The organism is Arthrobacter sp. P4_H3 (genome assembly GCF_056400885.1).
In genome coordinates this window covers 57,055-110,565 of sequence record NZ_JBFUKK010000021.1, presented here as the reverse complement: position 1 = coordinate 110,565, position 53,511 = coordinate 57,055, and the positions used below count along the sequence as shown (strand labels likewise).

Sequence of the window (53,511 nt, the reverse complement as noted above, 5' to 3'; positions counted from 1 at the left end):
ACATCCAGAAGCAGTCCGCGGGTCTGATTCGGCCCGGAGGAACGCTGGTGAGCGTCACTGGGCCGGTCGAAGCGCGGCCTACGGATGGCCTGGCAGTCGACTTCGTTGTCGAGTCTGATCGTGCACAACTCGGTGAGATCGTACAGCGGGTGCGGGACGGACGACTGCGGACGAACATCGGCAACATCGCCAACCTCGACGATGCCGTCGCTGCCCTCAACCCGACCGAACGACGGGGCGGCAAGACGATCATCCGCGTGCGTCCGTAGAGGACAGGCACACCTCCGGACAAACCATCATGAAGGGACAGCCCATGACCGACGCAACCGAAGCGACCCGCTACGTCTTAGAGTGTCCCGGCGAGGACGGATGCACCGACGGGAATGGCACCCTCAGCCAGGACCAGGCCGCCCTCATCGACGAGGTAACTGGTGATCCCCATGCGCCTGCATTCGACTTTATCAACGACGAGGAAACCGGCATCTACGAGGCGATCCTCGGCGACACCGTGGTCGCCGGCCTGCCCTACAACGTCGCCGGCGACGACCGACTCGTGCTGCTGGCCACCTCAGTGTTCCCCGAGTTCCGTAAACAGGGCATCGCCACCGAGGTGATCCGACGCGTCCTCAATGATGTCCGCGGGCAAGGAAAGACGGTCACCATCATGTGCCCGATAGTGCGCACGTTCATCGAGCACAACCCCGAGTACGCCGACCTCATCGACCCCAAGCACCCAGGAGTCAGCAGAGGGTCACATCGCTCCTAGACCAAACCCTGTGCCCGTATGCCCCCGCCATGGTCACCGTCCAACCAGCCCCTGATGATTCATTAGTGCCCGTGGCCGTGCATTCACGCATGCGCGGCCTCACCAATAACATGCCGGCCGCGGCCGGCCCTAGGAAGGATAAAGCTCATGGCAGCAACCTACAGAATTGGCTACTTCGTCGGCAGCCTGGCCAGCGGCTCCATTAACCGCACGCTGTCCAAGGCCCTCATCAAGCTAGCGCCGAGCAACCTTGAATTCACCGAGATCCCCATCAAAGATCTCCCCCTGTACAGCTACGACTACGACGCCGACTTCCCGCCTGAAGGACGCGCGCTGAAGGAATCCATCGAGGCCTGCGATGGCATCCTCTTCATCTCGCCCGAATACAACCGCTCCATCCCGGGGGCTTTGAAGAACGCCATCGACTGGGGTTCCCGCCCCTGGGGATCCAATTCGTTCGCCCGCAAACCAAGCGGCATCATCGGCGCCTCGCCCGGAGGCATCGGCACCGCCGTCATGCAATCCACAATGCGCGCGGTTCTGAGCTTCCTTGACGCCCCACAGCTGAACGCTCCGGAAGCCTACGTGCAATTCAAACCGGAATTCTTCGGCGATGACGGAGCAGTATCAGACGAGTCCACCGCAGCGTTCCTGCGTCATTACATGGACGAATACGGTGCCTTCGTGGAGCGGGTCCTGGCGGCAAACGCTCCCGGACATATCGGTGATACACATCCGGACGCCCAGAAGCTCTCCCGATAGGCTCCCCGACCACCGGATGTACGACGACCGGGGCCCCCAGGTTTCTGGCGGGAAGGCCGGCCGGTACCCTCGGCCCCGTGCCAGCGGTTACTGATGCCTTTGCACCCAAACTGACAGGTGAAGAGTGGTACTAGTGGCGCCCGGCCTCGGCCGCAGCATTCCGGTCGAGGTCGGGCATCAACGTTATCGCCACCCGATTGCGTCCAAGGGCAAGACTCTCTTACCAGCGTCCAGGGCATCTCAATCCGTCGAAGGCGCCCTCGCTAACGTTCATCACAATGAAGACTTTGGCAGGCAGTTCCCGCTGCTGCATTTTGGATTGGAACAGTTAGGTTACAACCATTGACTGTAACCTAACTTGATACTACTGTTGGTGGCATGCAGCGAGCCGCTAGGCCAGAGGAGACGATGACGTTGAAAGCCACCAGGAGAGGGACTCCGAGAACGTGGATTTCGGTTTGGGCGAAAAAGCGGACTGGAGCCCCCAGTGAAAACGCCTGATGCTACTGGCGGTTCTTACAGGAAGAGCAGCCCCCTGCGTTACGTCGATTACTACTCGACCTTGTCCTTTACGGACTTCATGGCCTTAGTTGAGTCTGGATGGAATGGCGACATCCATGACATCAGTGAAGGCGCATGATCTTCGGCAGTGACGAAACATCCGTTTAGATCGAGAACGACGAGTTGGAGGAAGCAGCAGGACATCGAGCTTCCGGCCCAGCACAAGCAGGCTTAAGCGACTTCCCCGGGCGCTTTTCAGGCCCCTCCCCCGGGGCAAAACAAACGCCGATACCGGATGATATGTCCGTGGGGGTGTGGGCCGGGCTGGCATGGGAGTTCGTCATCGGCCACATGTGTCGCAACGTTCTCGGGTGAGTCATGTGGGTGTTGGCCGACGCGCTCATGACATGGGTGAAGGAGGCGGCCGCCATAAAGTTCAACTTTGTTGGTTGGCTCTGGTGGCCATTGCTGGTCGGTCCCTGCTGGACAGCGTCACCCACAACGAAGGACGGAGCAAGCCGTCCGAAGTTCCAGCGCAAAGAAGATCCGCGTTCCCTCAGGTGGGGAGTGCGGGTGGCGTTTCGGAGTGCGTAGAACGGCAGATTGGGGGTGTGCACAATGTGCACACTTTTGCCGTCGGACTGGGTCGTGTTATGTCTCCGGACATGGGTGACAGTTCTGCATCAGCACATCGGTGACACTTCCGAGGTTCTTGGTGGTGACACTTCTACCGTTCTGATGGGTGGATGAGTGGAGTTGAGCCTGTTGATCCTCGTGTCCGTTTAGCGATTTCGCAGTGGCCGGCTGATGCGCCGCGTGGTGCCGTGACCTCGTTCTGTGCCGAGCATGGCATCTCCCGTAAGACGTTTTACGTGTTGTTGGGCCGGGCCCGGGCCGAGGGCCCGGCTGCAGCGTTGGAACCGCGGTCCCGCCGGCCGCGCACGAGCCCGTCCAGGATCAGTGATGAGACCAACGAGCAGGCACTCGGGGTGCGGGCGGCGTTGGAGCGCTCGGGCCTGGACCACGGACCGATCAGCGTGTTCGAGAAGATGAAGTCCATGGGCCTGGAACCGGTGCCCTCGGTCGCGTCGCTGGCCAGAATCTTCCGTCAAAGCGGTGTCGCGAGGCTGGAGCCACGGAAGAAGCCCCGGGCCGCGTACCGCCGCTTCGTTTACCCTGCCCCGAACTGTCTGTGGCAGCTGGATGCGACCGAGTACGTCCTCACCGGTGGCCGTAAATGCGTGATCTTCCAGCTCATCGATGACCACTCCCGTTTCGCGGTCGCCTCCCACGTCGCCGCCGGGGAAACATCCGAGGCCGCGATCGCGGTCGTGAAGAAGGGGATCGCCGCGCACGGCGTACCGCAGAAACTGCTCACGGACAACGGGGCCGCGTTGAACCCTTCACGGCGGGGCCATCAAGGCCGGCTCCTCACATACGTCACCTCCCTAGGCATCGAGGCGATCACCGGGAAACCGTACAAACCAACCACGCAGGGCAAGAACGAACGCTTCCATCAGACCCTGTTCCGGTTCCTGGACAAACAACCCCTCGCCGGGACCCTTGAACAGCTTCAGGAGCAGGTCGACGCGTTCGATCAGCTCTATAACACCGAACGCCCGCACCAGGGCCTGCCCGGGCGGATCACCCCGCGACAAGCATGGGACGCCACACCGGCCGCCGAGCCACCGCACCCGAAACCTGTCCCGGCCCTCCCACAGGACGGGACCCGTGGCAGTGGCCAGGCCACCCGCATCGCCTACCCCAACGGCAGAGTCACGATCAACAGCGTGGTCTACATGATCGGCAGACCCTACGCCCGGCAGTGCATCCACGCGCTCTGGGACACCGCGACGATCCAGTTCTTCGATGACCAGGGCACCCACATCACGTCCTTACCCCTGCCCGCCGGCCGGGACCAAAAGAGTCGGCAACGGCAAACCCCCAGGACGCACCGTGAAACAACCCACAACCGTCACCGAAGTCCAGATACACGAAATGTCACCGATCTCCTGATGCAGAACTGTCACCCATGTCCCGAGACATCACACTTTGAAGCTGGGAAAGTGCCGTGTGCACATTGTGCACACTTTGGCCGTCGGACTGGGTCGTACTGGGGTCGGACCGGGCCGGATTCCGCATGTTTCCGCGGGAGCCCAGCGTTTGCAGGGGCGGGAATGCAGTTCGAGTCCCACCTCGGGCACGCATAACCCCTCGTCAGAGGGGTTTTTGCTTTAATGTGTGGACATTGACCCCTCCGCCGTCCCTCTGACATTGGCGCGGTCTGTGGCTGGCGCCGCGGTGGCCTGTTCGGTCGTGTGGGTGGCGGGATCAGACCCTATCTGATGGGCCTTCCGCTTGCTGGAATCTAGGAGTTTTGTGTCCTTCTTTTTGTTGTTCCGGTGGCCAGTCGCCGGCCGTCACTCATTTGTGGCCCAGATTTGTGGTGACGGCACGACCAAGCCGGATCCTCTTTCTGGATTTTCATCGGATAGCTTTCTGCAAACCATGCAGAGTGCGCTCATCGCGTGATTGTCCGGCCAAAGGGGGTGTGGACATTGTCCACACCTTTGTCCACGGTCGGCTTTTCGACCTGCATTTTGGTCCCTTCCTGTTGGCTCTGCCGACACCACCTCATGAATTTCTCTGTTTCAGCGACATGACTTTGCGGCCCAGACTGTCGGTTTCTTAGGAAGTTCGCGTCAGCGGAAGCCTCTCCGGGGGTACCTGCAATAGCGTCAGCGTGAGTTCTACCCTGTGCAGCACCATTCGCCGCTTCGCTCCTCGTTCGGACGCACTGAAGCCGGCGAGGGTCCCCCCTGTCGTCCAACAAGCGAGGGCTCCAACTGTAGAATGAGGCGAAAACCAGAACCTCCCGCGTTGCGAGATGCGGGAGGTTCCGGTGCTTATGGGTGTCGCGTTGACGAAGGGGGCTCGCGGAGGCCTATTGATTGACCGCCCCGTAGGCAAATCGCCTGCCGGTTTGGATTCTTTAGGCAAAGGAAAGCCATTGCCGCTGTTCACTTCTTTGGCCGAAGGGAACCTCGAATGTTGGTACCACGGTGAAGGACCAGTAGTCGTGTTGGGTGATCAGTACACCCGCGCCCCCCATGAGTTGTGCCTCAAGCTCTGCGATTTCGATCGCTCGGCAGAGGTCGCTGTTAAGGGTGTCCGGATCGTCGGCGTCAACCGCCAGCGATGATTCTGATTCTTTGAAAATGGTCATCGTTCTGATCCGTCGTCGGGCATGCCAGCCTATTTCGCTGTCTCTGTGGAAACCTGTTGCGGGTGTGGCTGTTATCCCAGCTCACGCGTGGTCTTGTGGCTGGTTTCCGGCCCTGCAAAGGCCGCGATGGCGCCAAGGATCCCCACAGCCAAGCACAGCCATACTCCCGGCTGCCAGGAGCTTGGCCCGGCGCCAAGAGCCTGGGCGATGGTCGGGGCGAAACCGGCAGCCACCAGTCCGAGCATGAGGCCCACGGCCATTCCCGTGTACCGCACCTTCGAAGGAAATTGCTCGGCATAATAGGCGGCACCGACGCCGATAGCCATGCTGTAGAAGAGGCTGATTCCCAGGACCGCCGCGACCAGCAGAAGGATGACATTGCCCGAGTCGATAGCGTTGAAGAGGACGAACAGTGTGGAACTGGCACCCAGGGCGCCGATTATGTAGATGGGGCGGCGTCCGAAACGGTCCGCCCATATGCCCACTATGGGTGCCATGACCGCGGCGCCTATGTTGCCCGCGGACACCGCTACCAGCATGATGACGCTGGATACGCCATGGTTCTGCGTTACGTACGCCAGGGTGAAGACGTTGAAAATGGTCCCCACGACGTTGATGCAGCTGCAAATGAGTACGCGGAGCGTGGCCTTCCAGTGGTAACGCAGGAGGGTCACGATGGGCAGGGAATCCGTTTTTCCTTCCTCACGTACCTCTTTGAAGACTTCGGGTTCTTCAAGGTTCCGCCTCATGAGGTAAGCGACGATGGTCAGGACGCCGCTGAGGAGGAACGGAATCCGCCATCCCCAGGAAAGTAACTGCTCCTGTGGCATCGCGGCGAGGGGAAGGAAGACCAGCGTGCCCAGCGACATTCCGAGCTGCATGCCGCTCATGGAGAAGGCCGTATAGAACGCTCGTTTGCCGTCAGGGGCGTGTTCTACGGTCAGGCTGCTGGATCCCGGTACTTCTCCGCCTGCTGAGATGCCCTGCAGGAGCCGGAGAAAAACAAGAAGAAGTGGTGCTGCCAACCCTATCGTTTGGTAGGAGGGGAGGATACCGATAAAGAAGGTGGCGCAACCCATCAGGCCGATGGACAACAGTAGGGCAAGCCGGCGGCCCAAACGGTCACCAATGTGGCCCCAGAATATTGCACCGAATGGACGAGCGACGTAGGCGACGCCGAATGTCGCGACGGATACCAGAGCCCCCGCTCCACCGGACATGTCCGAGAAGAACACTTTGCCGAATACAAGGGCCGCGGCGGTGCCGTAGATGATGAAGTCGTAGTATTCCAGTGCGCTACCAAAGAATCCGGAGATAGCAGCACGACGCACCCTCCGGGCCTTTACTTGACCTTCGACGACTGCGATGGTTATTGACATTTTGTCTCCTGTCGTTTCTCTGATGCGTGGGCCGAGAGGGTGATGGGGTTTAGCCGGATGGTCTGCGGCCCGATGGACGAGTCGAAGGTGACCGCGCACAGCCCCTCGGGTCCGCCGTTGTAGATGATTTCGGTGCCGAGCTCTTTTGTGCTGGCGATATCGCCCAGCCACTTCTGGAGGTTGGCTTCGGTGCCGCCGATTTCGATGGATGTGACGCCGCCGCCTTTGACGTCGCCGGTTCCTTCCTGGATGGGTGCCAGGCTGGAATGCCTGCTCAGGTCCGAAACGTAGTAGAGGTTCGGCTTCCCCAGCCGCCAGGAATTCCAGAAATCGGGAGTATGAGGAATCGGCGGTTTATCCGCCGAGGGGACCATGGAGACCTTTCCGCCGGATATTCCTTCCATTGGCGTGAGTCCGTGGACTTTGGCGAATTCGTGGATCTCGTCTATGGAGTCAGTGCGAAGGCACAGTCCGGCAAAACAATCGCCGGAAGCTGTTTGTCGCTCCAGTTCAAGAGCCATGGGCCCGCGGTCCGTGATCATCCGATGATCAACGATGCTCTCTACTTCGATGTAGACGTGGTTGCCCAGTGAGATGATCTTTTGGCCCAGCCCCAGGCCGGGGAAGTAGCCGCCGTCGGAAGAACCGATGCCGGTTTGGCGGCTGAGTTCCACGGTCGTGCGGTACAGGTTGTCAGACCAGACAGCGATGTGATCGAGTGTGATCACTTATGGCTCCTTATTGATTCTTTGCGGGTTCTTTTGCGGTGGGTACTGAGTCATGACCGTGACAATGCGGTCTGGGCTGGTCCGCTGAAAGCCCGCGAATACTGGTGGGGGTACCTCGCCGGTTCACCTAGATGCTCAGCCGCCTGCCGGGCCCAGTTGGGGTTGCGCAACAGTTCCCGGGCAAGGAACACAGCGTCTGCTTGGCCGAAGCTAACGATCCGGGCGGCCTGGTCGGCTTCCGTGATGAGCCCTACCGCCGCAGTTGCGATGGACGCTTCCTCGCGGATCTGTTCGGCGAATTCCACTTGGTAGCCTGGTCGTACAGGAATTTTCGCGTCCGGCACTATGCCTCCGGTGGAGACATCGAACAGGTCGACTCCGTGGTCCTTTAACTCTTTTGCGAGCAAGACCGACTCGTTCCTGGTCCACCCGTAGCGTTCATCATCGGTGTCACCGGCCAGCCAGTCCGTAGCTGATACGCGGAAGAACAGCGGTTTCTCCGTAGGCCACTGCTGCCGCACTGCGTCAACGACTTCCACCGCGAACCTCATCCGGTTGCTCAGAGCCCCGCCGTATTCGTCGGTGCGCTGATTGGACGCCGGCGAAAGGAACTGGTGGATCAGGTAGCCGTGGGCCCCATGGAGTTCCAACACATCAAAGCCCGCCAGATTGGCCCGTCGGGCGCTTTGAGCAAAGTCCTGGACGAGAGCATGGATTTCCGCGCGCGTTAGTTCCTTCGGAGCCGCCAGTCTCCCAAACGGCACGGCACTGGGCCCCACACGCTCCCAATTGCTTCCTTCACAGCTTCCCTGTTCCCAAGGGCGGCCGGTGGCTGCCTTGCGGCCGGCGTGGACCAACTGGATGCCGGCCGCGGTCCCGTGCTCGTGCAGGAAACTGATGAGTTTGCGGTGGGACACAGCCTGCCGGTCGTTCCACAGGCCCAAATCGTATCGGCTGCTTCGCCCCTCCGGGTTGATGGCGGTTGCTTCGACCATGGCCAGACCTGCACCGCCCAGTGCGCGGGCTGCGAAGTGCTGGAAGTGCCAATCAGTTGCTGCGCCGGTTTCGGGTCCGGACGGATAGGAGGAGAACTGCATCATGGGAGACATCCAGATGCGGTTGGGTATCGTGAGTCCACGCAGAGTGATGGGATCGAACAACTGAGTCATCTCGGCTCCGTCGCTGGTGCGCCGATGCCCAGGAATGTCTGTCCGCTACGCTGCAGTGCGGCGCGGTCCAATCCGCTGTTGTCCACGAAGGCGGGGAGGTTGGTCTCTGCCATGTCGAACGGGTAGTCCGTTCCGCAGAGGATCCGGTCCTCGCCGGCATGTGATGCCAGCAGGTCGAGTGTGTTCCGGTCGTGCGTGACGGTGTCGAAGTATGCGGAGCGGAAGAGTTCCCGCGGATCAGCGGAACTGCCCGCCCGGACATCGGCCCGGGCCTGCCACGCGTGTGACCATCGGCCCAGAATGGCAGGAGCACACCCCCCGCCGTGGACGAAGCAGATCCGCAGATCAGGCAATTCTTCCAGGACGCCGCCAAAGATTCCGGATGCCACCGCCGTTGCTGTCTCCACCGGGTTCCCGATGAGGTTGGCTAGGTAGTAGGAGGACCATTCAGGACGCGGCAGCTGCATTGGGTGAACGAGCACTGCCAGATGGTGCTCGGCCGCTGAACGTAGAACGGCCCGAAGCACACCGGTGTCCAGCGATTCTCCCCTCAGGATCGGAGGGATGGCCACCCCGGCGAGGACACCGGCCTTGGCAACGTCGCCGACCTGTCGTTCGGCAGCCGACGCGTCATCGAGCCTGGTCAGCCCCAGGCCGGCTAGACGACCGAAGGAATCACCGACCACTTTTGAAAGGCTCGCGTTGTACTCATCGATGTAGTCCTCGGATGATGAGTTCACAGCGAAGGCGAACGGCGGTGGCGACAGGGCCCGGCGCGAGATGCCATGGGAGTCCATGTCGGCAATGATCGCGTTGACGTCGCTCATGGCTTCTGTCCTGATGGACAATGGCAGGTCTCCCAGGAACAACTCCCCGTCTTGGTCCCGCATGGCTCCATAGGGGGAGCCCGACGGGAGTTCGAACAAGTCCGCCGGTAGCCAATGGGCGTGAACGTCGATCAAATCCGCGCTCATGCCGCGTCCAGCGGCAGTGGCTCGTTATGGGAGTCGAGGTGTTCGACGGTGGTGAAAACCAGGTCGGTCTGACCGACGTTCTCAATGTCGTGAAGCAGGTACTCCGCGTTGCCGAAGTGGAAGTGCCGGGTCTCTCCGGCGGAGTACGAGACATCACGGGTTGTGCCGTCATGGGTGTGCTGCCGGCTGCTGCCGGCGTTGACCGCGGTCCAGAAGTAGTCAAGAACATGGCGGTGGGCGTGCCAGCGTTCACCCGGCGCGAGCCGGATTTCCCAGACCCTGACCCGGTCGTTTTGGCTGAGCAGCTTGGAACCGACCTGGCCGTCGAAGGCACGGGTTTCGAACTCGCTGTGGAGGTCCTCGGACCATCCCTCGTAGTTCTCTCCGATGAGGGTTCCTGCAAGGGGCAGATCGCTCAGGAAGTTGGTAGTCATGGTGAAGCCCTTTCTTAGGTTGTTGCGCTTAGCGTCCGGGCCCGTAAAGACCGAATCGAAGATCCTGGTCACCCGGGGTCCAGGTGTTCGTGAACTGTGACCGCTCGCCCATGGCTTTTACACGTGCGAGCAGGTTGCTGCTCAGTTCGAGCTGGCTCGGCTCCCATTTCTCCAGCGCTTCGGCAACATTGCCTGCCGCGGCCGTCAGTGCGTCGCTGAGGGCCCACGCATCGGCGGCGGCCTTGGCTGTGCCGGCGGCGGCGTGTGGCCGGGCGGAGCAGGCGGCGTCTCCGATAAGTGCGACGCGACCATGGGCCATCTTCGAAGCCCGCGAGTCCCAGACGACCTGGATGAAAGGCGACTCTGTCGAGGTGACCAGTTCAGCTGCGGCTGGCGCGAGCAGCCGGGAGGCGGCCTCGCGCATTTCGTTCACGTACCGGTCCTGGACCTGGTTGGGATGCACGGAGACCTTACCCGGGAATCCCTGCTTGCTGATCAGCATTTCATCGAGCTCGGGACCTTCCGGAACGTTGCGATACCAGACGTAGTTCATGAGCCGTTGCCCCTTCCCAAGTCCTCTCTCACTCGGGATGGGATACATGGTGATTTGGGAGTGGGGTACGACGTTGTACGTGACGGCGTCGTTGAGCAGGCCTGCGGTTTCCGCCGAAAGGTCTGCCTCGTCGACGGTCCCGCGCCATCCGATGTAGCCGGAGTAGTCAAGGGTGACATCCGGGTCGATCCGGGCCCGGTTGGCCGACGTAATGCCGTCAGCGATGACAACGAGCGCGGCCTTTTCTTCCCGGCCACTGACGAACCGTACGGTGACTGAGTCCTCGTCCTGGTCAAAGCCGCAGGCGAACTCGCCTAGATGGTAGTGGTCGCGTCCGAAGTCGGAGAGCAAGGCCCTGTAGAACGTGCCCCAGGATGTATGGGACCATGACCGGGCGTCCCGGTCGATGATGCGGTTTTCGGCGTCGATGTATTGAACCCAGTTTGTCGTTGTACTGACATCTTCCGGCCGCTGGGAGCTGCGTTCCCGGAACCATCGCAGGGTGTCCGGTTGCAGGACTATGCCGCCCCCACGTCCGTCCAGGTCTGTGGGTGTCCGTTCGTAGACGTCGACCTCAAATCCCAAGTCTCGGAGCAGCAGGGCAGCTGTTAATCCGCCGATCGATCCTCCGATTACAAGTGCGCGCGAACCTTCATAGCCGCTCATGCTGAAGTTCCTTTCATTGTGGGGTGGTTTTCAGGGGTTCCTGCTGGGGCATCCGTTGGTAGTTCCGTGTCGCGGGTTTCGGGGGCAAAATACAAGCCAATGAGCGCGATGATTCCCGTGGCGGCCAAGACAGCTGTTGCCACTCCGAGGTTGCCGCCAAACCACGAGGTTGCGATGACACCTGCGACAAGCGGGCCAGCCGCGGTGACGTAGCGGCCAATACTGTTCGCGAGGGCGATGCCACTTGCCCGCATGCTTGGTGAGAACATTTCTGGTCCGTAGACGAAGTTCCCGGACAGGGCGCCGAACAGGCCAAAGCCAACGATGGGAATGACGGTCAGGTACGTGGCGTAGGAGTGCTCAAAGGGGAACAGGTAAGCGACGCTGACCCCGGAAATGAGGAAGCTGACCAGGAATGCCTTCTTGCGTCCAATGGCGTCGGCAATGAAGCCCCATGATGCGTAGCCGAGAATTCCACCCGCATTGAATAGCATGGACGAGACGGCGACCCGGTGGTTCGCCTCCTGCGCTGGGAGTGATTCCGCGGCCGTCATGTCGCGGATGATCTGTGGGTACCAGGTGGAGACGCTCCAAAAGGCGAGAAGTGCCCCGGTGGCCAGTGCAGTACAGATAAGTGTTGCCCGCAGATGTGGTGGCGAAAGAAGCCTGCGGAGAACGAACTCGTCTTCTGGTAGGCGCGAGGTTTTGCCCTTGCGTTCCTTACGCCTGGCGATAACGTCTTTGATCTCTTCCGGTTCCGGAACGTAGCGGCGCAGGAACCAGACCAGAAACGCCGGAACAACAGCCAGAACCAACATGAAGCGCCAGCCGTTTTCGCTGAGCAGGCCATACGCCAGCGCTGCCATAAAGAACCCGGCTGCATATCCGGACATCATGACCCCGCAGGCGCGGGCACGGTACCTGTTACGCCACACTTCAGCTACTAGTGCCGCCCCGACCGGGGCTTCGACGCCTGACCCGAGGCCGGCTACGAAACGCAGTATGCCAAGCTGCCACCATGTGTCCGCGAAAGCTGCAGCGGCCGTAAAGACTGCGTAGGTGAGGATACCGATTGAGAGGACGCGGACGCGTCCGAAGTAGTCTGCCAACACGCCGAAGAGGATTCCACCCGTGGCCCACCCCGCAAGGAAGAGGGCCACTGTCAGGCCTCCGTAGACGCCGATCTGAGCTGAACTGACGACGATGCCGGAGTGCGGCAACAGGTCTGTCATGGCCGGGCCGAGGACAAGAGCGTAGAGGCTGCCGGCGAAGCCATCGAGCGCCCATCCCATGGTGGTGCCGAACAGTACGAGCCATTGCACCCGCGTGATTTGCTGTCGCCAGCCAGGGGTCATCACCGGAATTTGTTTGTTCTGTGTCACGTGCGTCGTCCTTTCAGGATCCCGGTTGATCAGTTCAGACGCCCAGGAGTATCGGACCCGTACCAGTCGACGTCGCTATCGGCTGTCCGCACGATGATTGTCTTGATCCAAGTGAAATCGTCGAAGGATTCTGTTCCTGCATCCTTGCCGGCACCGGATTCCTTGATGCCACCCCACGGCAGCGACGGTTCAAGCCGGTGGTGGTCATTGACCCAAACCATGCCTGACTCAATCGCCGCAGCCACCCTGTGCCCGCGGGCGAGGTCATGGGTCCACACGGCTGCTCCGAGGCCGAAGCGGTTGTCGTTGGCCATCTCTATGGCTTCTGCCTCAGTGTCGAATGGCACGACCACGGCCACGGGGCCGAAGATTTCTTCCTGGGCGACACGCATGGTGTTCGTTGCATCGGCGAAAACGGTGGGCTGCAGGAAATACCCAGCGCGGAGGTCATCGGGCAGTTCGGGAACGTTGCCGCCGGCAGCAAGGTGTGCACCTTCTTCTTGACCGATGGAGATGTAGTCCAGAACCTTGCGGCGCTGTGTGTCGCTGATCAACGGCCCAATTTGGGTTTCGGGCCTCGCAGGGTCACCAATCTTGATCGCGTTGGCCCGTGCAACCAACGCCTCAACGAACTCGGTGTACCGTTCCCGCTGTACGAGGAAGCGTGCCCCGGCTACGCATGACTGTCCGGAGGCAACAAAAGCAGCGAAGGCCGCACCCTCAGCAGCAGCAACCGGATCATAATCACCGAAGACGATCACGGGGGTCTTGCCACCCAGTTCAGCCGTAATACGTGCAAATCGCGACGCCGTTGCGACGGCAGCGGAACGCCCCGCCTCGGTCCCGCCGGTCAGTGTCACTTTGGCGACGTCGGCGTGCTCGGTCAAACCGATCCCGGCTTCGCGTCCGCCGGTAACAACGTTTATGACGCCTTCCGGGATGCCGGCCTCTGTGACAATCCGGGCGATGGCAAGGGTTGTAAGCGGAGTCAGCTCCGACGGTTTCACCACGACGGTGTTCCCGGTGGCCAAAGCAGCAGAAAGGCTCCGGGCGAGGATCAGCGCCGGGTGGTTAAAGGGAGTGATTATTCCACAAACCCCGAGCGGTGTGCGCCTTTGGTACGTCAGGTAAGGCCCGTCGCTGGGCAAGACAGCGTCCCGCTGCGCGGCCAGAAGGGCCGCGTTGTAGCGGAACCACTCGGGTACACGCGACAACTGCGCGCGGGTCTCGGTAATGGGGCGGCCATTGTTTTGTGTTTCGAGCGTGAACAAAGACTCGCTTGCCGCTTCCAGCGCGTCAGCAGCCTTCAGAAGGACCTTTGTGCGAGCGGACCGGCTCATGCGAGGCCAGGGCCCTGATTCAAATGCCACCCGGGCGGCGGCAACGGCCTTGTCGACGTCGACTCGGACACCGTCAGGCACTGTGGCTATCGGGCGTGCTGTTGCAGGGTTTGAAATAGTCAGGAATGCTCCGCTCTCTGCAGGAACATCCTTCCCATCGATGAACATAAGGTGCTCGCTCATGTTTGCCTCGTTTTCTTGTAGTCCGTCGGCTTTGACGTTTTCGGAAAGGGATCTCTACAAGTATGCGATTCAAATCACACGAGTCATATGTTTCGAGAAACATACTTTTTTGTTTTATATGTATCCAACAACAATTGTGGATACACTAATTGGATGACGAACAACCTCCGGAGAGCCCAAGGTTCACTTGAAGTCCGTCGCTGGTTGGACAGTGTCCGGGCCATCACTCAGACGGTTGTCACAGCCCAGCCGCTCTCGCGGGTGCTCGACTTGATTGCAGAAACCGCTGCAGAGCTTATGGGCTACGAGTTCTGTGGTGTGCTGTTGCCTGACTCCTCCGGTCAGAGGCTCACAATTGAGGGGTCAAGTGGCCTTTCCCGGGAGTACATAGACCAGGTCAATGCCGATCACCCGGTTCTTTTGCACCCGGGCGTCGAATCGGAAGCCCCCTCAAGTAAGGCCTTCCGAACCGGAAGGCCTGTCGCGATTGCCGATATCCAAGCGGAGCCGCAGTTTGCACCATGGGGTGGGGTTGCGCGGGAGCAGGGGTATCGATCAATGATCTCCGTGCCCCTGCTCGAATCGGGCCAAGGAGTCATTGGCACACTGAACTGCTACCGCAGGGGTACCCATCACTTCGGTCAGCAAGAGATCGCGCTCCTCGCGGTACTCGCCGACCATGCGGCCATAGCCCTCACTACGTCCCGACTGCGTTCCGACGAAGCCAGCCGAATAGATGAACTGGTGCTACTCAACCGGGAGCTCCACACGCAGAGGGACCTGCTGGAAAAATCCGAAGACATTCACCAAAAACTGACAGACATTGCACTGAGGGGTGGTGGCGTCCCTGGCATCGCCGCTGCGCTGTCGATTCTGATATTCCGCGCAGTTTTGATCGAAGACGTCCAAGGGGCAGTGATCGGACGATCCGATCTAGACGCAGGATTCCCGGACGACAGGACCAGGGCGGGCATCAGGGATGACCCTTCGCCCTCCTTCGAGATATTTCATGTGCTTCTCAATGAAAGTGAAGTTGCCCGGATTTGGACAGTGACCGACGCCGGACCTCTGACTCCCATCGAAACGCGCGCCGTTGAACACGCCACGGTGGTTACCTCTCTTGAACTCCTACGGGCGCGAACCGCCGAAGAAGCGCAGTGGCGACTACAGGGAGAGGTCCTGAATGACCTCCTCGGCGGCGAGCCCTCCGCCTTGGAAACAATCCACGCCCGTGCAGATCGCTTGGGCCATGACTTGAGCGTCGAACATACGATGGTCGGCGTCTCCTTGTCCGAGGTGGCACAAGACGACATAAACGCTTGCCTGCAGCAGGGCCTACGGCGGATCAACACCTGGGCCGCAACATTCAAACCGCGCCCCCTATGCGCCATCCATCACGACAGGATTATCGTGCTGCTACCCACGTCCCTTGACAGTTCTGCAATGGAAACCAGTACAGCTGAGAAGATCCGCAAGATGGCCGCGTCACGCCGGCCTCGCGCCACCGCTACCGCTGTGTCACGAGGTCCCATCAAGGGCCTCAGTATGTACCCCCAGGCATACCGCTCTGCGGCCGGGGCTCTGAACATGCTGGCCCTGGCTGGGCGAACTGACACATCAGTTACTTTCGACGACCTTGGGATTGTAGGTTTACTGCTGCAACTCGATGACTCCAGCCAGCTACTCCGATACGCGGACCGCGCCCTCGGTCCCGTCCGCAGCCACGACGAAACCCGTGGAACCGAGCTCCTCAAGACCCTGCGAACCTACTTCTCTTCAGGGCAAGTAAACATGGACACAGCCCGCCTTCTGCAGGTTCACCCAAACACAGTCGCACAACGGCTTCGTCGCATACAGGCCCTGACCCACAAAGACCTCTCAAGGCCGGACCACGCAATGGACCTCGCCGCGGCCTTGGCCATCGGCGACATTGCCGACACAAAACCCACATCCGCACAGGGGCCCAAATAGAAAATCAGCCCCAATTTAGGGGCGGGTCATCGCCGGCGCCAGTAAGCTCCCAACGGACGGCGGATCGTGAGGCCAGAGAAGGACGGTCGTAGTCGACTACGGTGACTGCTCAGCACGGCAGGACCGCTTCGAGCAGCCGAAACGTCAACCGCAGTTCCGTCGTTGTAAGTCAACCGCCGAGACTTCCGTCGGCACCCTCGTAACGATCTCCGGATCTCCTGCATCCCAGGTCAAACCACAGCCGAGCCTGGCCCCGTTGTTATGCCCCGCATCGGGGATCCGTCCCGCGGAGCAGGACTCATCGTAATCCGGGCCACCGACCCCCCATTCAGCGTATCAACGGCGGCCACTTGGCCGGCAAGAAACACAAAACGACCCACCTCGGCCACCACCCCGCTGGCGACCCGGACGGGCGTGCCTAGCTGTGGACCGACATGGGAGATCGTCTGGAGCAACCTGATTCAGGACCGGGGTGGCCGTGCTCTTCGGTCGCGCATCCTATCCAGTCCCACACCTAATTGACGGTGGATCCGCAGCCCTCGCATGCCGAGGCAGCCACAATGATTTCTTGGCGCCCCTTCCGGGGTCTGCAGGCAGTGTCGAACAACGACGCGTTCGCGTTGGGCTCGGTCGTTCAGGGTCTGAAGGAAATCCAATCACCCGCGGCGATATGGCACGGATCTACGGGCGCCCTCGGCCCGCACTGCGGCAGGACAAAACATTTCGATGAATCCAGGACAGTGCGCGGAATCCCAAAGTGCACGCTGCGCGTTCCCGGGCAAGGAGTCAAAGCTGGCAAATGACGAGCAATCGATCGCCGGCCGTGAGCAGCGCCTTCATACGGCGCCATGAGAGGACCCTCCGTTGGCAGATACAATACGCGCCACTCTCAAGAAGGGAGTTCCCTACTGCCGCAGAGCCGCAAGACTATCCGACCCGCGCCGCTCATTTGCCCTTTGCGCGACGCTGGGTTACCGACATGTGAGCACCCAAGAGTTTGGGAACAACGACGTAAACGGCGGTAGGAACCACCATTAGCGTGAGGAACAGGGCACGGAGAATAGGGTGCCAATTTTCCATTAGGGGGCCAGCGGCGATCATCCCGATCGAGACTAGCGGGAAGATTGCCAGCCAGGTGATGACAGCTCGAATATGGATCGAGACCGGCGACGCTGCCCCCCTGGCTGGGGCGCTGGAGGGCCTAGGTTCTGCTCCGCCGTGAAGGCGCGGTCGGTTTGAAGCGGGGGAGGTGCTCATGGGATTCCAGTTATCTAATCGCTTTTGGTTGGGCTGACAGTACGCCTGACTCCGACGCTCCCAGAAGGGGTGTTCTGTAGGGCACAAGGACCTCCCCGGAAGCTGGCACCAGCCATTTGGGTTGCGAAACCGTGGCCCTGGTGCTCAGACCGGTATTCTGCCGACGTTCCGGTGTTCGGAAGGTCAGTATCAGTATGGGCTGCCGATCAGAGCTCTGAATATGTTTTTCGAACCATAATTTTCGCCTATGCAGTGTCTCTGGGGACATCCCAAGTTGACGCGTGCCTACCACAACGTGCCGGACATAAATCCATGATGTTCTCGTGCCCTCACTTCCCCGGGTTGGATCCAGGGCGCGGCGCTGGCGTACCCTCATATCGAAGCCTTCAAGGCGGTCTGACTTGCCAGCTGAGCCATGCGGTTCTTGCTTTTGGCTAGTCCGTCTCCTCTTGACGGCGCTCTTCATCCGGGTACAAGGCATCAAACCGGCGGGAGAACGACAGATCCTTATGCCCCCTTGAACGAGAGTGCAGTTCGCTTCAAAAGTAGGCGACCAACGCCAAGGCTCTTCGCGGGAAATGGAAATGCCAAGCGAGTGGATGATATTGCATCAGATGCAATAATCAGGGCGATACCTGCCACAAGGTCCACTATCAGTTGCCTGCCCCCACAAAGAGAACCGCGCCCCTTCGTTGCCGGGTTGCGGTCGGTCCAAAGAGCCTTGAACCGGTGAAATCAGGTGACTGGACAATGTCCACACTTTTGCCGTCGGATCGGGCCGGATTCCGCATGATTCCCGGAGATCCCACTGATTGCAAGGGTTGGAATACAGTTCGAGTCCCAGCTCGGGCACAGTGTTTCCGCAGGTCAGCGGCCTAATGGGCCGTTGACTGTGGACAAATCTCCAAAATGTGTGGACAGCGGCGTAGCACTTTTTCTATGGCCAGCATTCGAAAGCGCACGAAAAAGGACGGAACTACGTCCTTCATGGTCTGCTGGTGGGACCCGGTCACCAGTAAAGAACAAGGCATTACATTCGCCAACGAGGCAGAAGCCGTCACGCTCAAGCGAGTCGTCAGGACAACGCTTATGTCCGCCTCGAGGATCCCGACTTTCACGAATGATCGACATCCGGCCACGACATCGCGTTCCAATGCGGCGCGAGCCTCGTCGTCGATCTGTGCGACGGCTGCCGCCAACGGGGTGCTGTGGACGTATTGCCAGAGAAACTCCCTTGGCTCGGGCAGGGTCAGCGACAGCGTCTCCGACCGAACGTCGGCGTTCCGGAATCCGGCGCTGCTCGTCAGCGACTCGAGTTCCTGCGGCTTGTACAGCGAGAACACCGCTTGCACGAAGGCGGCTACCTCGGGCTTCACATGACGTGCCAGCGCCTGCTCGAGAATCGCGAACAGCGGTGGGGTCGGTCCGACCGTTGCAATGGCCAGGCGCCCTTCGGGAGCTAAAACGCGCCGCATTTCGCGCAGCGCCGACGTCTTGTCGGCCACGAACTGCAGGCCGAGCGAGCTGACCACGACATCGAAGGACCCGTCGGGGAGCGGCAGGGACTCGGCATTGGCCTCGTGCCACCCGATCGCGGCGCCCGACGAGGGGACCGACTGCGCGACCGCCAGCATTGCGGGATTGACGTCAAGCCCGGCGACGGCGCCCTGGGGACTTACTTGCTCGGCTGCCAGTCGCGTTACGACTCCTGTGCCGCATGCGATGTCGAGGACGCGCTCACCAACCTGGGCGCGGCCGTGTCGAGCAGCGCGGTCGCGAATGGCGCGCCGATCGTGGGGACGAAGTACCGTTCATAGTTCTCAGCAGCGTTGCCTCCATACTGTTTGAACGACACTTCTGACGATGATGTGCTCATGGCGTTCTCCTTATCCGCAAGACCGTTGCCCGGCTTGCTCTTCATGGTTGTGGGTGGCGGGGGATTCACGGCGGAGGGTATATCGCCGGACACGCGGCTCGGCGTGTCAGGCCAACCTTGATCCCACCATCATTGAGACATTCCCGGAAAAGATGGATTCAGTCCGTTGTGTGAGTGTCAGTGGTGTGTGGTGACGGGGCGTCGCATTCCGCTGTAGGCTGCCACGACCCCTACCAGGAAGATGAGGACGGCGAGGTAGATCAGGCCCAGATGCCCAAGCGTGGCAAGACCCCATGGGTAGTGCGCGGGGAGGGCCACGGCGAGCCCGACGACGGGGACGATAACGGCTGTGGCGAAGGCCCACCGTTCTCCACGGCGCACCCCGTACCAGGACAGGCCTGCGACGGCCAGCCCGGTCGCAGCAATGAAGCCGCTGACCGCGATGTGCAGATGGCTGATGTAGTGATACAGCTGCGGGCTGAACGCCTCAATCTCCGCCTTCCCCTTGTCCACCTGGCCGGGGCCGATGCCAAGTTCGAGGAAGGCGTCCGTGAAGTTGAGTACCAAGAAGATTACGGCGTACCCGACGAAGGCCAGCCCGGCCAGCGTCATGAGAGCGGCTCCTGTCCGGAGGCGGGACTGTTGCCCGTGGGGAGTTTGGATGGTGGACACGGCCACCACCCCCTTTCTTATTCAAGTAGGTACTTGAATAAGAAACCCCTAACGGTAATCTTGTCAAGAGAACTCTTGAATAGGAGGTGCGAGTGGGCGACCAACAGGACAAGGATGCGCTCTTCGACGCCCTCGTCGAAGCTGCCAAGGCCTTGGGGAACGGCAGGAGGGCGGAGCTGATCGATATCCTTGCGCAGGGCGAGCGGTCGGTTGAGGAGCTGGCCGCAGAGATCCATCAGAGTATGGCCAACACATCCCAGCACCTGCAGCGTCTGCTGCGAGCCGGCCTCGTCTGCTCCCGGCGCTCGGGGACGCGGATCTACTACTCCCTTGCCGGTACGGCGGTCGAGCGACTATGGCGAGCACTTCGGGAGACAGCCGAAGCGCACGCGGGGGAGCTGGGCGATCTCGTCCGTGCCTACGTCGGCGATCGCGCCGACCTGAGCATGATCACGCGCGACGAACTGCTGCTGCGGCTGCGGCAGGGAGACGTCGTTGTGCTGGACGTGCGGCCGCAGCCAGAGTACGAAGCCGGACATATCCCGGGTGCGCTTTCCATGCCCTTCTCGGACGTTAAGTCTCGGCTGCACGAGGTTCCCCAAGGAAGCGAAATCGTCGCCTACTGCCGCGGACCGTACTGCCTATATGCGGACGAGGCCGTGCGGCTGCTCACGGACGAAGGGCGCCTCGCCACAAGACTGGAGGAGGGCTTCCCCGAGTGGAAGGCGGCAGGGCTGCCGTTAGAACAGTCGGACTCATGAGCGGCCTCCATCCAAGACTGCGAACTTGGGCGAGAGTCCTCCTGGCGGTTGATTAATGCAAGCTCCTACGGGTGCGGAACAGTTCAGGCCGCGGCTGAAGTGAGGGCTTTGTGCCTGAGAAGGTCTTTCTTGAGGGCGTAGTAGAGCTCGCGCGCAACATAGCGTTTGAGGCTGCGGATGATGTCGCCCCGGGAGTGGCCTTGGTTGCGCTTGCGGTCGCGGTAGGCCTGTGACTTGGGGTCGAGTTTGAGCCGGCCAACGGTAATTAGGTAGATGACTCGGTTTGCCTGGCGGTTGCCGCCGCGGTGGAGCCTCATCCGGTGGGACTTTCCTGAGGAGACGGGGATTGGGGCGACTCCGCAGAGTCGGGCGAAGGCTGCTTCGCTGGGAAACCTGACGATTTTTTTCTCCTGCTGTGATGAGCAGCTGGGCAGCGCTGACGGGACCTACTTGGGGTAGCTCCATTAGTGTCGGGGCTACTGCGTGCAGGAGCCTTTCGAGGTGTTTGTCCGTGTCGTTGATCTGGGTGGTGAGGTCGTAGACGCGTCTGCCGAGTTCCCGTAAGGCGTATTTTGCAGCCTGCTCCGGCACGTCCAAACGTGCCATGTCCGGCCTCAGCGATTTGGCTTGCATGGCTTTTGCTTGCAGGGTCTTGGCATCGAGGCGTTCTTTGATTGAACCGGGTGCAGTCACCAGGATGTCGCGGAGCTGCACCAGGGCTGCGGTCCGCGATTTGATGGCTGAATCGCTCACCAGGTGAAGATTCCGAATTGCTTCCACAGCGCCGGAAGTCCTTGCCGGGGACGAGCATTCCCCGGACAGAACCTTTCTCGCTGCCTGTTCAGCAGAGGCGGCTGCTCCGGCATACAACGTCAGCTCGAAGAGCCCGGTGGTGGTGCCCCCTTTCGGGGTCAAGGTGGGGAATGAAATGAGTTTCTGAAGCAGGGGGCGCCCGGATGACGGACGTGAGGCGTTGCCTAAGCGGGTTGGTGAGCAAACCAACCCGCTTTCCCCTGTAGCGAGCGCTGGAGTGCCCTGGCCACTTCCGTGTTTGAGTGGATACGGTGCACGCCAGTTCCGCCGATGATGGGGCACGTTCGAAAAAGCGTGTACCTCACGGTCGTGCGTGTGACGGGACTGGGCCATCACCGAATGGCCGAAAGTAGCCATGAGCATCAGGGCCCTGCTGCTGTCCTTGCCCAGCACCCCAGCCCTTACGTCTCCTACTTGAAGTGGAGGGTGATCAACGGGACGACCGCGGCCGAGGTCACCTCCTGTCAGTGGTACAACGGAGATAAGCAGATCAACAACCTCCCCGCAGGCGATTACGCCCTGGAGCTAACGACCGAGCAGGACAAGTACGGTACCTACAACCTGAGGACTAGCTATGTACTCCCATGAAGCCCGGGTGGTTGTCGAGTCCGATGCCTTGATTGCCCGCCGGTGGGGGCAGTACAGCGGTGAGTTCGGCGTTCTTTTTGTCCCCAAGGATCCGGCCTCCGCTGGCAGTGAGGCAATCCGCACATCGCTTGGCGGGATTCGAACAGGTGACCATGGGAACCAACGCCTAACCGTGGCGCCTGTCCTCAATGGCTTCGCCATCCTCCAAAATCCGGTGTCTTCGCGTAAAGCATTTCTCACTCTGCTCTCGGAGGTTCGGGATGCGCTTGAACTGTCCGGCTTCGAGGGTGTACTGAGGCTAGGCGAGGATCAATTAACGGAGTGGAGACTCACGGACGTCGTGCCCTCCTTCACGGTGGTAGCTTGCGTCAGTTCGGCCGTCCTGCCGATGTCGGAACCGCCCGAGTATGCTTTACGGCCTCCGGAATCGGGACTCTGGCAGACTGAGTCATCGGCTTTCACATCCCTCGCGGACCAAGCCGCGGCCCTGGCCAGAAACGAAGGCGACGGCCGGTGCGTCGTGGCCTCCGGGATGCTCAGCGTAGCCTGTCGGCCGGACCAGGTCGCAGCGTTTCTGACGGCGGCGTGCAGCAGTATCGGCGAGGCTCTCCTTGAGATCCCCACGTCGGAAGGCCGATGGATTCGATGCGTATTCGGTCTGGACGGGTATTTCCTCGTACACGAAACCACCGGCGGCCAGCCGTGGAGAACTGCTCTGGCGGCGTCAATCGGCAGGCTTCACCACCTGGCGCCGCTCGTTGATTACGGCTTCATTCGGCGTTCAGATTTCTTGGCGGGATCCCTCAGCGAAGCCGTCGACTACGGACGGTCCAGGCCGCAATACCTTGTCCGGACGTACGCGGACAGCCATCACGTCCTTAAATTAGCTGTCCCCGACATCTTCGGGGTACAGATCTTCGGGCCCAGACATCCGGCGCTCCTTCCGTCTGGCCATTGGGATGTGGAGGACCTTACGGAGGGGCGGAAGCTTGTGAGTAGCAAGCGGTTGCAGGACTGGTACGGAGACGATCTTTCTGTCGATTCTGTACAGGAGGACGCCCGCGAGGCGAACAGCGCGGTTTTGTATACCTTTGAGCGCTGGTTGGAACGTAACCTCCGCGCTCATGCCCACCACGCAACCACCTGATGTAAGTAGATGCCCATCCCGGGGCACGATTCCGCTGAGGCCTGTCATTACTAGTTGTCCTCCTCCGGCCAGTACTTCTGCACCGCCGCCGCACCGTCCCGCAGCTGCTGACCGTCCAAGACGACGGAGCTTTCGCTCATGCCCATGTCGGTCCATTGGGCAATCAACCTAAGGTTTCCTGCCGGTGGCAGCGGCCACAGCCACAGTGTCCCGGTGCCGGCCATCTCGTCGTCGTTGCTGTTGCCTCCCTTGCCGCGGAATTCGAAGACAGGCCCCTTGGGTTCCTCTGCCATCTGCAGGGGTGGCCCGTACATGGCCTGCGATGAGGTGCTCGCTTTGGTGCCGTCCGGGAGCTGCACGCCGAAAAGGAGGAGGGAGTCGACCCATAAGCTCCCATCCCGCACGTGAAGGCGGCCGCGATGAAAGATCGCGTTTAGTTCCGACCACGGCGGGTCATCCTGATCAGTGCGGCGGAACATCCAGGACACGTCAAAGATGCATCCGGTGGAGTACACCTTGGCGGACTCCACCGCCATCATGAAGGTCGAGGTTATGTCGAGGAAACGACCCACGGGGACGACGGCCGGAAGTTCATAGCGGGGCGCCCCGGCCCACGGCGGTGGAACAAAACGTTCGACCCGCGGGCGGGGGAGTGGCGCAGGAATTGGGTAGTCCTGGAAGAAGGTCACGGTCATCCTCGGGCTTTGCTGGCTGCGACCGACCGGCGGAACGCGGCACAGCCGCCCAGGATCCCCCAATCCGTCCTTACCCGGCCAGTACACCTAGACCAGCAACCTCGCTTCGGCTGCGTCCTGTCCTTGTCCGGCGCCCGTGACAACGACGGTCCGGCCGCGCAGCTGAAGGGATGTCACAGCGCACCACCCACTCCGGCGTTTCCTGGGCGGACACGACCCCTTGGCAGGTGCCGGGCAGGAATCCGGGTGACGGCTTCCCTGCGCGTTCGTGGAGCCAGTAGTGACCTTTACCAGGGCGGCGATGCGCACAGTAAGAGGAGGTCATTCATGTCGCTTTCTAACAGTTAACAGGCAGTGGGCCAGCTTTAGGCTTGCTGCACCCAGCAGTCCACGCCACCCATGCTAGGAGGTGCCAAATCACGATAGTGACTATTCGTCCGACAGATAGCAGCAATGCTTGTTTGCCACCTGCTTGCTGGTGGGCGTGAACCGAATTTCACCCAGCTGAACGAAAGCACCCTCGGCGCGCCATGGCGGTACTTGAAGCCGGCTTGCTGGGCTGGAGGCACTCGGCCAGCTCGACTAGACATTAGGCAGCGCCAGCAGCATTTGTAGCTGTCGTGGCAGGTTCGAATACCTGTTGTTCATGGGTAGGTATAAAGGCCTGCGCTGCAGCAGCATGAAGCGTGCTGGTGCAGCGCAACGACCACGAGTTGTTCGCCTTACACCAGCGTTTCCGAGGTAGCCTGCGTGTTGCCTCTTCTTGCGTTCGAGGCGTAAATGCGGTTCTCACATGGCCCGATTACCTCCTGCTCAATGCCTGACCGGTCACGAATGACAGCCGTCACTCCTGCCGGGAGATCGAAAGACATACTAAGTTCATCGGCAGTCAGTTGCCATCGGAGAGCGATGCGCCCTCGCGGAGCGTCCAGGACTGACTTGACCCAGTCGATTCCACCGCCTGGACATGGTGAAAAAAGTACGCGTTCGTAGCCTGCGCTCAGCGGGACGATTCCACCGATAGTCCGGTGCATCCAATCAGCGACGGAACCTAGCGCGTAATGGTTGAAGCTCGTCATTTCGCCGGGATTGATGGAGCCGTCTGGGAGCATAGAGTCCCATCGTTCCAAATCGTTGTTGCTCATTCGCACCCCTAGGGCCGGTGGTCACCGTTTACGTAGGCGAAGGTTTTGTCAGCCAGAGCTGTGGCGTCTGGACACAGGGTGGCTGACCGCGCTGTGGCGACGCGTAGAAGCCGGGTTTCCATATCTTGGAGTCGATCAGCAGCACCGACTTGCCTGAGACGATGGTGTGATCGACGTTGGCTTTGAAGCCGGGCATCGGGTGCGCAGGTCGTGCAGGACGGCGGCCATCTTGCCGAAACCGTTCAGCAATACCCTAGTCTTCTGTTCAGCCCGGTGGCCGCACGGCCGTAGACCCCGTTCATCAGGACCAGAGCATCCGGCCGACGGTCCAGATGCCGAGGAGGACCAGGACGCGCCGAGGACTTTGCCGCCCGGGCCGTACATCCAGTCTTCAATTTCCTTCCGGCGGAGTTCGGTCCGTAGCAGACGGTTTGGAAGCGGCACCGCCGGTTCCCCTCCGACGGGACCTAGGACCGGATCCACGGAAAGCTTCTGGCTGAAGCAGACGCCGCGCGCAGATCGACTTGACAGTTTCGGTGGACTCGACCATCAACCGGGCCCACCAGCACGGGACGAACCTTCCCCGCACCACAGGGGGGAACTCCCGTTACAAGAAACTGTTTGCTGAACCGTCCGACCACGCCATCGGCCCTCTAGGGGCGGGCTGGGCACCAAGATCCATCGCGCCTACGACGGTAAGGCCGGCCGCTGGCGATGATTCTTGGCCCGGGACAGGGCGGCGACTCGTAGGAACCTGTCCCTTCCACTCCTACGGCGCTTACCGTGCCGTGGCTGGTGATGAAGTGAAGCAGTTTGCTGTAGCCGGCGGCTGTTGCTGCGAACTTTTGATCAGCGATGGGTTTGTCGTATTCGGTGACAACGGCGACGTGGTGTGTATCGGCGTGGGTATCAACGCCGACAATGACTTTGGGTAGTTCCTCGACCAATATGGCGACGGCCGTGCTCTTCCTGGTGTTTGTGTGTTGCACGTTGGCCATGCTGATCGAGTACAAGTTGGGGTCCGGCGGTGGTGATACGGCCCGCTAGACTCTCTTCATGCGCAGAACGTCGGCACGAGGCCCCGACGCCGCTGGGAGGGAGCGCGTACTTATCCTGTCAGCAGGGGTAGGAGCAGGGCACAACAGCGCCGCGGCGGCGGTGCAGCAGGCGTGTGCCGCGCGCGCCGACATCGACGAGGTGCAGGTGCTGGACGTGCTGCAGGTGAGCAGCGTGCTCTACCGCACACTGCTGGGCAGGGGTTACTTCGTCCTGGTCGAGGACTTGCCCTGGCTGGTCGAGTGGGGCTACGAGATCAACGACCGTCCGTTCCGGCGGCGGGGCCCAGTAGACCCCTGGACACGGGTGAACGCTCTTCCGGTGATCGGTGCGATCAAGCGATTCCGGCCGACCGCGATCATCTGCACGCACTTCCTGCCAGCCCAACTGCTGGCGTCACTGCTCCTTCGCGGCGTGATTGACGCGAGGACCGCCGTCGTTACAACGGACTACGACTTCCAGGGCCTATGGCTTACGGGCGCGTTCCACGCGCTCTTCCTGGCCAGGGAGGAGGGGAGGGTGGAACTGATGGCGCTGGGTTTGCCCCCCGACCGCGTCGCGGCCACGGGGATCCCTATCGCTACCCAGCTGACCGTAGCGCCTGCGCGCGATGCAAACGAGCCCCCGATGCTGCTGATCTCGGCGGGTGCGACTGGCGGCGACTATGCCGTCTCGGTCGTGCGGCAGACGCTGCACATGCGCTCGTCCTTCACGGCCACGGTCATGTGCGGACGCAACAATGCGCTGCGGCAGCGTATCGAGCAGCTGGTGGCGCCCGCTGGCGACCGCTACCGCGTGCTCGGCGTCACGGCGGAGATGCCGCAGCTGCTGCGCCGCGCCGACCTGTTTGTGGGCAAGCCGGGCGGCCTGTCGGCGTCGGAGTGCATGGCTGCAGGACTGCCCATGGTGCTTGTGAACACCATCCCGGGGCAGGAGGTTCGCAACGGCGACTACCTGATGGAACAGGGGGCGGCGGTCCGCTGCAACACTCCCGCGACGATCGGCTGGAAGATCGACGAGCTGCTGCGGGAGCCGGGTCGCCTGCAGCGGATGCAGGCGGCGGCATGGAGAACGGGCCGCCCTAACGCTGCAGCGGACGTGCTGACCGGACTGCTGGACGGGCCGTCCCGTCCCCTGGTCGTGACACGCGCAGCGCAGAAGACGATACTCGCCGAGAGCGAGCGGCGCGTCGTTGCGACGGATCTGACGGGACCCTCCTCGCTGGTCCGCGTAGTCGACTTGGCTGGGGCTAGCACGGTCGCGCTGCTGCGAGCCGAGGAGCTGGGAGATCTGCAGAAGCGGTATGCCACCCCGGACGGGGGTCTGGTACTGCGGCGCGGCGACGCGCTCATGTCGCTCAGGGGAGAGGAGCGGCGGCTGCTCCGCGCCATTCTTCGGGGTGACGACGAGCTGCCCGTCCGCGTCGAGGGCCCTCGCCACCCCCTCGCATCGTTCCCGCGGGACCGGCCGGACACGACCCTTGAGGACTGAATTGCTGCAGTCACCGGAGGATGCAGTCACCGGAGGAGTTATGAAGGACAGGACGCCCGTCAGGCCGTGCAGGCAGCTATCTGCCAGGTGCCCCCCGACGTCGAGCTTGAAATCCTCGCCGGCCGCGTCCGGCTGCGACAGTGCCTAGAGCTCGACTCACTCGACTTTCTCCACCTCGTGGAAATCATCGCAAAGACCATGGGCATGGACATTCCGGAACGCGACTATCCGGCCGTGGCAACGGTTGACGGCATGGTCAACTACCTGGCCAGCCACGGCTCAAGGTAACTTGGCCGACCAAGGTGGTAGCCCTCTGCCGCTGCTATCGCAATCGGGTGCCATACCTGCTGTGCTCGACATTGCCACTGGGTGTCCACTGTTGTGTGCTTAGCAGGTCTCCGGCAGCACATTTTGCGTGGCGACCGCTGCTGAGGCCGTTCTAATGCAGCTTTCAAAGAGCCGTTCGGTGTCATGGACGGCGAAGGCGCTTTGGGCCCGGTTCCGCGTGAACAGCATGTCGTCCGCGGCGAGCCGGACTTGGCCGTGAATCCCGGGGACAGGAGCTGCCCAGCTGCCTGGAACAGCACGGCGGTGATGGTGTGGGCGGGGCGGCTGCGCCGGTATGGTCCATGTACCAATGCCGGTGTCTTCGGGGCCGCCGGCTGCGCTGCTTGGTCCGAAAGGTGGGCAGGGACTTCCAATATCCCGTCGGAGTAGGTGGCTTTGATATCTCCTTCCTTAACATCGTCGGGAAGCGGGACGCTGCGGCTGAAGGGTCCGTACCGGAATTCGGACCGGAAGCGCTGGGAGTCAAACAGTCTGTCCAGGGAGTGCATCAGCCCAGACGGGGTGCATAAGCGTGTTGAATAGCAAGGTCCAACGGGTCGTCGCGAAAAGACACCATTTCAGCAGATCAGACATGACAGCTTCCCCAGATCCTGGGCAAGGAAGGGCCTTCAGCGGACCGGTGTCCCTCCAATAGATACTGCGGGCGAAACAGGCAACAAGGACGAAAGGCCCCCGGGCCCGCCGACGTTCGGAATTTCTGGTCTTCCGGCTAGCATTATTGGATGACCACTGCGGTCCATCATTCCGAAAATGCCTTCTCGCTGGCACGCCGGGCGCGAGGAGTGGTGCGCCGCGTCCCGGTCTGGACATGGCGGCTCCTCATGCGCTCGGTGAGCTCACGTGAGCGGACGAGGTTTAACAGCGAACCCATCACGGAAGTGGACTACGTCCACGACATAAATTACCTGGGCGACAATGTGCGGGCGCACCACCTGGACGTGCTCACCCCTGCTGCTCCGGCTGTGGACAGCCCTGAGGGGAGAGCCGGGAACCAAAAGTCCTTTCCTGTCTACGTCTATTTCCACGGCGGAGGCTGGACGTCCGGGGACAAGTCAGCGCTGACCAAGTACTGCGCGAACCAGGCGCTCGGCGGGATGGTTGTGGTCAACGTCAACTACCGCCAGCCTCCCCGTTTCCACATGGGCCATGTTCTGAGGGATGCAAATGCAGCCTTGGCGTGGGTAAGTGCGAACATAGGCCAATACGGCGGGGATCCGGAATGCGTGATCTTAGGGGGTGACTCCGCGGGCGGTCAGATCGCGGCTTTGCTCACCGCTACCATCTTCAGGCCTGAGCTCGCCGCGCATTACTCCTTGAAGCCAGCTGTCCCCGGGAAGCACCTGAAGGGACTGGTTCAGCACTGCAGCGTGGTTGATTTCTCTGTGTTTTTCAAGAGCGGCTTTGTCCTCAGCCTGAACTTCGTCCGAATGTTGCTGCCATCGGCCGGCAAGGCTAGGGGCTGGATGCAGAGTGCCTTCTCCACTGGCCCGGGCATGGAACGGCTAAGGGCCGCGACCGGCTTCGTGTCTCCCATTGAGTGGCTCGACGGCCGCTTCCCACCGGTGTTCGTCACTACGTCCGAGCGCGACTTCTTTTACGAGGCGAACGTGAACTTTATTAGACGGCTTCAACAGAACGCCGTGCCAGTAGACATGTTGATCTACTCCTGGGCGAATGCCAACACTGAACACACATGGCAGCAGGACTACCGCTATCCGGAATCCCAGGAAGTATACCGGCGCCTGCGCGCTTTCGTCCGGAATGTCTCACAGCAGCCTGTTGACCATGACTCCGCACCATAGGCAGCCGTCCGGGCTATGTTTGGACCATGGCAGCGCAGACGCAGGGTCAGGAACCGTCCGGGGTCGATCCAGAGCGGAATGGCTCCGCGAGGGTTGATACGGCTGCCCTGCGGGATGCCCAACTGGGGGACGTAGACTGGACCATCCCGCCTGCTGGTTCCGTGACCATGCGCATCCCCGTACCCAGCGGTCAACTTGCGGCCTTGGCAATGGGTGACCCCGACGATCCATGGATCGTACTGGTTCCGGGCGCCACTGGCTCGAAAGAGGACTTCTCGCTCATGATGCCGGACCTGGCCGGCGGGGGCTTTTTTGTACTGAGCTATGACCTGGCCGGTCAGTATGAGTCAGCAGCAGCGGGGCCGGAGAAGCTGGTTCCACCAAAGCGGCGTTACGACTACGAACTCTTTGCCGAGGATTTCCTTGCAGTCATCGAGGCCGCCGGCAAACCCGTGCACATAGTGGCTTACTCCTTCGCCGCCATTGTTGCCCAAATCGCCTTTTCGAAGAGACCGGACCTGTTCGAGACCCTAACCCTTTTGAGCTGCCCGCCGGAGCCCGGGCAAAGCTTCCGTGGCGTCAGCCGGATCGGCCGTTTCAGCAGCTTGGCCAATGACCGGATCGGGGCAGCCCTGCTGATTTGGGGCATTCGCAGGGGTTTTGTCCCGGTTCCCAAGGGGCGCCGGCGGTTCGTCAACTACCGCTTCCGTTTTACCCGCCGGACCTCTGTCCGGGACATCTATGGACTAATGAAGAATGCACCGGACCTGAGGAAATTCCTGGCCGACGCCGTACTCCCGAAGTTCGTTGCGGTCGGTGAGCATGACTTATGGCCATTGCACCTGCACCGGCGTTTCGCGCAGGCGATCGGAGCCCGGATCGCCGTCTACCGCGGCGGGCACAGTCCCTGTGAAACTTCGCCACACCAGTTCAGCCGTGACCTGCTGGTCCTTTACGGGAAGGATAGCTGAACGGTGTCGGAACACGCGTCATCGGCGGCACCCCATGCACGCGCTGCCAGTGTGTACGTCCCAAGCGGCGCTTAAGCGGTCCACGGGCGGAGGCTTATTCCTACCCCGAACGGATTGAAAGTTGCTCAGAAGAGAGTGTGGACATTGTCCACACTCTTGGCTTCGGATCGGCTCCTCTTGGCTTCGGACTGCTTCGGATTCCGCATGTTTCCGCGACCTCCCAGCGTTTTCAAGGCCAGGAATGCAGTTCGAGTCCCACCTCGGGCACGCATAACCCCTCGTCAGAGGGGTTTTGCTTTAATGTGTGGACATTGACCCTCGGCGGGTCCCTCTGACGTTGTCCGCGGTGTGTGCCTGGCGCCGCGGTCGCCTATTCGGTTGCGTGTGTGGCGGGGTCAGGGTCCTGGCTGGTGGCCCCTCCGCTGCTGGAATCTAGGGTTATGGGTTGTCCCTTCTTGCTGTTCCAGTGGCCGGTGGGTGGCACTCACTCATTCATGGCCAAGAGTTGTGGTGACGACATGACGAAGGCGAATTCTCTTCGACGACCTTCCTCGGATAGCTGCTTTCTTCGAACCAGAGCCATGGGGCCCGGCCACCGTTTCCGTCCGTATGGGAGGTCCCTGGTCGTTCGTCCAGGGCGTTAGCAGCAGCGTTCTCGGCACCTTGGCCGGTACCTACACGCTATTTGGAACGACCGACAAGGTGAAGCAGGCCCAGGCCATTCACGGCATGGCTACCCTCGCAGGCGCCGGCCTTACCACTTACGCCGTCGTTAACCGCGGATTAAAGACACCTCAAAGACTGACATCGACTCCGTCCTCACCGTCGGGCGGGGCCGTGAAATCGGTGGTCCACTACGACGAGTGGGGCCGCGACCCTGCCTACGCTTCGGGCGCCGTTTCCTTCGATGTGGCCGGTCTCTTCATCCCCGGCGGCGTCGGCGTGGGAGCGAAAGTGGGAGGTGTCGCCGGGCATGCCGGCGTGGCCGGTGCACGGACCGGGCGCCTGCTCGGGGAGGCAGGAACGGCCGGACGCTGGGCCGGGAAATTGGGAGAGATCCCCGCAAAAGCACACGCAGCGCTGAACGGCGTGTCGGTGCGGGCCTGGGAAAACACCGTAAGACCCGCGCTGGATAACCTGGCCGGAGCTCTCAGCCGGCTGGATGAAGGAACAGCCCCTTGCCAATGGGGGTACGGGCGGTGGCAACGATGGCTGCTCTGGTCATTGGTGGTCCTCAATATAAGGCGGCCTTTGACGTATGCGGGGCAGCCGGGAGTGGGCACCGTGCCCCGGGTTCAGGCGGGCGGGGCCTCGTAGAGCCGGGAGACGACCTCGGCGACACAGCCTGGCTTCTTCGCCTCCCCGTTGAGCTCCTGTTCGACGGTGACCTGGACCGTTGACTGTGCCCAGTTGTCCTCGCGGTCAAGCGCCACCAGTTTGATCCGGCCACGCACGCGCGAGCCGACCAAGACCGGGGCCGGGTACCGGACCTTGTTCGATCCGTAATTCACGCCCATGGACAGCCCGTCGATGCGGTACGAATCGAAAAGGAACCCGGAGACCAGCGAGAGCGTCAGGTAACCGTGCACGAGCGTGGTGCCAAACGGGCCCGAGGCCGCACGCTCGGTGTCGACGTGGATCCACTGGTGGTCATTGGTCACCTTTGCGAAGGCATTGATGTCTTCCTGGGTGATGGTGCGCCATTCGGTGACGCCGATTTCCTCACCCACACACTGTGCGAAGTCGTCGATGCCGTTGAAGATCCTCATGCCTTCGGGCCACCTGCCACGTACAGCACCTGGCCGGAAACGAACCCGGCGTTCTCGGAGGCAAAGAAGGACACGGCGTTGGCGATGTCCGCGGGCTTTCCGGTGCGGCGCACCGGAATCGCTGCGGCTGCCTTGGCAGTGAAGTCCTCGAAGGTGATGCCCATGCGCTCGGCCGTGGAGGCGGTCATCTCGGTTTCGATGAAGCCAGGGGCGATCGCGTTGGCGGTCACGCCGAAGGGGCCAAGTTCCAGGGCAAGGGTCTTGGTGAAGCCCTGCAGCCCGGCCTTGGCCGCCGAGTAGTTGGCCTGGCCGCGGTTGCCCAGGGCCGAGGTGCTGGAGAGGTTGACGATGCGGCCCCACTTGGCCTCGACCATGTGCTTCTGGGCGGCGCGGGCGACGAGGAAGGATCCGCGCAGGTGCACGTTCATGACCAGGTCCCAGTCGGAGACTGTCATCTTGAAGAGCAGGTTGTCTCGGATGATGCCTGCGTTGTTGACCACCACGACCGGAGGGCCCAGCTCGTCTGCGGTGCTGGCGACGGCGGCCTCGACGGCGGTTTCGTCCGAGATGTCCGCGACGATGCCGATGGCCCGGTGGCCGGCTGCGGTCAGCTCGGCGGTGAGGGCTTCAAGCCCGGCCTTGTCGAGGTCAATCGCTGCGATGTTGAATCCGTCGGACGCCAGGCGCCGGGCAATTTCGGCGCCGATGCCGCGTCCTGCCCCGGTGACCAGCGCCGTGCGTTGTTGTTCAGTCATTATGAAACCTGTTTCCTTACTTTTGGGTGAAGTCGATGCCTGTCCCTGGCCGCCTAGCGGTACGTGACCCAGGAGCGGGGAAGATGGCCATGGTCGTTGAATGTCACCATCGTCTTCCCGGATGAACCGGTGACGATCTTGGTGACACCGGAATTTACGGTGACCCGGTTGAGTGCGAGCCATTGTGGAAAGCCGCCGTTGACAAGCCGTGTCGCTGCCCAGGCAATGGCGCCTGAGCTCGAGACGACCACTGCGTCCCGACCCGATCCGAGCCCTTCGACTGCGTCGTCGAGGGCCGTGTCGATCCGCTGGGTGAACGCAGAGAAAGACTCCAGGTAGTCGGCGTCGTGGTTGTTGGAGGCCCAGCGGGCAGAGGCTTTCTCGAGCAGTCGCTGGAAGGCCCGGGAGTCGGTTTTGGCGCTGGGGTCTTCCTCCGGATAGGCGTTCAGCAGGTCGGATGCATTGAATTCGTCCCAGCTCGGATCGACGACGGGGGTCGTGTCCCAGCCGGCAGCCTCGATGAGTCCCTGTGCCGTCTGCCGCTGGCGTTTCATACCGCCGCTGACGATGCGGGTCGGAGTTGTACCAGCCCGCATCAAGTAAGTGCCGAGGGCTTGACTCTGGTCTTTGCCGCGTGCCGACAGCCGGTCGTAGTCCTCGGTGCCGAATGATGCTTGTCCGTGCCGGACCAAATAGAGAACACTCACAGTCCCGACCGTAGCCAACGTGGCGGCCGGGAACCATCCCTTGTTGGCTATCGGGGTGCCAGCAGGATGCTTGCGCTACCCGTGGAGCGCCCCGGGATCCTCGGTGTCCGCGTTGTCTTTGAGGCCCATCAGTAGAGCCAGAGCGGTCCGGATGACCGGAAACTCGTCGCTGGACCGCCAGGCAGTCGCAGGTCAACATCCGGCGAGGACTCGGTGAGCCGCGCGAACGTCACCTGGCGGCAGAGTACCTGGCCGACGGCATCAGGGTGAACTGTGTCATTCCGGGAACGGCTGACACCGCGTGGATTGGCCGTCTGCTCGCTTCCGCGGTGAATCCCGCTGCTGAGCGAGCCGCCTTGGAATCCCGGCAGCCGCATGGCCGGCTTGCGGGCTTCCGGGACCGGGATTGCCAGGCAGGCACGTCAGTGGGTATCAGCCTGCCGTAGATCCGTGGCGGTCTGCCCGCTCACGTGTACTTCTTCTTTGGGTTGATCGGGAACAGCCAGCCTGCGCAGGCCAATCGGTGCCAGGATCATCATCACGCTTGCGGCCAGCAGGCTCACCCAACCGGCAGAATAGCCCCACTGGTCGGCCAGCAGTCCGAAAAGCACCGGACCTGCGGCGAAGCCGGTGAACAACCCCATGGAGATCCGTCCCGTAGCTGCGCCGGCCTGGGACCCGGGGACCAGGCGCATGACCACCGTGAGCAGGATGACCATGGCGGCGGTTCCGGACAAACCGTAGAGCGCGGTTCCTGTCCACATGAGGACCTGTGTTCCCCATAGCGATGAACCGGCCACCAGCCCTACGGCCACGGCGCTGAAGACCGCGATCAAGGCCAGCGGCACCCCGGGGGCCCTGAACCGCTCCGTCAGCCGGCCCCAGACCAACCGTGACACCAGGCCGCTCACCCCCAGCACCACACCGCACACGGCGGCGATTTCGGGCCGCAGGTGGAGGCCCTCGAAGGCGAAGAGCGGCAGGTAAGTGGCCAAGGTCTGGTACTGGACGCCGGAGAGGAAGGCGTAGGCCACGAGCCACGCGAGTCCTACCGCCTTGACGTGGCGCGGCCGGTTCCGGGACGCGCGTGTTGGAGCGGTGCATTGGGGACGGACGTGGAGGTAGTGCAGGGCCGCCCAGAGCGACAGTACGGTGACCACGGCGCCCACCAGGAACCCTGCCTGCCAGGACACCAGTGTGGCAGCCAGCGGGTAGGCCAGGCTGGTGAACACCTGGATGAGCTGGACGCCGGTTTGTTTCACTCCCACCAGCATGCCGCGGCGGCCCGGCTTGACCCGCAAGGCCACCATGCCATTGGTCAGCGGATTGGCCAGGCCAAGGGCCGCTCCGCCAAAGACGGCACTGACCCACAGGCCGGTCATGAACTGCGACAGGGCCGCTGTGACCATGGCGCACAGCCCGAAGCCGTGGAGCAACAGGATGCCGGTGCGCTGAGAAAAACGGTCGGCGGCCCAGCCGAGCGGCGTGGACAGGAGCGCGGCGGCGGTACAAGCCACCACGGCGAAGGAGCCGAATTCCAGGCGCGTCAGGTTGAGGTCCCGTGCCAGCAAAGGACCCAGGGCGCTCACGCCCGTGGTGAGTAGCGGGCCGATCCCCGTGGCCAGGGTCAGGACCGCGCCGAGGCTCATCAGGCCCGGGGTGGCGGATCTTGCAACAGCGGTCGTCACGGTCGGATTCTCCTCAGTATGTGGCAGGACGGCAGGCCCGTTTGCCGTAGCGGCTGGGGTCCCAGCGCGGAGCCACGGTGACATGGCCTGATCAGGCGGCAGCCTCAAGCTGTGCCATCACCCGCACCGAGTCACGGTCTGGATTGACCAGGATCATGGCCAGGACCGCGCCGACGATCGCAGCGATACCGAATATTTGGAAGGATTGTGCGTATCCGACGGCGGGTGAAACCGCCTGGTCCACGATCATCCCGGTCAATGGCGGAGCTACGATGCCGCCAATTGCCATCAAGGCAAGGAACATGCCCAGCGAACCCGCCACTTGGTTCTTGGGACAGATCTGTGAAATGGCTGCGTTCATGATCGGAGCGAGGATGCAGCCGATTCCGTAGCCGATTGAGACAACTGCGACGACGATGTTCGGTGTGCCGATGTAGGGCAGCACTGCCATCGACACGCCGCACACAAGGAGTCCTGCTGCCGGGACGATTCCCCTCATGACCCTCGAGCTCACGCCCCGGCTCATGTACCGGTCACTGAGGTACGTACTGCCGAACATAGCGATCATTGCTGCCATGCTGGGGAATCCGAACATGGCTCCAGCCTGGAGGCGGGTGAAACCGAGTCCGACTTCGAAGTACGAGGGCAGCCACGTGAGGACAACGGTCAACAGCGCGTACATGGGGATTACAGCTGCGAGTGCACCCAGGAAAGTCCCCGTGCGGAAGATCGACATCCATGGAACAGCGGGAGCTGGGGTAGTGGCCGAACCCTTGACACCTGGAATCCGGACTTCGCCGTAGGGTCCCGGTCGCCAGGTGAAATACCACAGCACGCACCAGCCCAGGCCAACAACCAGCATGGCGACGAAGGCGGAATGCCAGCCGAATTGCACGATGAGGAAGGCCAGCGCCGGGGCAACTGCGATCTTTGCCAGCGAACTTGAGGAGGCGATGAACGCTCCGGGCATGGAGCGCTTCTCCATGGGATGCCATGAATACACAGCCGTATGGATGAGGGCGCCGGATGGACCCTCTGTCAGGCCGAGCAGGAAGCGGCTGACCAGGAGAACCACGAAACTGCCGGCGACGATCATGGGGACCATGCAGGCCGCCCAAATGACGGCCAATGCCATCAGGGACCACCTAAGAGTGGCCCACTTGTTGACGAGTCCGGCAAAGAACCCCCCGGCCGAGAACGCGAAGAAGAACACGCTCGCGGTCAGCCCGATTTGGGCTGATGTGAGCCCGAATTCCTCTTTAAGGGGTTGGGCGACAAGTCCGAGCAGGATCTTGTCGCTGTAGTTAACGGTGTACAGCAAAACCAATACTGATGTCAGGCCCCACGCTTTTGCGCGTGACTCTTGACCCGGCGGCGTCATTGTTTCTGGCATTGCTTGCCGTGTGGTGACTTTGGACATGTCATTACCCTTCTATTGTTGCGCATCTTCGCCCAACAGCACGGGACGGCTGACGGTCTTGCAATATCCGGATATCCACTCGCCAAATGTCGAGTCTGTCGTCGACGTGAATCATGACGCGGCCTCTTCCCGTTGTCAGGTGGATCCAGATGATGGTGCCATCCGGGCTGACGTCATCGACCCACCCGGAATCTACTTCCCGCCCCTCCCGGCGCAACTCGACGAACTCCGCTCGCCACAAGTACTTCCACCGCGTCATCAGGTAGGGATCGAGTCGCCTCAACGGCTGTTTGAATCCGCGGCTTGGAACAATCTGCATCAGGCCGGTTATCGGAAGGCGGGAAGGCCGGTGAGTTTTTGGCCCAGGATGAGGGTGTGGATTTCGTCGGTGCCCTCGTAGGTGCGCACGGATTCGAGGTTGTTCGCGTGGCGCAGTGGTGAGTAGTCCAGCGTGATGCCGTTGCCGCCGAGGATGGTGCGGGCCTCGCGGGCAATTTTGATGGCTTCCCGGCAGTTGTTCAGTTTGCCGACTGAGATCTGGTCCGGCTGCAGGGTGCCGGCATCCTTCTTGCGGCCCAGGTGCAGGGCGAGCAGGAAGCCCTTGTTGATTTCAAGGGCCATGTCCACCAGTTTCAGCTGGGTCAGCTGGTATCCGGCCAGGGGTTTGTCGAACTGCATCCGTCCCTTGGAGTAGTCGAGGGCGGCCTCGAAGGCGTCGCGGGCCGCGCCCATGGCGCCCCAGATGATCCCGTAGCGGGCCTCATTCAGGCAGGAGAAAGGGCCTTTGAGCCCGACGACGTTCGGCAGCACCGCGGATCCGGGCAGGCGGACATCGGTGAGTTCGATATCGCACTGGATGGAGGAGCGCATGGACAGCTTCGGTCCGATCGGGGTGGCGGTGAATCCCGGGGTCGTCGTGGGCACCACGAAGCCGCGCACGCCTTCGTCGGATTGGGCCCAGACGATCGCGACCTGGGCCACGGAGGCCAACCCGATCCAGCGCTTGGAGCCGTTGAGTACCCAGTCACCGCCGTCGCGGCGGGCAAAGGTGGTCATCGAGGACGGGTCCGAGCCCGCAGTGGGCTCGGTCAGGGCGAAGCAGCCGATCGCCTCGCCGGCAGCCATTGCCGGCAGCCATTCCTGTTTCTGTTCCTCGGAGCCGTGCTTGTAGATGGCGCTCATTGCCAGCGAACCCTGCACGGACACGAGGGTCCGCACCCCCGAGTCCCCGGCTTCCAGCTCCGCGCCTGCCAAGCCGTAGTCCACGGCGGAACGGCCGGCACAGCCGTAGCCTGTCAGATGCATGCCCAGCAGGCCCAGCCTGGCCAGTTCCGGGACGATCTCCAATGGGAAGTGGGCCTTGTCATACCAGCCGGCGATGTTCGGCTTGACTTCGCTGTCAACGAAGGACCGTACGGAATCGCGCAGCGCACGCTCTTCTGCGGTGAGCAGGGAATCAAAATCGATCAGATCGCTGATATCGGACATTTATGGCCTTTCACGGTGGTGGTGGTGTGTTCGGGGAACGCCGGTGTGTCTTGGTCCGCATTTCCCGGATGAGGACCGGGGGCCCGGTCAACTCCAGTCGTAGAAGCCTTTGCCGGTCTTGCGTCCGAGCTCACCGGCAGCGACCTTGTCACGAAGGATCTGCGGCGGTGCGAAACGTTCGCCGAGGGTTGACCGCAGGTACTCGGCAATGCCGAGGCGCACGTCAAGCCCAACGATGTCGGTGGTCCGGAGCGGCCCTACCGGGTGCTTGTAGCCCAGGACCATGGCGTTGTCGATGTCCTCGGCGCTGGCCACTTCCTCTTCGACCATCCGCATCGCCTCCAGCGCGATCGCGACACCGAGGCGGGAAGACGCAAAGCCGGGCGCATCCTTGACTACGACGGCGGTTTTACCCAGTCCCGCCACCCACTGTTTTGCTGCGGTGAGGGTCTCTTCGGCGGTCTTTTCACCTACGACCACCTCGATGAGCGTGGAGGCGGGGACAGGGTTGAAGAAGTGTAAGCCCAGGAACAACTCAGGCTTGGGCAGCGCCTCGGCGAGCCTGCTGACCGAGAGGGACGACGTGTTGGTGGCCAGATAGGCGTCCGGGGAAAGGTGTTCCGCCACGGCGCTGAGTGCAGTTGCCTTCAGCCTTCCGTCCTCGGGAACTGCCTCGACGACGAGGTCGCAGGAGGCGAAGGAGGCGTAGTCGGTACTCGTTTCGAACCTCGTCAGGACTTCGCCGCGGTCCCCGGACACGGCACCGCGGTCAAACGATGCCGCAACGGATGCGGCGACCCGCTCCTGGGCGCCGCGGGCGGAGTCGTCGTCGCGTTCGACGACGATGACTTTCGAGCCCTTAAGGAGGAAGGCATGGGCGATGCCGGCGCCCATGCGGCCGCCGCCCAGTACGCCGATGGTGGCCGGGAGGAGTCCGGCCGGGTTGGCGAAGGATGCTTCGTTGGTGTTTGTCATTGCTGCTTCTTCCTGTCCAGGAACTGCTGCATGCGGTCGAATTTGGCCGCGGATTCGAAGAGTAGGCCCTGGGCAAGGTTGTCGATCAGTGGGTGGATTTCGCGCGGACTGTGGAACACAGCCTTCGTCACGCGAACTGCGAGGGGGTCCTGCCCGGCGATGCGGTCGGCCAGGGCATGGGCCGCATCGAGGAGATTCCCAGGGTCAACGAGCTCTGTGATCAGACCCGCGCTGAGGCATTCGTCGCCTGTCAGCGTGCGTCCGGCGAAGAGAATTTCCTTGGCCAGGGGTTCCCCGACGAGCTCGCGAAGCCGCCAGGTGGCCCCGGCAGCGGCCATGATGCCCAGCCCGGTTTCCGGGTTTCCCATGCGCAGGCCGGCGGTCCCGATCCGGAAATCGGCGGCGTAGGCGAGTTCGGCGCCCCCACCGAGGGCGTAGCCGTCCAAGGCCGCGATGACGGGCATGGGGAGTTTCGCGATCCGGTCAAACACGCCGGAGTTGATCCCCAACAGGGCGTCATCCCGACGGCGTTCGCGCAACTGGGCGATATCCGCACCGGAGGCAAAAATTGCCTTTGCTCCGGTCGCCGGATCCGCTGGCGTGCCCGAGAGGATGAGGATTTTGGGGGTCGCCTCAAGGTGGGCACAGACGGCGTGCAGTTCGGTACCCATGGCGGCGTCGATGGCGTTGCGCACCTCGGGGCGGTTCAGCCGGACCACCAAACGGTCCTCGCGTTCCTCGACTTGCAGCGTCACGAAAGCCGGGGCATCCGAAGCCGTCCCGGCGTCGTTCACTACAGCAGTCATCACACGCCTTCCAACAGGAGGGCGGTGCCCTGGCCGAGGCCGACGCACATCGTGGCGAGACCGAGCTTGCGGCCTTCCCGGGCCAGTTCACGTTCCATGCGCCCGAGCAGGGTCACCACAAGCCGGGACCCGGAGGAGCCGAGCGGGTGGCCGAGGGCGATGGCGCCGCCGTCGGAATTTACGATGTCTTCCTCCAGCTTGAGCTCCCGCATGACGGCCAGCGACTGCGAGGCGAAGGCCTCGTTGAGTTCAACGGCACCTAGGTCACTGACCGAGAGGCGGGCGCGCTCCAAAACCTTGCGCGTCGCAGGAACGGGGCCGATCCCCATGATCTCCGGAGACACCCCGGCCGAGTTGCCTTCAAGGATCCGAGCCCGCGGCGTCAGGCCGTACTTCTGGACGGCTGCTTCGGAGGCAACGATGATGGCGGACGCGCCGTCGTTGAGGGACGAGGCGTTGCCGGCGGTGACCACGGAGCCTCCCCTGACCACCGGGCGCAGTCCGGCGAGCACGTCCAGCGTGGTTCCGGCCCGGGGGCCTTCGTCGGTGTCCACAATTGTCACGGCGCCCTTGCGGCCTGCAACGGTCACGGGCACGATTTCACCGGCAAAGCGGCCGGCGCCGATCGCGGCAAGTGCCCGTTCATGGGATCGGACGGCAAAGGCGTCACAGTCATCCCGGGACGTGCCGAACACCCGGGCGACTTCCTCGGCGGTCTCCGGCATGGAGAACGCGGCCTTGCCGTCACGGGAGTGCTGCCCGGAGAGGAACGCGGGGTTGGTGAACCGCCAGCCGATGGAGGTGTCGAACATGGCTCCCGGCTTGGCGAAGGCCTTGTCCGGCTTTTCCATGACCCACGGGGCACGGCTCATGGACTCAACCCCGCCGGCGACGACGATGTCCGCGGCGCCGGATTTGACCATGTGGCTCGCCATGATGATGGCGGACAGTCCGGAGGCGCACAGGCGGTTGACGGTGATCCCGGGAACGCTGTCCGGGTAGCCCGCGAGCAGCCAGGCCATCCGGGCGACGTTGCGGTTTTCCTCGCCGGCGCCGTTGGCGTTGCCCAGGATGACCTCGTCCACGGTGGCCGGGTCAATGCCGGCGCGCTCGACGGCGGCCCTTACGGTCAGCGCCGCGAGGTCGTCCGGCCGGACGGAGGAGAGGGCGCCGCCGTAGCGGCCCACGGGCGTGCGGGCGCCGCCAATCAGAAAGGCCTCAGCCATGTCTTTACCATTCCTTTGTTCGTGTCACTGTTTGTTCTGTCGCGATCCGCGGTGACGGTCCGGGACGTTCAGTTGAAGGCGGAGATGCCGGTGATGTCCCGGCCCACGATGAGTGCCTGCATGGAGTCGGTACCCTCATAGGTGGAGACAACCTCCATGTCGGTCATGTGGCGGATGACGTGGTTCTCCAGGAGCAGTCCGTTGCCGCCCAGCAGGTCACGTGCCTCGTTGCAGATCCACTTGCCCTTCTGGGCGGTGGCCATCTTGACCATCGAGGCCTGGGCGTTGGTGAGCTGGCCCCGGTCCGCGAGTTCGGCCATGCGGGTGCACAGCAGCTGCATGGTGGTGAGCTCGCTGAGCATGTTCGCCAGCCGGGATTGCACCAGCTGGTAGGAGGCGATGGGTTTGCCGAACTGGTGGCGGGTTCGGGCGTAGTCCGAGGCAATCTCGAAGACAGCCATGGCGTGACCCACGGCCTCCCAGGCTGCACCGCCACGGGTTGCCTGGAGCACGCGGGACACGTCGCGGAAGGAGTGGCACCCTTCCAGCCGGCTGCTGGCGGGAAGGCGCATCTCCTCGATAACGATGTCGGCCTGGAGGATGGCGCGTTTGCCCACCTTCCCGGTGATGACGGTGGGGGAGTACCCGGCGGGGTATCGGCCGTCGTCGTCCTTTTCGACGACGAACGCGTTGACGTTTCCGTCTTCCGTGTTCCGGGCAAACAGGACAATGACGTCCGCCACATGCCCGTTGCCGATCCAGCGCTTGTGGCCGTTCAGGACCCAGTGGTCCCCGTCGCGGCGGGCCTGGGTCCCCAGGGCAACGGAGTCCGAGCCATGGTCGGGTTCGGTCAGCGCGAAGGCTCCAGTCTTGTTGATGCGTGCCAGGGCCGGAAGCCAGCGTTCCTTTTGCTCGTTGCTGCCGAGAATGTTCAGAGCCCCCATGCACAGATTGGAGTGGACGCCGAGGAAGGTGTTGAGGCTGCCGTCCGCCCGGGCCATCTCCCGGGCCACCATGCCGGCGGCCTTGCGGCTCATTCCCGGGCAGCCGTAGCCCTGGATCGTCGTTCCGATGATGCCCAGTTCCGCCAGCGGCGGCAGGAGTTCGGTGGGAAACTCGGCCTTCTCCCAGTAGTCGTTAATAACGGGCAAGACGCGCTGCTCGGCGAAGTCGCGCACCTTGTCCCGGATTGCGGCCTCTTCCAGAGTGAGGTCGTCATCCAGCCGGAAGTAGTCAGAGGTTGCTGTCTGACGGTCCACTGCGGTGGTCATGATTGAACTTCCCGTTCTTGAACTTGATTGAACTGCCGTGATGCTGTGGTGAGGGCTGCTTCCGGGGGTGACCTATCTCGTCCACTTCGTCACGAGCTTTTGCAGGCCCGAAATGGAAACGTCAAGAACCATCGAGAGCAGGCCCATGGCCAGCAGGATGGCGAAGGTCTCCGCGACCTGGAAGTTGTTGGTCACAACGACCAGTCGCTGTCCCAGGCCGGTGTAGGCGCCGACCATTTCTGACACGACCGCACCGAGTACCGAATAGACGGCGCCAAGCCGCAAACCGCCAACAATGGAAGGCAGCGCCGAGGGCAACTCAATCTTGAAGAAACGCTGCCTCCGCGTCATGCCCAACGACTTGGTCAACTGTTTAATGTCGTGGTCGATGCTCTGCAAGGCACCCATGGTGCTGGTCATCAGGACGAAGAACACGACGCTGAAGGCAACAAGTGCCTTCGGGCCGAATCCCAGGCCGAACCAGAGGATGAAGATGGGTGCCAGCGCCGGGCGCGGAAGGCTGTTCATCAGGGTCAGGAAAGGCCTGGCCGCGACATGCAGAACCTCGACGCGGGCGAAGACGACGCCGGCCAGGATGCCCAGGACGGTACCGGCGATCAGCCCGGCCATCGCGCCACTGAACGTCGCGGACACATCAACCCAGAAGGTGTCATCCGCCAACTGCTTGATGAAGGATGTCCCGACATCAACGGGGGTGGATACCAGCGTCGGATCCATGATCCCCTGGCCGGTCACAAAGGCCCAGCTGAAGACGAAGACGGCGAGCGCGCCGATTCTCAGGGTCCAGACGCCCAGTTGCCGGTTGATACGTGACCGGCGCCGTTCCGCGAGGATCGTGTGGTCGTTGTAGGCCGGCGCTGCTTCGGAGGCGACACACGTGCCCGCCTTAGCGATCGTTTCCATGTTAAACCCTTCCCCTGCGGTCTTCGGTAGTGCTGGATGAATCACGCATTGCGCGGTTCGCGGACGAGCTTTGCATCGAGCGGCGACGAGGTGTGCGGTCCGCCGGTGACCTGCAGGACCGTTCCGGTGATGAAGCTCGACGCGTCGGAGCACAGGTACAGGCACGCGTCGGCGACTTCCTCCGGCAACCCCACACGCCCGAGGGCCAGGAATTCGCCGAACGTCTTCTCGGTCTCCGGCGAGGCAAATCGGGAAGCCGGCGTCAGGGTGGCGCCGGGTTCGACGCAGTTCACGCGGACGCCGCGGTCGGCCCATTCCCAGGACATCGTCTTGGTCAGCGAGGCAAGTCCCGCCTTGGCGGCTGCATACGCGCCGCGCATCGGGTGGGCGTGGTTCGCCGAACCGGAGCCGACGTTGATGATGCTTCCGCCGCCCTGAAGCTCGAACACCGGAAGGCAGGCGACGGCTGTGTGGAACGCACCGCTCAGGTTCGTGCCGATCGTTGCATTCCACGCATTGACGGAAAGGTCCTCCAAGCGCGAGGCGAAGTTGCCCCCGGCATTGTTGATCAGGATGTCGATCCGGCCGAACTCATCAAGGGCGGCCCGGACAAGGGCATCGGCGGTCTCGGGTTCCCGGATGTTTCCGGTGACCACGATCGCCTTTCGTCCGAGCCCCTGGATTTGCGCGGCCTTGGCCTGCAGGGTTTCGGCCTTGCGTCCGTGCAGGATCAAATCCGCGCCGGCTGCGGCGAACTTGTCGGCAAGGGCCGAACCGATGCCGCCGGAAGCGCCCGTCACGATGACGACCTGGCCCGTGAAATCGAAGCTGGTCTGACCCGACTTTTTGCTGCTGGTGGTGACTGTGTTCGTCATCTGACGTCCTCCTGATTGATGCCCCGGTGGGTGCCGCTGATGCACGCACGGCGGGCTCTCTTGGCATTGGTGCGTTTGAGAAAGCCTCCTTCCAATCCGGGCCCGGGGCAATGATCGAATCGCTATCGAGGCGATAGCCACGGATCGGGCCTGTTTTTCTTGACTCTGTTGCCAAGGTGATCAACGATTCATTGACCAGTGGGTGACGTGCACCACAGGATCCGCCTTCCGGTTTCCTTGTGTTCATTGCTGTCCAGCGTGATCATCCTTGGTGCCGGCTCAGCAATCGCCAGCCAACGAAGACTGCCAAACGGGTCGGCCCCGAAAATAAACGACTGGAGCGACAATGCCCAATACAACCCTCCGCTCAATCAGTGATAGTGAGACTCCTATGAATGGACTGGCCGAAAAGACGGCGCAGCCCACCGCAGCCAAGGGGGTTTCTGTCGAGTTCGAGAACGTGAACCACAGCTTCCTTCACGGCAATCGGCCGGTGCGGGTGTTGGACAACTTCAACCTGCGCATCGAGCCTTCGGAGTTTGTCAGCATCGTCGGCCCGTCGGGCTGCGGCAAGACGACGGCCCTCGGCATGGTGGGCAACCTCTTGAAGCCACGCAGCGGTACGGTCCGCATTGACGGCGCCGAAGTGCGCCCCGGAAGCAACGATGCCGCGTTCCTCTTCGCCCGCGACGCGCTGCTGCCCTGGCGTCGGGTCCGCAGCAACGTCGAGCTCGGTATGGAAATTCGCGGAGTTCCCAAGGAAGAGCGCCGCGAACGCGCCGAGGCCTGGCTGCGCCGGGTCCGTCTGCACGACTTTGCCGACTCCGATGTCCTCCACCTCTCACAAGGCATGCGCCAACGTGTAGCGATCGCACGGACCTTGGTGCAGAATCCCAAAGTTCTACTCATGGACGAGCCGTTCGCGGCCCTTGACGCACAGACCCGCGCGATCCAGCAAGAGGAGTTCACCCAGCTCTGGGAAGCTGAGCGCCCCACGGTCATATTCGTAACCCACGACCTTGAGGAAGCCATCCTGCTCAGCGACCGCGTTATCCTGATGGCCAGCCGGCCCGGCCGCATGGTGGTTGACATGAAGATCGAGCTGGAGCGGCCGCGGCGCCAGGAGATGCGTCGGGACTCCGATCTGTTCAAGTCCTATTTCCACGACATGTCCGATCGGCTTCGAAGCGAAGTTGAACTCGCCGAACAGCGCATCAGGGAGGAGAGCCAGAATGGCTGAGGCCCTGCAGAAGATTGCCGGCGCCGATGGCGCCACTGTCGCCTATCGCCAGTATGGCGAAGGCCCGCGTCTTATCACCTGCCTGCACTCATTGGCGTTGGACGGATCGTGGTACGCACCCTTGGCCGAGGCGCTTGGTGACGAATATCGCCTGCTCGCACCGGACTTCCGCGGACATGGAGAAAGCGGGCGCGGCGAATCCGCCCCCACGCTGGGACTCGTTGCCCGGGACATCGCCGCCATCTGGGATGCCGAAGATATCAAGAGTTCCGTGGTGCTGGGCATCTCGCTGGGCGGCATGGTCGCCCAGGCTGTCACCGGCACCTTCCCCGACCGCGTCGACGCACAGATCCTGATGGCAACACGCGGAGCCTACGACGAAGCAGCCACCCGCGGAACACTGGCGCGCGCTGCCGAGGTCCGGGCCCCGAACGGGCTCGAAAAGGCCGAGGAAATGACAATGCGCCGCTGGTTTGGCGACGGTTCCCGAAATACCGCGGACCCCCTGGTTCGACAGGCCCGCGCACAATTCCTCGGGGCCGGCGGCAACACGATCGCCGAGTATTTCGAAGCCATGACCCAGGTTGGTGACTTCCATCCGGACTCGCCACCGCCAACCCTCGTCATCGGCGGCGATGACGACCAGAGCACCCCTCGTGCGGTGATCGAACAGCTTGCCGCCTCACTCGCCGGTGCCGAACTGCGCTTTGCAAAGGGCGGACATCTCGTCGCCTTCGTAAATCCACACGAGGTCGCCGCAACCGTGCGGCCCTTTCTCGACAGCCTGGATTGCTGGACCCAATAACGGCCCACCAGCACACTGATCCACATAAACTGCTTAACGGAGACAACATGAATAAAACCCTCGATCGCGTGATGACAGAGATGAGCGAAGAAGCTCTTCGCACGCATCTGGAATCAGCCCAAGTCCCCGCGCTCGTCATGCTGACGGCCCACGTCACCGGCGATGCCACTGTGCTGCGCGAGGAATGGCGACCGAACCTGAAGACGCTCCCGCTCAGTGGCCTGGATCCGGCAACCGAGGCGGAGGCCCGCGCCCATTGCTTCGAACTGCTCGCGCCTTTCCTTCCCACCCAGAACGAATGGGCGGCGGTCCCCGACGAGTCGTTGCGGCAAAAGCTTGCCACCTGGCTGATGGGCGGGGAGAACGAAGACGCCCAGGCAATGGCCGCGGTCGCGTTTACCCCCAACAACGTGGACCCGCGCAAGCCGGACTGGACGTTGGATTCGGTGGCCCCGGACAGCGCTTTAAACGCCGTGGTGATCGGTGCCGGGTTCTCCGGCCTGCTTGCCGGGCTGAGGCTGAAGCAGGCGGGTGTGCCGTTCAGGATCATCGAGAAGAGTGCCGACGTGGGCGGCACCTGGTGGGAAAACACCTACCCTGACTGCCGCACGGACGTCCGCAGCCATATCTATACGTACTCCTTCGTGCAGCACGACTGGGAAACGCACTATGGCCGCCAGGAAAAGATCCACGGCTATTTGCACCAGTTCGCCGCCGACAACGGCCTGCTCGAGCACATGGTCTTCGGCACGGAGGTCACGGCCACCCGCTGGGACGAGGAAACCGGAACCTGGACCCTTGAAACCAAGACCGACCAGGGCGTCGGTGAAACCATAGAATCCAACATTGTGGTCAGCGCCGTGGGCCAGCTCAACCGGCCCTCGATCCCCAACCTCCAGGGCCTGGATTCCTTCAACGGCCCGGTGGTGCACTCCGCGCAGTGGGACCACGGGATCGACTTCACCGGCAAGCGCGTGGTCGTCATTGGGACAGGTGCCAGCGCCCTGCAGTTCGCACCCGCCGTCGCGAAAGTCGCCGAGCAGGTCACCATCTTCCAGCGCAGCGCCCCTTGGCTGCGTCCCACCCCGGTGCTGCGCCAGGAGATCGAATACGGCGAACGCTGGCTGCTGAGCAACCTGAACCAGTACCGTGCCTACTACCGCTTCTCCATTTTCCTGCCCCGGCTCATCGGCAACCTGCCGGCCGCTACTGTGGACCCGGACTTCCCGCCGACCGAGGTCTCAGTCTCCGCCGCCAACGAGGCACTTCGCCAGGAGCTGACCGCATACCTGGAGGAGCAGGCCGGCGACGACGAGGAGCTGCGCAAGCAGATCATTCCCGACTACCCGCCGGCCGCCAAGCGGGTCATCTGCGACGACGGCACCTGGGTGAAGACGCTCAAGCGGGATAACGTCCGCTTAGTCAGCCAGGGCGTGAACCGCATCGACTCCGACGGGGTGTGGCTCGGCGACGAGCACGTCCCGGCCGACGTCATCCTGCTCGGCACCGGCTTCAAGGCCTCCGATTTCCTGCTGCCCATGTCCGTGGCGGGCATCGGTGGCAAGGACCTGCACGAGACCTGGGGCATCGACGCGAGCGCCTACTTGGGCGTGACACTGCCTGGCTACCCGAACTTCTTCTGCATGTATGGGCCCAACACCAACACCGTTGTCCACGGAAACCTGGTGTTCTTCCTCGAATGCCAGGCCCACTACATGATCGATGCGGTGAAGACGCTGGCCGCCGGCGGCCACCGCGCCATGTCCCTGCGCCCTGATGTGTTTGCCGAGTACGACAAGGAAATCACCGAAGCCAGCGCCAAGCGAACCTGGGGCTGGTCCAAGACCCACAGCTGGTACATGAACGCCGAGGGCCGATCCACCATCATGTGGCCGCTGCCGGCCCGCGAATACTTCGAACGCACCAGCCATGTGCGCACCGAAGACTACAACCTCGGCTGACCCGTTCCCCCCCTGTTACTTCCACCATCCGAACCACATCACCGGAGGCTCAATTGCTCACCGAGACAACATCGATCACCGAGGAAACGATTCTCGTCGCCAACCTCGAAACCCGCTACTTCGCCGGAGGCCCCGACGACGGCGTTCCCGTAGTTTTCCTTCATGACGGCGCCTGGGGCGGTGCCTCCGACGTGACCTGGAGTCACGTCCTTCCGCTCGCCGCGGAGAAGTTCCGCGTCATCGCCCCCGACTTCCTCGGCTACGGCGGATCGGCCAAGTCGATCCGCGTGGACGTCTCGCCGTTCGCTTTCCGCATCCGCCACGTCTTCTCGCTGCTCGATTCCCTGGGGATCACCGAGCCGGTGCACCTGGTCGGCAACTCCTTCGGCGGATCGATCGGCCTCCGTGCGCTGGCCGATGAGAGCTACCGCGGACGGATCGCCTCGGTCACCACGATCAACGGCACGGGCGGTCCGTGGAAGGCGCCGGACATGACCAGGATCGGCGACTTCGACGGCACCCGGGCCCGGCTGGAGGAGATCCTCGACATCCTCTGCGACGCTTCCGACGGCAAGGAAGCCCAGCTCGATGCCCGCTTTGGCTGGGCAACCGCGCCCGGGCACTTCACGGCCATGCGGGGACCGCACATGCCGGTACCCGAGGCATTGAAGGTTGTACGTCCGGCGGATCCCTACCCCGCACCGCTTCAGGGCGTCTCGACCCCCGTCCTGCTCGTGGAGTGCACCGGGGACACGCTGCTGGAAAGCGGCTGGTCTAAGAATCTCCAGGCGGCGCTGCCCAACGCACAGGCCGAATTGTTGCCGTACAAGCACTGCCCGAACATCACCCACCCGCACGAGACCTGGAACCTGATCGCCGCGTTCCTCGAATCGACCATCGAAGGCGGCAAGTAATGGCGGAAAACGGCTCCTCTCCGGCCCTTGTCCTCAGCGGCGGATCCTCCGGCATCGGCGAGGCGTTGGCCGCGGACCTGCGGAAGGATTGGGCGGTTACCTCCGTCTCCCGGTCCCTGCCCAGCAACCCCCTTGACGGGGTCAACTACGTTGCCGGCGATGTAGCCGGCGATGCCCCGCAGGCAGTGCGCGAGTCCCTGGCGGCGCAGGGCCGGACCAGCATCCATTCCCTCATCCACTGTGCGGGCGTCGGTGTGTTCGGCCCGTTCATGGAAATGCCCAAGGCCGAGTGGGAGCGTGCGCTGCTGCTGAACCTGCACGGCACCCTCAACTTCATCCAGGGTGTCGCTGACCTGGTGGAGGACGGCGGCAGGATCGTGCTCTTCTCCTCCGGCACCGTGTTCAAGGCCCCCGCCGGCGCGGCGGCCTACGCGGCCTCCAAGGCCGGCATCATCGGGTTCTCGCGCAGCCTCGCCGCTGAGATGGGCGCACGGAACATCACCGTCAATGTGGTCGCCCCCGGGCTGGTCATGACCCCGTTGGCGACCAAGCTCGCCGGCGGCGAGGAAGCCAACATTAACACCCGGGCCATCAAGCGGGCCGCAGTGGTGGAGGACTTCGTGGGCCCCACCCGGTTCTTCCTCTCACCCGGCGCCTCGTTCGTGACAGGGCAGACGCTGGTTGTCGACGGCGGCTCGATCCGTCGCTGACCCGCCCAACACTCCAGGCCGCCGGCCCCACACCCTTCCCGGGGGGTGGGGCCGGCGGTTTTTGGCGTGCCATGAAAGCACTTTGCCGTGCCTCTGCACACCCATGGCCCCCATGGAACGCACCCTCCCGGGTGGCGGACCGCCCGGGCCGGAGTGAATGCTCTGCAGACTCCTGCATCCTTGCCTGGACGCCCGGGTAACGCGAAATCCCGGCACGTGCCCCGTTGCCTGGGCGCGTGCCGGGATTCATAATCCAGGCGTTCATAGAATTGGACCCATGGGGGCGGCTGCCGCCCCCCGGCGGGGCCTGAGCCTGACTAGGACATGGGCGGGAAAAGCAGGGTCCCGGCCACCGCCACCGCCAGGATCACCAGCGTTGCCAGTGCCGCGAGCGCCAGCGATCGGCTGCCCGAGCCCATCAGTCCGCGGATGTGGACCCCGAGGCCGAGCCCGAACATGGCTGCGGCAAGCAGGAAGGTCTGGGCCATCTGGGCTGCTTCGAGCAGCTGGGCTGGCACCGTCCCCGTGGTGCGCAGCAGCATCGCCGCAATGAAGCCGACGACGAACAACGGCACCAGCGGGGGTGTCTTGGTACCCTCCACGGCGTGCTTCTTCCGCATGTAGATGCTCACCCCGGCCACGATGGGGGCGAGGGTGACGACGCGGGCCAGCTTCACGGTGACGGCCACGGCCAGGGCACTGGAGCTGACGGCTCCACCGGCGGCCACCACCTGGGCGACCTCGTGGATCGAGGCCCCGACGAGCATGCCGATGGATTCCTCGTCCATGCCAAACAGTGCGCCCACCGCGGGGACGATCGGGATCATCAGGGTACCGAAGAGGACCACCAGCCCGACGGCCGTGGCCACCTGGTCCTGCTTGGCCTTGGTGGCACCTTCCGCGGCGGCCACGGCCGCCGCACCGCAGATGGAGAACCCTGCGGCAATCAGCAGGCGCTGCGGCAAATCGATGCCCAGCGACTTGCCGATGAGCATCGTGGCCCCGAACGTCACGCCAACGCAGAGCACCACCACCAGCAACACTCCCGGTCCCAGTCCCAGGATGGTAGAGAGCGAAAGCTGCAGCCCCAGCAGCACGATGCCCGTGCGCAGCAGCTTCTTGGAGGACACTGTCACCCCGGGCATCAGGATCTCGGGGACGTGCAGCGTGTTGCGCCAGATCGCGCCGAGCAGGATGGCAATCAGCAGCGGGCTGGCCCCGGGCAGCAGTCTGGAGGCTGCCAAAGCGATTGCCCCGCCGATGATGCAGGCGGCGAGACCTGGAAGCAATTGGCGAAACTGCTGCGCAGAGGCCGCTCCCGGGGAGGATTCCTCAGCCTTGGGCAGGGAGACATTCCGCCGGGACTCTACTGATACATCGTTGTGTCGCATACAAACGAAGTTGTCATGCCGGACTCATCGCCGGTAGACACAGCCCGACCATCACGGACATATGATGTTGATATGGATGCCGCTTCGGGACAATCACCCGGGATAGAACACTGGATACAAATGTCTTCGCTCGCGCTGCTGGTCGGCATTGCCGACCACGGCAGTCTCAGCGCCGGCGCACGCTCCGTGGGCATGGCCCAATCGAACGCGACACGGGCCATGAAGACCCTGGAGCGACGCCTGGGATTCCCGCTGCTTGACCGGGCAACGACCGGTTCGAAACTCACGCAGGAGGGAGTGCTTACCGTCGAATGGGCGCGCGACGCGCTCCAGAGCCTCAACACCCTATGGACCGGGGCGCAGGCGCTGGCTGCCCCGGCGGACCGGGAATTCACGTTCGCGGCCAGCATGACGGTGGCCGAGCACCTCGCGCCGACGTGGATCGGCCGCTTGCACGAGGCCGATCCACGAATCAAGACCAGGCTGCGGGTCATGAATTCCCGCGAGGTAATTGCCGCCGTGCAGAACCGTGACGTTGCACTCGGGTTCGTCGAAACCCCGGATGTACCCCCGCACCTATCGTCCGCGACGGTATGGACCGACGCACTTGTGCTCATAGCCCCTCCCGGCCACCCCTGGGCCACCCGCCGGGAACCTGTCACCCTGCAGGAGTTGGCGGCAACACACTTGTTGGAACGGGAAGCCGGATCGGGGACCAGGGCCTTCCTCGACGAGCGCGTCGGTACAGCCAGGGCCACGCCGATCGTGGAGTTCAACAGCAACTCGGCGATCTGCCAATCGGTCTCGGCTGGCATGGGACCGGCGGTGCTGAGCCGGTTGGCCGTGGAAGGATCCCTCCGCATGGGCAGCTTCATTCAGGTGCCCCTGCGAGAGGGCAACCTGGTGCGGGACCTGCAGGCCATCTGGCAAGGTCCGGCCCCGACGGAAGGACCCGCAGCAATGCTGCTGGGCATCTGCGCGCAGGCACGGTCCGGCATCTGAGGGGCCACCCGGGAGCGACAGGAGAGTAGGGGACCGGCCCTGCCATGAGGCCCGACGGGGTGCCAAACTGATTTCATGCGGGACCGTAAGGTTCGAGTGCTTTGTGACCGGCGACTGAATCCCCCTGAAGATGTGATCAGGGTAACGTGGTCCTTCCTGGCAGATTTTGGCCGCGACAAATGAGGAGAACGTGCCATGAGATTTTCGCAACTGCGCTACCTGGAGGCAGCATTGCGGACCGGTTCGTTCCGGCAGGCTGCCAAAGAGCTTGATATCTCGCAGCCGACGATCACCAACCAGGTGCAGCGGCTCGAAGAGGACCTGGGCGTCATTCTGGTGACCCGCGGTGCCAAGGGAGTGCGTCCAACCTATGCGGCAGAAAGGATCCTGCCGCACGTGGTGGCGGCAGTACAAGCCGAGAGAATGCTGCGCGAGGAAGCCAGCGCCATCGGGGGCCTGAAGCTGGGCACCGTCCGGCTCGGCACGGTCCCAGCAGGATCCCAGACCATTCTTCCCAGAACGGTCAAACGGCTGTTGACCGAATTCCCCAATGTGCGCTTCGAAGTGGACGAGGGTCCATCGAAGCTGGTGGTTCGCGGCGTCCTCAGCGGCCACTTCGATGTTGGTTTGGTCACCCGTCTGCCCGGTATCGAACTGACTCCGGGCGAAGACGCCTTGCTGCACCACATCGATCTCACCACCGGTCGGCTGGTCCTGGCAGTGCCCGAGGACCACTGGCTTGCGGGCAAGGACGACTTCGAGCCCGCCGACCTGGAAGGGGAGGCACTGATTTTTCCCGCAGAGTCCAGCATCCTGCGTGTGGCCTTTGAGCGAATGCTGGAGGGCATTGAGTCCAGAGTCGTCTACACAACGCCCAACGCAGAGGCAGCACAAGCCATGGTGCGGGCCGGCGTCGGAATTTGTATGG

47 protein-coding genes and 5 pseudogenes (1 of these 52 only partly in view) are annotated in these 53,511 nt (G+C 62.6%); 22 read left to right on the top strand and 30 right to left on the bottom strand.

The window, feature by feature from the left end; genetic code table 11:
• The 5 genes and pseudogenes from AC1DRE_RS21450 to AC1DRE_RS21430 form a co-directional block, all read left to right on the top strand.
• Nucleotides 1–269: pseudogene (locus AC1DRE_RS21450) on the top strand (NADP-dependent oxidoreductase); the annotation flags it as partial.
• Nucleotides 270–313: 44 nt separating this feature from the next.
• On the top strand, nucleotides 314–766 hold the full coding sequence (locus AC1DRE_RS21445) for a GNAT family N-acetyltransferase (protein WP_476986517.1): 453 nt from the start codon (nucleotides 314–316) through the stop codon (nucleotides 764–766).
• 147 nt (nucleotides 767–913) lie between these two features.
• Entirely contained in the window at nucleotides 914–1,528 is a 615-nt protein-coding gene (locus AC1DRE_RS21440) for an NADPH-dependent FMN reductase (RefSeq protein WP_476986516.1), read from the top strand.
• A gap of 133 nt (nucleotides 1,529–1,661) precedes the next feature.
• Nucleotides 1,662–1,874 (top strand): hypothetical protein, encoded by a 213-nt coding sequence (locus tag AC1DRE_RS21435; protein WP_476986515.1) that lies wholly within the window; start codon nucleotides 1,662–1,664, stop codon nucleotides 1,872–1,874.
• Between the two features lie 901 nt (nucleotides 1,875–2,775).
• Nucleotides 2,776–3,717: pseudogene (locus AC1DRE_RS21430) on the top strand (integrase core domain-containing protein); the annotation flags it as partial.
• A gap of 1,304 nt (nucleotides 3,718–5,021) precedes the next feature.
• Here AC1DRE_RS21430 and AC1DRE_RS21425 read toward each other — a convergent pair.
• The 9 genes from AC1DRE_RS21425 to AC1DRE_RS21385 form a co-directional block, all read right to left on the bottom strand.
• Nucleotides 5,022–5,255: a hypothetical protein gene (locus AC1DRE_RS21425; RefSeq protein WP_476986514.1), complete on the bottom strand. Its 234-nt coding sequence runs from the start codon at nucleotides 5,253–5,255 to the stop codon at nucleotides 5,022–5,024.
• Nucleotides 5,256–5,326: 71 nt separating this feature from the next.
• Nucleotides 5,327–6,634 carry an MFS transporter gene (locus AC1DRE_RS21420; RefSeq protein ID WP_476986513.1) on the bottom strand — a complete coding sequence of 436 codons (1,308 nt, stop codon included), beginning with the start codon at nucleotides 6,632–6,634 and terminating at the stop codon, nucleotides 5,327–5,329.
• Complete coding sequence (locus AC1DRE_RS21415) at nucleotides 6,625–7,362, bottom strand: VOC family protein (RefSeq protein WP_476986512.1); 738 nt, start codon at nucleotides 7,360–7,362, stop codon at nucleotides 6,625–6,627. Before AC1DRE_RS21415 ends, AC1DRE_RS21420 begins: the two co-directional genes overlap by 10 nt.
• A 50-nt stretch (nucleotides 7,363–7,412) precedes the next feature.
• Nucleotides 7,413–8,531: an NADH:flavin oxidoreductase/NADH oxidase gene (locus AC1DRE_RS21410; protein ID WP_476986511.1), complete on the bottom strand. Its 1,119-nt coding sequence runs from the start codon at nucleotides 8,529–8,531 to the stop codon at nucleotides 7,413–7,415.
• Nucleotides 8,528–9,505, bottom strand: coding sequence for an amidohydrolase family protein (locus tag AC1DRE_RS21405; protein ID WP_476986510.1), 978 nt, complete (start codon nucleotides 9,503–9,505; stop codon nucleotides 8,528–8,530). Before AC1DRE_RS21405 ends, AC1DRE_RS21410 begins: the two co-directional genes overlap by 4 nt.
• The gene (locus tag AC1DRE_RS21400; protein ID WP_476986509.1) at nucleotides 9,502–9,939 is read right to left on the bottom strand and encodes a cupin domain-containing protein; all 438 of its coding nucleotides are present in this window, start codon (nucleotides 9,937–9,939) and stop codon (nucleotides 9,502–9,504) included. Before AC1DRE_RS21400 ends, AC1DRE_RS21405 begins: the two co-directional genes overlap by 4 nt.
• Before the next feature lie 28 nt (nucleotides 9,940–9,967).
• On the bottom strand, nucleotides 9,968–11,158 hold the full coding sequence (locus AC1DRE_RS21395; RefSeq protein ID WP_476986508.1) for an FAD binding domain-containing protein: 1,191 nt from the start codon (nucleotides 11,156–11,158) through the stop codon (nucleotides 9,968–9,970).
• Nucleotides 11,155–12,540 (bottom strand): MFS transporter, encoded by a 1,386-nt coding sequence (locus AC1DRE_RS21390; protein ID WP_476986507.1) that lies wholly within the window; start codon nucleotides 12,538–12,540, stop codon nucleotides 11,155–11,157. Before AC1DRE_RS21390 ends, AC1DRE_RS21395 begins: the two co-directional genes overlap by 4 nt.
• 29 nt (nucleotides 12,541–12,569) lie before the next feature.
• Nucleotides 12,570–14,063 (bottom strand): aldehyde dehydrogenase, encoded by a 1,494-nt coding sequence (locus tag AC1DRE_RS21385; protein ID WP_476986506.1) that lies wholly within the window; start codon nucleotides 14,061–14,063, stop codon nucleotides 12,570–12,572.
• A gap of 153 nt (nucleotides 14,064–14,216) precedes the next feature.
• Here AC1DRE_RS21385 and AC1DRE_RS21380 point away from each other — a divergent pair, with 153 nt between their 5' ends.
• Complete coding sequence (locus AC1DRE_RS21380; RefSeq protein ID WP_476986505.1) at nucleotides 14,217–16,034, top strand: helix-turn-helix domain-containing protein; 1,818 nt, start codon at nucleotides 14,217–14,219, stop codon at nucleotides 16,032–16,034.
• Nucleotides 16,035–18,166: 2,132 nt separating this feature from the next.
• Here the strand turns inward: AC1DRE_RS21380 and AC1DRE_RS21375 are convergent.
• The 3 genes from AC1DRE_RS21375 to AC1DRE_RS21365 all read right to left on the bottom strand — a co-directional run bounded on the left by AC1DRE_RS21375 (nucleotide 18,167) and on the right by AC1DRE_RS21365 (nucleotide 19,839).
• Nucleotides 18,167–19,072: a methyltransferase domain-containing protein gene (locus tag AC1DRE_RS21375; protein ID WP_476986520.1), complete on the bottom strand. Its 906-nt coding sequence runs from the start codon at nucleotides 19,070–19,072 to the stop codon at nucleotides 18,167–18,169.
• Entirely contained in the window at nucleotides 18,991–19,167 is a 177-nt protein-coding gene (locus AC1DRE_RS21370; RefSeq protein ID WP_476986504.1) for a hypothetical protein, read from the bottom strand. Before AC1DRE_RS21370 ends, AC1DRE_RS21375 begins: the two co-directional genes overlap by 82 nt.
• Nucleotides 19,168–19,344: 177 nt before the next feature.
• Nucleotides 19,345–19,839, bottom strand: coding sequence for a hypothetical protein (locus tag AC1DRE_RS21365; RefSeq protein WP_476986503.1), 495 nt, complete (start codon nucleotides 19,837–19,839; stop codon nucleotides 19,345–19,347).
• Nucleotides 19,840–19,931: 92 nt separating this feature from the next.
• On the opposite strand from AC1DRE_RS21365, the gene AC1DRE_RS21360 reads away from it, so the two are divergent.
• Complete coding sequence (locus AC1DRE_RS21360) at nucleotides 19,932–20,600, top strand: ArsR/SmtB family transcription factor (RefSeq protein WP_476986502.1); 669 nt, start codon at nucleotides 19,932–19,934, stop codon at nucleotides 20,598–20,600.
• A gap of 83 nt (nucleotides 20,601–20,683) precedes the next feature.
• On the opposite strand, the gene AC1DRE_RS21355 is transcribed toward AC1DRE_RS21360, so the two are convergent.
• On the bottom strand, nucleotides 20,684–20,947 hold the full coding sequence (locus tag AC1DRE_RS21355; protein ID WP_476986519.1) for a hypothetical protein: 264 nt from the start codon (nucleotides 20,945–20,947) through the stop codon (nucleotides 20,684–20,686).
• A gap of 1,040 nt (nucleotides 20,948–21,987) precedes the next feature.
• Here AC1DRE_RS21355 and AC1DRE_RS21350 point away from each other — a divergent pair.
• Nucleotides 21,988–23,148: a hypothetical protein gene (locus AC1DRE_RS21350; protein WP_476986501.1), complete on the top strand. Its 1,161-nt coding sequence runs from the start codon at nucleotides 21,988–21,990 to the stop codon at nucleotides 23,146–23,148.
• 50 nt (nucleotides 23,149–23,198) lie between these two features.
• Here the strand turns inward: AC1DRE_RS21350 and AC1DRE_RS21345 are convergent, their stop codons facing one another.
• Entirely contained in the window at nucleotides 23,199–23,837 is a 639-nt protein-coding gene (locus AC1DRE_RS21345) for a hypothetical protein (RefSeq protein WP_476986500.1), read from the bottom strand.
• A gap of 728 nt (nucleotides 23,838–24,565) precedes the next feature.
• Nucleotides 24,566–24,988: an alpha-L-rhamnosidase C-terminal domain-containing protein gene (locus AC1DRE_RS21340; RefSeq protein WP_476986499.1), complete on the bottom strand. Its 423-nt coding sequence runs from the start codon at nucleotides 24,986–24,988 to the stop codon at nucleotides 24,566–24,568.
• 399 nt (nucleotides 24,989–25,387) lie between these two features.
• On the opposite strand from AC1DRE_RS21340, the pseudogene AC1DRE_RS21335 reads away from it, so the two are divergent.
• Nucleotides 25,388–25,732, top strand: a pseudogene (locus AC1DRE_RS21335) (transposase family protein); the annotation flags it as partial.
• Nucleotides 25,733–25,785: 53 nt separating this feature from the next.
• Here the strand turns inward: AC1DRE_RS21335 and AC1DRE_RS21330 are convergent.
• Nucleotides 25,786–25,986, bottom strand: a pseudogene (locus tag AC1DRE_RS21330) (hypothetical protein); the annotation flags it as partial.
• A gap of 58 nt (nucleotides 25,987–26,044) precedes the next feature.
• Here AC1DRE_RS21330 and AC1DRE_RS21325 point away from each other — a divergent pair.
• Together AC1DRE_RS21325 and AC1DRE_RS21320 are read left to right on the top strand one after the other, a co-directional pair.
• Nucleotides 26,045–27,535, top strand: a complete 1,491-nt coding sequence (locus tag AC1DRE_RS21325) for an MGDG synthase family glycosyltransferase (RefSeq protein ID WP_476986498.1) — start codon at nucleotides 26,045–26,047, stop codon at nucleotides 27,533–27,535.
• 66 nt (nucleotides 27,536–27,601) lie between these two features.
• Complete coding sequence (locus AC1DRE_RS21320; RefSeq protein ID WP_476986497.1) at nucleotides 27,602–27,823, top strand: phosphopantetheine-binding protein; 222 nt, start codon at nucleotides 27,602–27,604, stop codon at nucleotides 27,821–27,823.
• Here the strand turns inward: AC1DRE_RS21320 and AC1DRE_RS21315 are convergent.
• Nucleotides 27,796–28,371: an Hsp20/alpha crystallin family protein gene (locus tag AC1DRE_RS21315; RefSeq protein WP_476986496.1), complete on the bottom strand. Its 576-nt coding sequence runs from the start codon at nucleotides 28,369–28,371 to the stop codon at nucleotides 27,796–27,798. The two genes, AC1DRE_RS21320 and AC1DRE_RS21315, sit on opposite strands and share 28 nt — an antisense overlap.
• Nucleotides 28,372–28,605: 234 nt before the next feature.
• On the opposite strand from AC1DRE_RS21315, the gene AC1DRE_RS21310 reads away from it, so the two are divergent.
• The 3 genes from AC1DRE_RS21310 (at nucleotide 28,606) to AC1DRE_RS21300 (ending at nucleotide 31,973) form a co-directional block, all read left to right on the top strand.
• Nucleotides 28,606–29,685 carry an alpha/beta hydrolase gene (locus tag AC1DRE_RS21310; RefSeq protein ID WP_476986495.1) on the top strand — a complete coding sequence of 360 codons (1,080 nt, stop codon included), beginning with the start codon at nucleotides 28,606–28,608 and terminating at the stop codon, nucleotides 29,683–29,685.
• 167 nt (nucleotides 29,686–29,852) lie between these two features.
• A complete protein-coding gene (locus AC1DRE_RS21305; protein ID WP_476986518.1) occupies nucleotides 29,853–30,656 on the top strand; it encodes an alpha/beta fold hydrolase in 804 nt (267 codons plus the stop codon).
• A gap of 729 nt (nucleotides 30,657–31,385) precedes the next feature.
• Nucleotides 31,386–31,973, top strand: coding sequence for a hypothetical protein (locus AC1DRE_RS21300; RefSeq protein WP_476986494.1), 588 nt, complete (start codon nucleotides 31,386–31,388; stop codon nucleotides 31,971–31,973).
• On the opposite strand, the gene AC1DRE_RS21295 is transcribed toward AC1DRE_RS21300, so the two are convergent.
• The 3 genes from AC1DRE_RS21295 to AC1DRE_RS21285 are packed head-to-tail and all read right to left on the bottom strand — an operon-like array spanning nucleotide 31,952 to nucleotide 33,887.
• Entirely contained in the window at nucleotides 31,952–32,425 is a 474-nt protein-coding gene (locus AC1DRE_RS21295) for a MaoC family dehydratase (protein ID WP_476986493.1), read from the bottom strand. The two genes, AC1DRE_RS21300 and AC1DRE_RS21295, sit on opposite strands and share 22 nt — an antisense overlap.
• Complete coding sequence (fabG, locus tag AC1DRE_RS21290) at nucleotides 32,422–33,180, bottom strand: 3-oxoacyl-ACP reductase FabG (protein ID WP_476986492.1); 759 nt, start codon at nucleotides 33,178–33,180, stop codon at nucleotides 32,422–32,424. Before fabG ends, AC1DRE_RS21295 begins: the two co-directional genes overlap by 4 nt.
• Before the next feature lie 53 nt (nucleotides 33,181–33,233).
• The gene (locus AC1DRE_RS21285) at nucleotides 33,234–33,887 is read right to left on the bottom strand and encodes a histidine phosphatase family protein (RefSeq protein ID WP_476986491.1); all 654 of its coding nucleotides are present in this window, start codon (nucleotides 33,885–33,887) and stop codon (nucleotides 33,234–33,236) included.
• A 233-nt stretch (nucleotides 33,888–34,120) separates the two neighbouring features.
• On the opposite strand from AC1DRE_RS21285, the pseudogene AC1DRE_RS21280 reads away from it, so the two are divergent.
• Nucleotides 34,121–34,273: pseudogene (locus AC1DRE_RS21280) on the top strand (short-chain dehydrogenase); the annotation flags it as partial.
• Between the two features lie 36 nt (nucleotides 34,274–34,309).
• Here AC1DRE_RS21280 and AC1DRE_RS21275 read toward each other — a convergent pair.
• From AC1DRE_RS21275 to AC1DRE_RS21235, 9 genes are all read right to left on the bottom strand, one after another.
• Nucleotides 34,310–35,575, bottom strand: a complete 1,266-nt coding sequence (locus tag AC1DRE_RS21275; protein WP_476986490.1) for an MFS transporter — start codon at nucleotides 35,573–35,575, stop codon at nucleotides 34,310–34,312.
• Nucleotides 35,576–35,666: 91 nt separating this feature from the next.
• Nucleotides 35,667–36,896 (bottom strand): MFS transporter, encoded by a 1,230-nt coding sequence (locus AC1DRE_RS21270; protein WP_476986489.1) that lies wholly within the window; start codon nucleotides 36,894–36,896, stop codon nucleotides 35,667–35,669.
• Between the two features lie 426 nt (nucleotides 36,897–37,322).
• On the bottom strand, nucleotides 37,323–38,483 hold the full coding sequence (locus AC1DRE_RS21265; RefSeq protein ID WP_476986488.1) for an acyl-CoA dehydrogenase family protein: 1,161 nt from the start codon (nucleotides 38,481–38,483) through the stop codon (nucleotides 37,323–37,325).
• Nucleotides 38,484–38,570: 87 nt separating this feature from the next.
• Nucleotides 38,571–39,458: a 3-hydroxyacyl-CoA dehydrogenase family protein gene (locus AC1DRE_RS21260; RefSeq protein WP_476986487.1), complete on the bottom strand. Its 888-nt coding sequence runs from the start codon at nucleotides 39,456–39,458 to the stop codon at nucleotides 38,571–38,573.
• Nucleotides 39,455–40,264 carry an enoyl-CoA hydratase/isomerase family protein gene (locus AC1DRE_RS21255; protein WP_476986486.1) on the bottom strand — a complete coding sequence of 270 codons (810 nt, stop codon included), beginning with the start codon at nucleotides 40,262–40,264 and terminating at the stop codon, nucleotides 39,455–39,457. The genes AC1DRE_RS21260 and AC1DRE_RS21255 overlap by 4 nt, the downstream gene beginning before the upstream one ends.
• Nucleotides 40,264–41,490: an acetyl-CoA C-acyltransferase gene (locus AC1DRE_RS21250; RefSeq protein WP_476986485.1), complete on the bottom strand. Its 1,227-nt coding sequence runs from the start codon at nucleotides 41,488–41,490 to the stop codon at nucleotides 40,264–40,266. The genes AC1DRE_RS21255 and AC1DRE_RS21250 overlap by 1 nt, the downstream gene beginning before the upstream one ends.
• 68 nt (nucleotides 41,491–41,558) lie before the next feature.
• Complete coding sequence (locus tag AC1DRE_RS21245) at nucleotides 41,559–42,761, bottom strand: acyl-CoA dehydrogenase family protein (protein WP_476986484.1); 1,203 nt, start codon at nucleotides 42,759–42,761, stop codon at nucleotides 41,559–41,561.
• Between the two features lie 72 nt (nucleotides 42,762–42,833).
• A complete protein-coding gene (locus tag AC1DRE_RS21240) occupies nucleotides 42,834–43,685 on the bottom strand; it encodes an ABC transporter permease (RefSeq protein ID WP_476986483.1) in 852 nt (283 codons plus the stop codon).
• Nucleotides 43,686–43,726: 41 nt separating this feature from the next.
• Nucleotides 43,727–44,560: an SDR family NAD(P)-dependent oxidoreductase gene (locus AC1DRE_RS21235; protein ID WP_476986482.1), complete on the bottom strand. Its 834-nt coding sequence runs from the start codon at nucleotides 44,558–44,560 to the stop codon at nucleotides 43,727–43,729.
• A 391-nt stretch (nucleotides 44,561–44,951) separates the two neighbouring features.
• Here AC1DRE_RS21235 and AC1DRE_RS21230 point away from each other — a divergent pair, with 391 nt between their 5' ends.
• Genes AC1DRE_RS21230 through AC1DRE_RS21210 form a run of 5 tightly spaced genes read left to right on the top strand, consistent with a single transcriptional unit; the run spans nucleotide 44,952 to nucleotide 50,190 of the window.
• On the top strand, nucleotides 44,952–45,800 hold the full coding sequence (locus AC1DRE_RS21230; protein ID WP_476986481.1) for an ABC transporter ATP-binding protein: 849 nt from the start codon (nucleotides 44,952–44,954) through the stop codon (nucleotides 45,798–45,800).
• The gene (locus tag AC1DRE_RS21225; RefSeq protein ID WP_476986480.1) at nucleotides 45,793–46,605 is read left to right on the top strand and encodes an alpha/beta fold hydrolase; all 813 of its coding nucleotides are present in this window, start codon (nucleotides 45,793–45,795) and stop codon (nucleotides 46,603–46,605) included. Before AC1DRE_RS21230 ends, AC1DRE_RS21225 begins: the two co-directional genes overlap by 8 nt.
• Before the next feature lie 47 nt (nucleotides 46,606–46,652).
• Nucleotides 46,653–48,566, top strand: coding sequence for a flavin-containing monooxygenase (locus AC1DRE_RS21220; protein ID WP_476986479.1), 1,914 nt, complete (start codon nucleotides 46,653–46,655; stop codon nucleotides 48,564–48,566).
• Nucleotides 48,567–48,619: 53 nt separating this feature from the next.
• Nucleotides 48,620–49,480 (top strand): alpha/beta fold hydrolase, encoded by an 861-nt coding sequence (locus AC1DRE_RS21215; protein ID WP_476986478.1) that lies wholly within the window; start codon nucleotides 48,620–48,622, stop codon nucleotides 49,478–49,480.
• Nucleotides 49,480–50,190: an SDR family NAD(P)-dependent oxidoreductase gene (locus AC1DRE_RS21210; protein WP_476986477.1), complete on the top strand. Its 711-nt coding sequence runs from the start codon at nucleotides 49,480–49,482 to the stop codon at nucleotides 50,188–50,190. Before AC1DRE_RS21215 ends, AC1DRE_RS21210 begins: the two co-directional genes overlap by 1 nt.
• 317 nt (nucleotides 50,191–50,507) lie before the next feature.
• On the opposite strand, the gene AC1DRE_RS21205 is transcribed toward AC1DRE_RS21210, so the two are convergent.
• On the bottom strand, nucleotides 50,508–51,581 hold the full coding sequence (locus AC1DRE_RS21205) for a YeiH family protein (RefSeq protein WP_476986476.1): 1,074 nt from the start codon (nucleotides 51,579–51,581) through the stop codon (nucleotides 50,508–50,510).
• Nucleotides 51,582–51,701: 120 nt separating this feature from the next.
• Between AC1DRE_RS21205 and AC1DRE_RS21200 the strand changes: the two genes are divergently transcribed.
• Entirely contained in the window at nucleotides 51,702–52,583 is an 882-nt protein-coding gene (locus tag AC1DRE_RS21200) for a LysR family transcriptional regulator (protein ID WP_476986475.1), read from the top strand.
• Between the two features lie 195 nt (nucleotides 52,584–52,778).
• Nucleotides 52,779–53,511, top strand: partial view of a LysR family transcriptional regulator gene (locus AC1DRE_RS21195; RefSeq protein ID WP_476986474.1) — the 5' portion only. The gene runs 170 nt beyond the window's last position; the window shows 733 of its 903 coding nt (coding positions 1–733); its start codon is at nucleotides 52,779–52,781; its stop codon lies off the right edge, out of view.

What these genes read in the sequence shown, in the direction of transcription:
- AC1DRE_RS21440 (WP_476986516.1), top strand. Translation starts at nt 914, where the DNA reads ATGGCAGCAACCTACAGAATTGGCTACTTCGTCGGCAGCCTGGCCAGC.
- AC1DRE_RS21350 (WP_476986501.1), top strand. Translation starts at nt 21,988, where the DNA reads ATGTACTCCCATGAAGCCCGGGTGGTTGTCGAGTCCGATGCCTTGATT.
- fabG (WP_476986492.1), bottom strand. Translation starts at nt 33,180, where the DNA reads ATGACTGAACAACAACGCACGGCGCTGGTCACCGGGGCAGGACGCGGC.
- AC1DRE_RS21300 (WP_476986494.1), top strand. Translation starts at nt 31,386, where the DNA reads ATGGCTACCCTCGCAGGCGCCGGCCTTACCACTTACGCCGTCGTTAAC.
- AC1DRE_RS21240 (WP_476986483.1), bottom strand. Translation starts at nt 43,685, where the DNA reads ATGGAAACGATCGCTAAGGCGGGCACGTGTGTCGCCTCCGAAGCAGCG.
- AC1DRE_RS21245 (WP_476986484.1), bottom strand. Translation starts at nt 42,761, where the DNA reads ATGACCACCGCAGTGGACCGTCAGACAGCAACCTCTGACTACTTCCGG.
- AC1DRE_RS21200 (WP_476986475.1), top strand. Translation starts at nt 51,702, where the DNA reads ATGTCTTCGCTCGCGCTGCTGGTCGGCATTGCCGACCACGGCAGTCTC.
- AC1DRE_RS21235 (WP_476986482.1), bottom strand. Translation starts at nt 44,560, where the DNA reads ATGACGAACACAGTCACCACCAGCAGCAAAAAGTCGGGTCAGACCAGC.
- AC1DRE_RS21250 (WP_476986485.1), bottom strand. Translation starts at nt 41,490, where the DNA reads ATGGCTGAGGCCTTTCTGATTGGCGGCGCCCGCACGCCCGTGGGCCGC.
- AC1DRE_RS21315 (WP_476986496.1), bottom strand. Translation starts at nt 28,371, where the DNA reads ATGCACTCCCTGGACAGACTGTTTGACTCCCAGCGCTTCCGGTCCGAA.
- AC1DRE_RS21205 (WP_476986476.1), bottom strand. Translation starts at nt 51,581, where the DNA reads ATGCGACACAACGATGTATCAGTAGAGTCCCGGCGGAATGTCTCCCTG.
- AC1DRE_RS21370 (WP_476986504.1), bottom strand. Translation starts at nt 19,167, where the DNA reads ATGAGCACATCATCGTCAGAAGTGTCGTTCAAACAGTATGGAGGCAAC.
- AC1DRE_RS21230 (WP_476986481.1), top strand. Translation starts at nt 44,952, where the DNA reads ATGAATGGACTGGCCGAAAAGACGGCGCAGCCCACCGCAGCCAAGGGG.
- AC1DRE_RS21395 (WP_476986508.1), bottom strand. Translation starts at nt 11,158, where the DNA reads ATGAGCGGCTATGAAGGTTCGCGCGCACTTGTAATCGGAGGATCGATC.
- AC1DRE_RS21220 (WP_476986479.1), top strand. Translation starts at nt 46,653, where the DNA reads ATGAATAAAACCCTCGATCGCGTGATGACAGAGATGAGCGAAGAAGCT.
- AC1DRE_RS21425 (WP_476986514.1), bottom strand. Translation starts at nt 5,255, where the DNA reads ATGACCATTTTCAAAGAATCAGAATCATCGCTGGCGGTTGACGCCGAC.
- AC1DRE_RS21265 (WP_476986488.1), bottom strand. Translation starts at nt 38,483, where the DNA reads ATGTCCGATATCAGCGATCTGATCGATTTTGATTCCCTGCTCACCGCA.
- AC1DRE_RS21410 (WP_476986511.1), bottom strand. Translation starts at nt 8,531, where the DNA reads ATGACTCAGTTGTTCGATCCCATCACTCTGCGTGGACTCACGATACCC.
- AC1DRE_RS21325 (WP_476986498.1), top strand. Translation starts at nt 26,045, where the DNA reads ATGCGCAGAACGTCGGCACGAGGCCCCGACGCCGCTGGGAGGGAGCGC.
- AC1DRE_RS21305 (WP_476986518.1), top strand. Translation starts at nt 29,853, where the DNA reads ATGCGCATCCCCGTACCCAGCGGTCAACTTGCGGCCTTGGCAATGGGT.
- AC1DRE_RS21420 (WP_476986513.1), bottom strand. Translation starts at nt 6,634, where the DNA reads ATGTCAATAACCATCGCAGTCGTCGAAGGTCAAGTAAAGGCCCGGAGG.
- AC1DRE_RS21400 (WP_476986509.1), bottom strand. Translation starts at nt 9,939, where the DNA reads ATGACTACCAACTTCCTGAGCGATCTGCCCCTTGCAGGAACCCTCATC.
- AC1DRE_RS21385 (WP_476986506.1), bottom strand. Translation starts at nt 14,063, where the DNA reads ATGAGCGAGCACCTTATGTTCATCGATGGGAAGGATGTTCCTGCAGAG.
- AC1DRE_RS21255 (WP_476986486.1), bottom strand. Translation starts at nt 40,264, where the DNA reads ATGACTGCTGTAGTGAACGACGCCGGGACGGCTTCGGATGCCCCGGCT.
- AC1DRE_RS21210 (WP_476986477.1), top strand. Translation starts at nt 49,480, where the DNA reads ATGGCGGAAAACGGCTCCTCTCCGGCCCTTGTCCTCAGCGGCGGATCC.
- AC1DRE_RS21445 (WP_476986517.1), top strand. Translation starts at nt 314, where the DNA reads ATGACCGACGCAACCGAAGCGACCCGCTACGTCTTAGAGTGTCCCGGC.
- AC1DRE_RS21380 (WP_476986505.1), top strand. Translation starts at nt 14,217, where the DNA reads ATGACGAACAACCTCCGGAGAGCCCAAGGTTCACTTGAAGTCCGTCGC.
- AC1DRE_RS21225 (WP_476986480.1), top strand. Translation starts at nt 45,793, where the DNA reads ATGGCTGAGGCCCTGCAGAAGATTGCCGGCGCCGATGGCGCCACTGTC.
- AC1DRE_RS21340 (WP_476986499.1), bottom strand. Translation starts at nt 24,988, where the DNA reads ATGAGCAACAACGATTTGGAACGATGGGACTCTATGCTCCCAGACGGC.
- AC1DRE_RS21405 (WP_476986510.1), bottom strand. Translation starts at nt 9,505, where the DNA reads ATGAGCGCGGATTTGATCGACGTTCACGCCCATTGGCTACCGGCGGAC.
- AC1DRE_RS21260 (WP_476986487.1), bottom strand. Translation starts at nt 39,458, where the DNA reads ATGACAAACACCAACGAAGCATCCTTCGCCAACCCGGCCGGACTCCTC.
- AC1DRE_RS21295 (WP_476986493.1), bottom strand. Translation starts at nt 32,425, where the DNA reads ATGAGGATCTTCAACGGCATCGACGACTTCGCACAGTGTGTGGGTGAG.
- AC1DRE_RS21310 (WP_476986495.1), top strand. Translation starts at nt 28,606, where the DNA reads ATGACCACTGCGGTCCATCATTCCGAAAATGCCTTCTCGCTGGCACGC.